A 57671-nucleotide genomic window follows, 5' to 3' on the forward strand; every position below is an offset into this window, starting at 1 on the left:
TCGAATTGTAGGTAGGTATCAATCTGGTGTGATGACTGAGAGGAAAAATAGCCGGGACGTTCAAAAGAATCTTCAAAATATTCTCCTAAGTAATAGTGATAAGAAACGCCACCTGTTCCTGTCCAGTGTTCATTTGTCAGTTGGAGCTTTTGCTCAGCTTTGAATTCATTTAAGATACTTTGATTCTCAAATGGAAAAACAAAAGCCTGTAACGCTCCTTGGGTCTGTGTAATATCGATATAGGTAAAATCATCTTTTGAAAATGAAGTCTCATAAATGCTGGCGCCAAAAGTAGTATTGGAATAAAGATTATCGCCAAACCAATGCTGATATTTAATGCTTGCTGCCACATTTTGCCAATCATTTGCAGTTGTTACAGGACGTTCTTCCAGGTTCTCAGAATTATTAGTCGAAAAAGACCGATAAAGCCGATTGGACTGCTGTCGTGTATCGTCGCCCCCCAGGTAGCCACTAATGATAAACTGGTTGCCATTTTGTGTTTCGAAATACGTTTTGGCGTGCAAATCAAAAAATGAAGCATCAGCCTTCTGTGGAGTTACCAAACGGGATTCAAAATCAATTAGATCGTTATCTAATACGGCTCTGTTTCGATCAATATTGAGTCCCCATTCCACGAGATCAGTATTGTTGAACCAGTCAATGGTGTTCATATATGATGTGCGGCCTGAAATGAGCCAGCTGCTTTTACCTTCTTGGATGGGCCCTTCAAGTGAAATACGAGCTGATGTATTACTGAGACCTGCTGATCCTGAGAGTCGATCCAGTGACCCCGTTTTGGTCAGTAGCGAGAGTGTGCCGCCGGGTGGAGCCTGAAATTGGGCGGGTGCTATGTCGTAGAAAAAACCACTGCGTTTCAAAATATCGGCATTAAAACTGTCAACCAGTCCAAAAAGATGGCTCTGATTATAAATAGTGATGTCATCAATTAATACCTGGAAGCCATCGGTGGTACTGCCGCGAATATGTAAGCCATCACTTAAAGCCGGTGCCAACGATACAGAGGGGAGATTTTGCAGGGCTCGAAGGGCATTGGTTTCTCCCATCGGGCTAAAGGCTCCCATATTTACAAGACCTGTAATCTCACGACCGATATCATTATAAGAATTAGTACCTGTGATAATGAGTTCATTTCCATCAATGCGTGTGGGTTGAAGACGAAACGTGAGTTCACTGATCGCATTTTTTTCGGACAAGTTTAAATGGATGGTTTTAGAACTGTATCCCACATAAGAACCGGTAATGTCAATAGCCCGCTGATTAAATGTTCGGTTGAATGAAAAGGCACCGCTCTCATTAGCACTTGTTCCTTTTGTGGTACCTTGTTGTTGCCAGCGGATGGTCGCAAAAGGGAGACGTTCGCCGGTTTGGGCATCCACAACCTGTCCGCGTATGGTAATATCCCGGTTTTTGGGACGGTCTGTTTTGTTTTGATAAATGATTGCCTGCTTACGGGTACTATCAATATCAAGGGACAGTTGATGTGGGGCCAGCGCCCTGCGAAACTCTGAAAACAGATTTTCTTCTGAGGCCTTAAAGCTCAATTTAATATTAGAGAGCAGGGCATCCCGGTAGAGAAACCCAAATGCTGTTTGTTGTTCTATACTGTTGATGACTTGAAGTACGGGTTCATTATTATATTGATATTGAGCCTGTACGTGTTGATTAAATACAACAATTAATAAGCCCGAAATAACGAAACTCTTGAACAAAAACTTGTAATTGGTCATGCGTTAATTTTCTTCAAAAGTGTAGCTTTGCTCTCCGGTTTTTGAGAATTCTCCATTTAGCACAAGTTCAAGATCCTGTAAAGCCATTTCAAGATCTTCCAGTTGCAGTTGGCCGGAAATTGAGTCTTCTGCAATTGTTTTTGGTAACGTGATCGTAATGTTAAACTGCTGCTCAATTTCCGCAATAATATCCTTTAACGGTATATTTTCGAATATAAGTTCCCCGTCAAGCCAATCGAAATATTCTTTTGGATTTACGTCTTGTTTAATCATTACTTGTTGGGGGCTGCTGATAGAAGCAGATTGTCCCGGTGAAAGCTGAACGGGATTTTGTGCTTCAGCAGGGATCACTTCTATTGATCCTTCATCCAAATAAACCCGCATTTGCCGCCCCCATGAACTTACTGAAAAACGGGTGCCTAAAACCGTAACTTTTCCCAATGTTGTTGTGACTTGAAAGGTACGGCCCGGATCAGAGGTCACATCAAAAATAGCCTCACCCTTAAGCCGATACTGCTGTGATTTTGCGGATTTTGCAACCTCAAGCAACGTAGTGTGCGGACGTAAGGTAACAGAACTTCCATCACTAAGTGTTACTGTTTTTATAGATGATTGTGACTCGGCAATTATGTGCGGTTGTTTGAGGTAATTTAGGTAAACGAAACTGAATATTGCCCCAATAATGAGTAGAGCCGCTGCGGCCCATCGAATGGATGGGGCAGTTAAAATAGATGTAACCTTTGCTTTTTGTTTCTGCAATTTTGTTGCAGCGGCGATGCGATCCCATACCTGCTGTTTATCATCAGGATCAATGGAAATTTCATTTATCTTATGCTTTTTATAAATCAGCAGTTGGTCAATGAGTAAATCATCAATATCTGAGAGCGATTTTTTCTCCAACTGGTGATTGCCAACTTTACGGGCAATTTGCAAGTCAGGATCGTTATGTGGTAGTTGATCAGTCATTAGAACTTAGTTTTAATCCTCCTCACTATTGTCATCATCACTTTCTTGTTCTTCCTGCTCAAACTCAACGGTAATTGCAGTGAAGTCAATATTCGGATTTTCAGTTTCTTCCAAAGCGCTTCCGTCAGCTTCAACAAGCATACCATTTTCCAATGCCTCGGCAACCTGCTGCAACGTTAAATAGTCCCCATCATCCTCAATTATAGTATTTTCGGTCACTGCTACAACTGCATTTTGAGCAAGTGTAAACGTTTGGTTTTCAAGATCTACGGAAGAAACCCATTCTTTAAACTCAATTTCTCCTTCTGAATCATTTTCACCACCATCATCATCTCGTTCAAATTCGATTTCTTCGGCGTAAAATCGGTTGTCATTCATATATCCCTCTCCCTCAGCCCACACAAAAGTGTTGTTATTGATGGCCTGTTGAACTTGTTCTAAAGAAGTATAGTCGTCATAATCAATTTCAGTGTTTTCAGTAAGATAGATATTTCGGCCGTTTAGAAGTGTAATAGAGTCATCACTGAGGTTAATCGATTGAACCCGCCCTTCAAATTCTTCGTCCTGATCTTTAACAGCTCCGTTGTTAAGATTGACTTGAAACCGTTTCAATAAGTTTTTAAATCGGAGCAGTGCCGTGCCGTCCCCACTCATTTCAACAGTGCCGCTTAGGGTTTTGGAAGCAGAGTTCCCGCTCGAACTTTTTTGGATGGTCATTTCCCAGCTTAATGTACCGGTTACTCCTCTGCTAAGATCAATGGGACCATTATTTGGGTTTTCTATTTCAATACTTAAAAAGTTGATTTCCAGTTCATAACTGCGTTCAAAGACCTTATTCTCAACTTGATTGTCAATTTCCATGGTCCCATTACTATTATGAACACCATCAATGGAAAGGACGGGCGTTGCATTAGATACACCATCGATGAGAAAAGTGTCGGTCCGTACAAAAAAGGAATTCTTGCGCGGTGTTAGGATTTCTCCTTCACGATTAGCGTTATAGCTTATGTACTCAATGCGTTCTGCTTCAGTATCGGGAGATTCAATAAATCTGTCATTACTATCTTTTAAAATATAATTAAGCGTATCGATCACAGTTTTGTTAAAAAGAGGACGATCAACTTGCCTGCGGAAGGAGAGCGTATGAATGCCCGTTTCCTGATTGTAGGTATAATTGTAATCTGTTTCGCCACCACGACCACTGCGATCATTCTGGGTAGTAGGGGTACCGGTCTTATTTTGAGAAGTATTGAAGTTAGTACTTGAAAAGTTTGTTAATGCATCGTTTAAGCTCAATAACACGCCGCTGTTGTCACTGGAAAGGGATTCTCCTAAGATTTCACCGGCTGCTTGCAAGTCCTGCTCCGTAATAGTTTCATTACTGGTGCTGTTCACGTCATTAAGTGTACAGCTTGTAGCTGTAACGAGAATGGCCAAAACCGCAATTGAGATTATATTTTTTTGTAAGAGAATCATCATAAAATGATTTATAGAGTTAGGAGTATGTTGGCCTTTCATATATAATACACATCTGATTGGGGGTTACCCCTAATAGTTACGGTAATTTTTAAGATACTTGCGCATATCCTTTAGTGCTAATCCCATATGGTTTTCAATTGTTTTTGGGCTTACTTCTAATGTCTCGGCTGCTTCTTTATAGGTAAAATCTTCAATAAAACAGAGCTGAAATACCATGCCTCGCTTTTCGGGCATCTCTTGAATGGCTTGACCAATTAATTGTTTTAATTCATTGGCCCGTGCAGCATCCTCGGGAGTGTGGGCAGTTTGTTGTTCCGGAACAGCCTCTTCGATATCAAACTTCTTGTTATCACGATGGTGATTAAGCATTCGCGTATAAGCAATTTGAAAAATATATGCCCGCAAGGATTTTTGGGGATCAATCTGTTTACGATGCTCCCAGATATAAATAAATGCTTTTTGGATGAGATCTTTGGCAGCTTGAGGAGCAGTATTTTTGCTTACTAAAAAGCGAAAAAGGGAGTCGTAGTGAAGGTCATAAAAATTTTTGAATGCATTATGATCGCCCGCTTTTATTTGTGAGGCAATTTTATTTTCATCTTCCACTTTGGTAGGAGCAGTGGCTAATGCAAATAGAACAAGTTGTATACTTGCGGGATCAATCATGAGCTAAAAGTTAAAACGAAGTGTTCCTTAAAAAGTACGAACTCTTAAGCTTTCTTTTGGCAAAAAGTTTGTTGTTAATAATAAGATCATAAAAAAGGGCAAACCTGTATAAGGCTTGCCCTTTAGAATTATTAGAGTTGCATCAAGTTAGTCGATTTCATTGACTAATCATCGTCATCATCACTATCGTCATCACTATCGTCATCACTGTCGCCATCGTCATCATCATCGTCTTCATCACCACCATCATCATCATCATCATCTTCTTCTTCTACATCAAATGAGTTTTTAATATTCTCATCTATTTGCTCATAGTTGGCAGGATCTGTGGGATCCAGATCATTGCCTGAGGAATCTTTAAACCATCCGCTTGGATCTATATTAATTGCGATAGAGGGAGAAGAGCTGTCATTAATTTCAAATGGAGGATTGAATTCCAATTCGATTTCAAAATCTTCATCGGAGCGATACATGAAGTCTTCACCATTGTAAACGCCCTTAATTACGATAGAATAGCCATCGTCATCGCCGGATTCATTAATAAAATCCGAATCATTTACATTTGTGTCATCGTCGTGTTCAATTTCCATTTCAAACTCATCATAGACACCGGCCGGTACATTCGCTGTAGAAAGTTCGATTTCACTGCCGTCGAGCGGTAAGTCCACAACAAAATCATTCACCTCAAAATCGAGGGAATCTTCATCCATGGAGCTTTCCAGCTCGAGCTCATCAACCAACAGTTTGATTTTTGTCAGCGAATCTAGTGATTGGGTAGTAGGGGATGATGAGAGTTGCTTTGCAGCAGTAGATGAATTCGTGTTTAGCTTCATTTTTACTGCAACCTGTTTTTCGCCGCCTGAATTGGAGTCAGAAACACTACAGCTTACAGCAAATAATAATGCTGGTATCAAAATAATTAGGGATAACCTGTTAAGTAATTGCATGATAATTCCTCTTTGTGGTTTAGGTGTGTTCAACTTCTGTTGTTTATACACATATCCCAAGGGGGTACCCCTAATCCTTGTTCGAATATATTATTAAAAAAAATTAATGGAACTAATGCCATTATTAATGGTCTGATTTGTAACAAATGTGTAACTCAATGCTCTTCTTAACAAAAGGCATAGTTTACAATAAATATTTGCATAACAACGGCTTCTATGGAGACAAAGAAAGTATTAATTGTTGAGGATGAGATGATTATCGCCATGTTGATTGAACGAATGGTTACCAATATGGGGCATCAGGTTATTGACAAAGTATCAACTGGGGAAGATGCTATAAATAAAGCATTAGAACATAGCCCCGATCTTATTTTAATGGATATTCGTCTGAAAGGAGAAATTGATGGTATTGAGGCAATGACCAGAATTCAAGAAAAAACGTCCATTCCAGTTATTTACATTTCCGGGAATTCAGACTTGGCACATCAACAGAAAATGAATAATACTAATTATATCGATTTTCTTTCCAAGCCTATCACTCAATCTGCGTTAAGTAAATCCTTTAGTGTAGCATCTTGAGGAGAATAGGGATATCGCTGTATGGTTGAATCCAGCGATGATAACCCCGTTGACTGTTCAGATTGATATCTTATTTACGAGGTTAAATGCCTTTTGAGGCCCGCATTACCCGCGGGCTTTTTGTGTTTGAGGCATTGAATTAGTGCAAAATTCACTTGTAATTTTGACTTAACATTTACAAGTTCATAGCCGTTTAAATCAGATCTAAATAACGCTCTCAAATTACAGTTATGCCGGAGATTAAACTCCCAGAAGTGGAATTAAATATCTATACTCCCAAAAATCCTGTCGAGGTTCCCATTGTCGAAAACAGGATTTGCACCAAAGAAAGCAGTCCCAATTTTGTACGTCATGTAACTTTTGATATTTCAGGAACCGACTTGGAAGGACACGTTCGCGTGGGACAATCTATCGGCATTTTACCGCCCGGAAAAAATGAAAAAGGACGCGATTATAAATTGCGCCTATATTCGGTTGCTTCGCCCACAAAAGGGGAAGATGGTAAATCTCACCTTATTTCGACTACTGTTAAGCGAACGATTGAAGAGTTTGACAATAATGAGCTGTATTTGGGAGTATGTTCCAATTACCTGGCAGATTTGCAACCCGGAGACAAGGTTAAAATGACTGGTCCCAGCGGGCGCCGTTTTTTGCTTCCCCAAAATGCAACTGATTTTAATTACGTCTTTTTTGCTACGGGCACCGGTATTGCGCCCTATCGGGGCATGATTAAAGAACTGCTTGATAATGGTTTTGAAAATGAAATCGTACTTATATTTGGCTGTGCGTATCGTACAGATTTGCTTTATTCGGACTATTTTGAGCCTTTGGATGAAGAGCACGACAATTTTCATTATCTGCCACATATTTCCCGGGAAGATCGTCGCCCCGACGGCACCAAAAAATATGTACAAACCTGTTTGTGGGATGAGGCTGAGCTACTCGATCCCCTTATGGAACAGGAGAATACGCTGATGTATATTTGCGGCCTCAAAGGCATGGAAAGTGGTATTTATCGTGCATTAGCTAAAAAAGGGTTTTCCCAGTACCTCGATGTTCGTGAGCCGGCATCCGGTAAAACACCTGAAGAGTGGGATGAAAGAGATCTTAAAAGATACGTTAAGCCCTCTGCTCGAACATTTGTGGAAGTCTATTAAGTGATACAAAGCTTGAAATCTATCTTTGCAGGTTTTTATTACCTTGGTTCTTATACCTAATTCGTAATATTCGTCACACCTCCTGAAACGATATACTTCATCACATCAGAAGAATTGAATTCAATGGGTGTGACGTTCTGAGTGGGAACCAAGAATAAGTTGCCCGAAAAGTTGTAGGAGTGGGGACAGTAGACGGCAACCATATCGTCGATGCCAAGTTGTGTGAGATCTTTTTGGGTAACAAAACCAATTCGTTTTGCCTCCATGCCACCCAAATCAATAAGAACCGGTTTGTTGAATCGTTTTTTGTCACCCACAAATGCTTCGGTTAACTCCTTTAGGGAAGAATAAATAATTTTGATGAAAGGCACCTTTTTTAAGAACCGTTCGAAGTAGGTCACAATAGGACGAGTAATAGCTCGCGAAAAAATGTAACCGATAGCAGAAATCCCAAAGAAAACGGTGATGATACCCAGTCCGGGAACATCAATGTTGAGCCATTCAAAAAGCAGGTCATTGAAAAAATTATTTGACCACCTGATGGCCGAATAAATAACATATATGGTAGCTCCGATGGGAAATACGAGTAATAATCCACGCAAAAAGTTATTAATAATGGGACGCATAGCGGCAAATATTTTGTTGATTGGGATGATGCACGAACATAATCTATAATCGCAAATAGTGGTGTGCAAAAGAACTCTTATTTCAACCGTATTTAAGATGAGTTCAACACTAATTTTTGCTATTTTCAACGGTCTGAATAATCTGAAATTAAGATAAACAAAACTGATGTCCCACAAGAGTTCTGCACAAATACGCCAGGAATTCCTGGATTTTTTTAAGGAAAAAAATCATTTGATTGTATCCAGTGCACCGGTTGTGCCCCAGAATGATCCCACTTTGCTGTTTACAAATGCCGGGATGAATCAGTTTAAACCGATCTTTCTCGACGAGCAGTCCGGGTACGAAAAAGATGGAGAAACCTGGCAGCGAGCCGTTGATAGTCAGCGTTGTATTCGTGTAAGCGGAAAGCATAATGACCTTGAAGAAGTAGGTCATGATACCTATCACCATACGCTTTTTGAAATGCTCGGCAACTGGTCGTTCGGCGACTATTTTAAGCGTGAAGCTATCCGCTGGGCGTGGGAATTGCTTGTGGAGGAATGGGGGCTTGAACCTGATCGTTTGTATGCTACCGTTTTTGAAGGCGATGAAGATGATGGACTCCCGGTTGACCAAGAGTCAATTGAGCTTTGGAAAGAAGAAACCTCTATCAAACCCGATCACATTCTGAAATTCGATAAAAAGGACAATTTCTGGGAGATGGGTGAAACCGGTCCTTGTGGCCCATGCTCTGAAGTCCATGTGGATATTCGCCCTGATGAGGAGCGCAAAGAATTAGACGGGGCCGACCTCGTGAATATGGATGATCCGCGGGTGATGGAGATTTGGAATCTCGTATTTATTCAGTTTAATCGTCAGCCCGACGGCTCGCTCGAAAAGCTTCCGGCTCAGCACGTGGATACGGGTATGGGCTTTGAACGTATTTGTGCAGTGCTTCAGGATAAAAAATCGAACTACGATACCGACCTTTTTGCACCGCTGCTTAATAAAATCGGTGAGCTTGCTGATGTTACCTATGGCGATGACGATGAGATCGATATTGCCATGCGCGTTATCGCGGACCACATTCGTGCGGTAAGCTTTTCTATTGCTGACGGAGCATCACCTGGCAATGACGGCCGTGGTTATGTCATTAGGCGAATCCTCCGGCGGGCCATTCGGTACGGATGGGACAAGCTGGAACTAAAAAAGCCGTTTTTCTACAAACTGGTACCCACGCTGGCCGAACAGTTTAAGGATGTATTTCCCATACTTATTAACCAGCAGGATTATGTGCAGAATGTAATCCAGTCTGAGGAAAAAAGTTTTTTGAATACGCTGGGACAAGGTATCGAATTGTTTAATGAGATGGCTGAGGGGAAAGATAAAATATCCGGAGAAGATGCTTTTAAACTGCATGACACGTACGGATTTCCAATTGATTTGACACAGCTGATGGCCCGCGAACGGGATTTGGATGTTGATGTTGAAGGGTTTAACAAGCGCATGAAAGAGCAGAAAGAGCGCGCTCGTGCTGCCGGTAAGTTTAACGTAGATCAGTCATCCCAAAAAGAATGGATCACCGTTACTGACACCGAGGATTTTGAATTTGTAGGTTACGATTCTCTATCTACTTGGAGCACTATCAAAGCGATGCGCAAAGGTGGTGACCAAAATGCTCTTATTTTGAAAAAAACGCCCTTTTATGCAGAAAGTGGTGGTCAGGTGGCCGATACCGGAATCATCAGCAATGGTGATGAACATTTACGTGTGTTGGATGTTCAACAATCCCCGGACGGCTATATTCATATCGTTGATAAATTGCCCGAAGACCCCGAGGGGGAATGGGAGGCTATGGTAAATGGCGACCGACGCAAAGAAATCAGAAAACACCACTCAGCTACACACTTAGTGCACGCTGCACTGAAACAGGTGCTGGGCGATCATATAGCACAAAAAGGATCGTTGGTTGATGAAGAACACCTGCGATTTGACTTCTCGCATTATGATCAGATTACAAATAATGAGTTGAACCAGATTGAGGGAATCGTCAACGATCGCATCCAGCAAAACATCCCCAAACAGGAAGAGCGTAATATACCAATTGAAGAAGCCAAGAAACGCGGAGCTACGATGTTGTTCGGTGAAAAATATGGTGATAAAGTCCGCGTAATTTCTTTCGATCCGGAGTATTCTATGGAACTTTGCGGCGGTACCCATGTAGGGGCTACCGGCGAAATTGGCTACTTCCGTTTTACAGGTGAATCTTCAGCTGCGGCCGGAATACGGCGTATTGAAGCGAAGGTGGGTAAAAGCGCGGATGAGTATTTACGCCAGGAAAATGAATTGGTGCAGCAAATCCGTTCAGAGATTGGTCAGAGCCAAGACTTGGTTCGTGATATTCATCAGCTTATCGAAGAACGAAAAGAGCTTGAGAAAGAAGTTGAAGAACTGCGCAAGCAGCAAAGTGCATCTAAGCTGGATGGACTGATCCGGGATGCGCAGGAGCTGAAAAGCGGTATCAAGTTAGTGTCGGGTGAAATACCTCATGCTGATATGGATTTGTTGAAGCAGCTGGGTTATGAGTCGCTTGACAAACAAAAAGAGGGAACGGTTACGGTGCTCGGTGCCAAAGATTCTGAAGAAGAGAAAGTATATGTGATGGCGGCCGTAACTGAGGATCTCATTAATGAAAAGGAGTTAAAGGCCGGTGCTTTGGTTGGCGAACTTGGCCAGATGCTCGGGGGCGGAGGCGGAGGCCAGCCGAACCTGGCTACAGCGGGCGGACGAAAGCCGGAAAAGCTCAAAGAATTATTTGATCAGCTTCCATCAATTATAAGTAAACATTTAGATTAACGGATTACCTGTAATCTTCCATAATTTTAGGTATATTTTCAGACCCTGATTTGAGTTAAATTTTCAATTGAAACGTTGTAACAGCTAACCTGCTGTTAAAGTTATTATGGCTAAAAAAGAAAAAAACGCAGAAGAAGTTTCGTTTACCCCAAAAGGAACCGGTATCCGTACCAACGGAGAGATTGTTCGAAGTACGGAATTGCCCGATCCTACAGAGAAGAAACATACTGATCTCGACTTATCTGATGATGATGTTGTAGATATGTTTGAGCAGATGTATTTGCAGCGCCGGTTTGAAGAGCGCGCAATGCAGATGTATCAAAAAGGGAAGTTTGGTGGATTCCTGCACCTATACATGGGACAGGAGGCTATTTCTACCGGAACGACGTATGCCCTGAATGATGACGATGATATCATTACAGCTTATCGCGACCACGGCTGGGGTTTGGTTCGGGGAGTTTCTCCCAAGGAAGGAATGGCTGAGCTCTATGGTAAGGTGACGGGCTGCTCTAAAGGCAAGGGTGGATCGATGCACTTTGCTAACGTTGATGAACATTTCTGGGGGGGATACGGAATTGTAGGCGGACATATTCCCCTTGGCGGTGGAATTGCCTTTGCCAATAAATACAAGCAAAACGGACGTATTACTGCTTGTTTCTTAGGCGATGGAGCTGTGCCGCAGGGCGCATTGCACGAAACGTTGAATATGAGCCAGAATTGGGGATTGCCTTGTATTTATGCCGTAGAAAATAACGGTTATGCAATGGGAACAGCCGTGCACCGACACTCAGTTGGTGAGATTGTGGATCGTGCCGACGGTTATGATATGAAGAAAATGGTAATTAACGGCATGGATGTGTTTACGGTGTATGAAAAGATGAAAGAAATTGCTGAGGACGTCCGTGAGAATTCAGAGCCTTGGTTTGTTGAGATTCGTACCTATAGGTATCGCGGACACTCCATGTCAGATCCTATGAAGTATCGAACCAAGGAAGAGCTCGAGGAATATGAAAAGCTTGATCCGGTGGCACGTATTAAAAACTACTTGTTGGATGAAGATATCATTGATGAAGACAAGGTGGATGAAATTAAAGAAGGTGTAGAGGAAACGGTGATGGAAGCGATTGATTTTGCTGAGGAAAGTGATTTCCCCGAAAAAGAAGCGCTTTACGATCACATGTTTGCCGAAGATGACTATCCTTTCCATACGTAAGGTATAGAACAGATTAACTGTTAATTGACAATTTTTGAAATAAGTACATAGAAATGGCTGAGTTACAATTCAGAGAAGCAATCCGGGCAGCAATTGATGAAGAGATGTCCCAGGATGAAAATATTTTTGTAATGGGCGAAGAAGTCGCCGAATATGATGGAGCCTATAAGGTAACTGAAGGTCTGCTGGATAAATACGGATCTAAGCGAATGATCGATACTCCAATTTCGGAGCTAGGTTTTGCCGGCATAGGAGTGGGAGCGGCCATGAACGGCCTTCGTCCCATAGTCGAATTTATGACCTTTAACTTTGCTGTGCTTGCTGCAGATCAGATTATTAATCACGCTTCCAAAGCGCGATATATGACCGGCGGGCAAGTTGAGATACCGATTGTATTTCGCGGACCCAACGCCTCCGCGGGTCAATTGAGTGCAACGCACTCGGTTTCGTATGATTCCATGTATGCACACTTTCCGGGACTTAAAGTAATCTATACCTCAGAACCGGCCGACGCCAAAGGTTTGTTAAAGTCAGCGATCAGAGATGATAACCCGGTTTTATTTATGGAATCGGAGCAGATGTATGGCTTGAAAGGCGAAGTGCCCGAAGAGGATGATTTTACAATCCCAATCGGAAAGGCCAAGGTGAAACGCGAAGGAAGTGATGTAACGGTGGTTGCACACGGAAAAATGTATCATGTTGCAACCCAGGCGGCCGAAAAAATGGCTAAAAAAGATGTGGATGTAGAAATTGTTGATCCCCGTACGGTTAAACCGTTGGACATGGAAACGATCGTAAAATCGATCCGAAAAACCAACCGATGTGTGATTGTTGATGAGGCTCATCCGTTTGGCGGGTTGGCGGCCGAAGTGGGATATTTGATTCAGCGAGAGGCTTTTGATTATCTGGATGCGCCAGTACAGCGTGTTACGCTGCCGGATACGAACGCACCCTTTGCGAAGAATCTGTTTGACGAGTGGTTGCCGAGTCCGGATCAGGTAATTGATGCAATTAACACCGTTACGTATCGTAAATAATTACCATATGTCATTCTGAACTTATTATAGGATGACAGTGACTTTCGAATTTGTTTTGTTGAATAAAATTACAACCAGTTAACGATTTAAATCTAACTACTATGGCAGTTAAGGTTGAAATGCCCAAGCTAAGCGATACGATGGAAGAAGGCGTTATCGCTGCATGGAATGTTGAAGAAGGAGATACAGTAGAATCCGGCGATGTTATTGCCGAGGTGGAAACCGATAAGGCAACGATGGAGGTCGAGGTTTTTGATGCCGGGACCATTCTTAAAATTCTTGTTGATGAAGGGGATGCCGTTCCACTCGGTGGATTAATTGCCGTTATTGGTGAAGAAGGCGAAGATATTAGTGATATTTTGCAAGAAGCTGAATCTGGTAGCGGTTCCGAGGAATCTTCAGATCAAGAAAAGGAAGAAGCTGACAAAAAGAGTGATGAAGAGGAGGAAAGCTTTGATCCTGTATTCGGTGATCTCGATAAGAAGGGAAATGGTCAGCCGGATGACGGACGAATAAAAGCTTCTCCGCTGGCTCGCAAGATGGCTGAGGAACAAGGTATTAAACTTGCCAATGTAGAGGGTAGTGGTCCGCATGGAAGAATTATTAAACGAGATATCGAAAGTTACGAACCTACCAAAGCTCCTGCTGCAGCACCTGCAGCTACGGTATCGCGTGAGGACAAAGAGCACCGTGTATCACAGATGCGTAAGACCATTGCCCGCCGACTGTCCGAAAGCAAGTTCAGCAGTCCGCATTATTATGAGACCATTGATATTGACATGAGTGCGGTTTGGGATGCTCGAAAGCAACTCAACGAAATTAGTGATACTAAAATCAGCTTTAATGATATTGTAGTGAAGGCGGTTGCAACAGCACTGCGTCAGCATCCCGATATCAATAGTTCGTGGCAGGGAGACAAAATTATAGAGCATGGCAATGTAAATGTTGCCGTGGCGGTGGGTATTGACGAGGGACTTGTAACCCCGGTCATTGAAAATACCGACCAGAAAGGGTTACAGCAGATAGCTGCCGAAAGTAAGGCACTTATTGAGAAAGCACAGAATCGTGATCTGCAGCCCGAAGAGATGGAAGGTAGCACCTTTACCGTCAGTAACCTAGGCATGTTCGGAATTGAAGAGTTTACGGCAATCATCAATCCACCTAATGCTTGCATACTTGCTGTGGGAGCTATTCGCGAAGAACCTGTCGTCGAAGATGGGGGAGTGGTTCCCGGCAAGCGAATGAAAGTCACCCTGTCCAGTGATCACCGTATTGTGGATGGTGTATCAGCAGCTAAATTCTTAAATACGCTGAAGCGTATGCTCGAAAATCCTTTGGGTATGGTTCTATAAGAATCTGTAGCTGATAACAAATTAGGTTCAAGTCCTGAATCGAAAGGTTCAGGGCTTTTTTTATTTGCTCTTAATTTTTTACTCAAACATTCCGCAATTACGTTCATTATAGTCAGAAATTGAAAGTGATGCCCGTCTACTTTTAATTGATATCTTGCCGCTTATAAGCCCTCATTTCTCTTGGGATTATTTTTCTCCAAATATGGGTTTATATCTAAAATTCTAATCTTTGTAAAACAGGCTCCATATCCTCCTATGGATGCATTAGTATATTAAGAAGCTCTAATTAATATTAGAAATTTTTAATATTAATAAATTCTAATATATTGAGGATAGAGAGAAAATGCGTAGAGGCGATTATGATTAAACAAATACTTATATCAACAGTTCTAATCATCGGGTTACAAGTCAGTTCTACAGTTGCGCAACAGTCAGCACAGGCGTCGATGAAGGTAAGTGTTGAAGTTGTAGAGGGAGCCAGTATTGCGATGAGCCAGCCGGACAAGGTTAATTTATCTGAAAACGGCAATTCTATTCTTGGAGCGATGCGATTGCAGGGTAGTGATAATACCTTGATAAATGTATCCAATGAGCTTCAACTCTTTAATTCGAATGGCAATCAAATAAATATTAATATTACAGCAATTAATGATATTGAGCCTAATAATGCTGATAACATTCGCTTCGAGGGATTAAAGTCCCAAAATAGTCCTGAGAGAGGTTCTTACAGCGGGGAGCTGAAAACAACTGTAGAATATCTATAGTCTCTATTATAGAAGAAGCATAAAAGGGCCGATTGGTACAATTTCCTTCTCTTCTGACCTTCTATTTTTCAACCAGTATGGTAATCGGATGCTCTATTTCAGGAATATCCGCAAGCTTTTGTTGCAATGCTTTGGTCCGCGTCCATGAAGTAAGTCCTTCAATAAGAATGGTTCCATCAGAAGATATTTTAACCTCAGCTCCTGATACAGGATCAATCAGGGGTTTTAGTTCTCCTTCATTAAGTTCATTCTCCGGATCCGCTATTCGAATTTGGAAACTGAACGTCATAGCCCGTTCTTCTTTCTTACCAAGAAATAGTGAGTAGTTTTGGATCTTTTCTAAAGAGGCATCCTTGTACGAAGGGTTAGTTTGTATGGTAGAAAGTTGGGCTTCCACCTCTGCCTTGGAATAATATCGCTGATCTACATAAACCAAATACTTGTTGTTACCTTTATCGAAGCCAACAGCAGTTTGAATTCCCAAATCTTTTTGGGACTGTTCAGCAAAACGGTTGGCAGTTTTTTCTGTTGAGAATGCTCCCAGCTTAATAAAGTCGGATTGGGGATCGTCAGGTTGAATATCCTGGCTATCAAGAACAACGAGTGCAGCTCTCTCAAAAGCATTGCCGTGATAGGATAATATGTTTTTGAGAGCTTGCTTGCGATTAGGCATGGGGAAACTACGAATCGCGTACAGGTTAGTGTTTGTATTTAGGACAACACTAAAAGATCCGTTCAGTCTGCTTGCCGCTTGCATGGCAACTTCTTTAGCTTTGGATAAGGTCTCGAAACTGGCAATCTGGATCTTATAATACAGTTGCTGATCAGAGATATAGGTAGTATCATCTGTTGCTTTTGGAGATGTAGTATCAGCTGTAATGGGGGCTGTTGACTTTGGTGACAGGGTAAAATTTAATCCTTCTACGAAATCACCCTCGGCCAGGGCCTCAACTTCAACCTGCATGGTATCGGGGTCCGAATTGACATCAAGAAATTCGAGCTGTTTGTCATCTATGTACAAATTATAGTCACCGGGTGGAATCTCATAGGCATAAAATGTGCCGTCGCTAAAAGTGCGCATTTCTTTTGTATACGTGGTATCCTCTTTAGAATCCAGATAAACGCGTAGGCCGGACTGGGGGTTTTCATTCCCTTTGTTCATGTTAACGACTTTGCCCGATATCACGCCGGAAGTATAGAACGGAATATCAATCGGTTTATACTGGTTCGGATCTGTTACGATAGAGAACTGCTCTAATTTTGGGACCAGCAAAGGGTTTTTTATGGCTGATTGATTGATCTCCATATTAATTCTGTGGTAGGACTGAAGCTGGCTGAAACGAAGGATACCCTCTGATGACGTAGACATCACGCCCGCTCGTCCTATTCGAACGGCTTCTTCATTTATGACGTCATCGCCTTCGTCATAATTCCCTGAGTTGTTTGCATCTACATAAAGGCGAACGGATGTTGCGGAACGTCCTACCTGCTGCCTGTTCGAAAAGGTTAGATCGTTATTGTAATCATCATATCCGATTGAGCCTCTTATATTCTGTGAGAAGGTATATTGGTTTCGTATGTTCCTGGCATTTGTAGTACTACGAAATGCATTGAAATCGATGGTCAGACCAACGTTAAGGAAATTTAGATCATTTAAAAAATTTCTGGAGTAGGAAGCCTGAATTCTGCCGTGTTCAAATATGCTTTTGGAGGCTTGTATTTCGGCTTCTCTGAACGCTCCAATACCGGGGCTATAATCGATACTACCGCTGATGAAGGTATTTTGAAGATAACGCGGTATGTTGGGTGTTCGGGAAATAAGATAGGTAGCGGATGCGCTTAGGTCAGAGCTGTTGCTTGGATTAAAGGAAAAATCACCAAACTGACGATCTCTATAGCTGAACCTCAGATTCAGACGATTGATCCGAGAGTTCAAGTCAATGGAATAGCTCATATTATCCTGTGGTGAATTCTGAGCGTAATTTCCCTGAAATCGAAAATTTAACGGTACCTCTCCTATGGATATAGGGAAAAATGCATTGGCCGAAAATTCCTGCTCGTTACCAACGGGATTATAAATCCGATTGTCGGTATAATTGGTATAGTTTACACCCCAGCTGGCAGAGGAGGGATAAATAACATTCCCGGATATTCGATAAAATGCATTGGGAGCGATATCGAGATTCACTAGGTAATCGTCGAATATCCTCGCAGAAGTAGAACTGAAGAATACGGGGGATTCCTTGGAATATTCATTAAAGTATTCTACCCCAACTTGTTGGGTCAGCCAGTTGGAAATTCCGTACGCAATATCGCCCTGGGTCATATAACTTTCTGTGGTAGTCCCAAAAAAGGCATTATCCAGTTGACCGGCATTAAAATGATAGCTGACTTCACCTTCAGGCAGAAAGCTAAATGGGATCTGTATTCGTTCCTCTCGTTCTCGGATGCGACCGTCAGGACCATAGATGCGCAACTTCAACCGGGAAGTTCCATAGGTAAGGGGCACTAAAAAACGATATTGTTCATCTTCGGTTATTCTGGTGAAATCATAGAGTGCATTGTTGTAGTAAAGCTCAACTTCTGAGCCAATGGGAGCGGTACCCTCCACCTCATACGAATCATACATGTAGCGGGGCTCAACGGGTTCGTTTGTTAATCGAATGCCTGTAAAATTTCGGCTGATTAAACCATCCGAGCGTGTTTGCCCGGCATAGATTTGGCTTAGATAATCGTTATTCCGCATGACGTATCGCCACCGAAGATTGTTGGTGGTAAAGTTAGATGAACCTCCAGAATAGCTGCCAAATGCAGAACCCTCGAGATCACCGCCGGCTACTTCCGCTCCAAGATCAAAATTATAGGTATAGGAGTTCTGGGTTTCGTTTATATTAGACGTGAGTGAATAATCGAAAAAGCCGCCACCGAAGAGGGTTCGATCTCGTTCAAAAACAAGGGGATGATAATTTTGTCCAATACTGGCTTTTTCTTGACGTTCTCTGCGCCGTTGCCGTTCGTACTCTTCGACGATGGGCAAGGTGTTTGGAGTTTCGAGCTGTAACAGGAGATTATTCAGGTCAACAGTAAAATTGAGATCAAACACTTCTGACAGCACATCGAGGCTTACGTAGAAATCGAGCTCTTTGACCAGCATTTGGGAGGCATCATACCGGAAGGTTCCTTTATTTTCCAGCGTTACTTCGTAGTTGCCAAAGTCAAAGCGAAAATTGTTATCGGGATCAAGATAAAAACCTTCGATGGTTAAGCTCCCGTTATCTACCTGATGAGAGATTTTGAGACTGTTAAATATTTCTGAAACCGGCAGATAATAGGTACCATCTTCATAATAGGCGGTTATTACCCTTTCAAAAAAATTACGGTACGTAAAGGAAAGAAATATCTCTTGTTGATTCGACTGTTGCTGCTCCCCCCGTTGCGCTTGAAAAGCGGGTGCCGGTGCAGCCCTGTTCAAATTATCAATGGAAAGGGCAGGCGTACTTAAAGTGAATAGAAGAAGAAATAAAATTAAAAAACGTCCTTCTTTACTCACTTTTTGGTGAAGCTTATGGATTGGGATACCGGTTCCATTTGAACGATATTTTCCGAAGGAACGTCGGGGCGCTGTGTTTCAAATGTAATTTCAGCTGTATATTCTCCATTTTCCAACTCATCCTGGGCTACCTCAAATACTTGTCGGTAGTTAAAATAGATAGAAGTGGAGGTACGTTTTTCAACCACGGTATTACCGTTACTGTCGGAAATGGTCAAAATGATAGACCCGAGAAAAGGAGAGTTGCCCGATCTGCTGACATCGGCAATAAACTCGAAATGACCTTCCGAATTGTGCTGGGTAAATTCCCGGATATTTATTCCGGTGTTGGTATTCCCGTGTTTATAGAATAGGGTCGTAACCTGCTCAAACTTATAGGTGATTTGGGCTGTGATACCATCGTCGGTTTCTTCCCCAACCGCAGGATTTTGAGCACTTGAGGTTGTTTTAATGCGCGTCCAATAGGTGCCATCCGAAAAGTCTTTAGGTCGTACGGTCATCCGAACGGTTTGGCGCTGACCGGGTTGCAGCACAAAATTTTGTGGAAAGCCCTTGACTAAATTACTGATACCATATTGATCGGCCCTGCTGCTGTCGTCGTAAACCATCTCAACGTTTCCCTCCTTATTGGTAGTAGGATAACCGAAGGGAAATTCAATTGAGACCTCTTGAGCCTGATCAGATCCGTTTAGCACCAAGAAACTCCCAAAGCGTTCTTGCTGGTCGATAAAAACCATCGTAGGAGCGATGGTTATTTGCGCTTTGACGCCTGTAAGAAGCACCCCAAAAAGAAGCAGAAATATAAAGGACAGTTTTTTCATCTCGGGTAGACTGGTTTTGATTACCGGTTGGGGGAACCTAAGAAATTTGCACAAAAAAGCATAGGGAACTGCTGTTGGAACTGTTCTGGTCTGTCTATAAATAAAAAAGCCAAGACGGACTAGGTCTTGGCTTTTTGAATATTATACTGACCCCTTAGTTATAAGAAGCTGTCAGGACAATGGTACCTTCATAAGTTCCCGCTTCTTGGTTCGCAGCAGGATTTACTTCGCCACCGATATATACGGAAACATTACCATCAGAAGAAACATTACTATCCCAAAGATCAATGTCAGCATTTCCACTTGGGTCAAATACATTATAGTTAGTTCCATCATCGCTCCAAGCTGCATCAGTACTACCAAAATTAATTGGCATGGTAGTAGAACTACTATTATTCACAAGATTATTTGGAAGTGAAAAACTCAATGAAACTGATTCGTTTCCTTGAACTGTAAATATACCTGCGTTGGCAGCATCATATGATACAGGGGTAGCACTACCTGAAGGCACAGTGCCAAAGTCTAAATTTTGAGTACCAGTTAGAGTAACAGACGATTGTATTGTAGCAGAAGCTGTAATGTTATCGCTTTCTGTTTGCTGTGCATTAGCAACTGTTGTTAATCCTGCCGTGATTAGCAGTGCGAGAGTAAGTTGGAGTAATCGTTTCATGGTGTTAAGCCGTTTTTTTATTGTTTGTAGATAAATTGAATTTCTTTTTTTGCTTCACTTCCAAGATAAAAATGATCTCTTGGGTCTCCTAGTTAGAGCCTTTTAATTAAAGGATTCTAAACTTTTCTAAATTTTTATGAGTGTGTTTCATACTAGATAGCTTGCAACACTAAATATCCTAAAAGGCGTTTCGATATGGCAGAAGATTAATAAATTGTAATGGTCTATTGGTAGACGACGTTCAAAACCAATGTGCCCGAGTAGGAGCCGGGAGTGATATCGCCGACGTTAATATTACCAAAGATATACACGTAGCCCGTTTCCCAGACCTGGTCGTTATTTTCTCCGCTGAGGGTTATTTGTAATTCATTATTGGCAAACGGTAAATAATCTTGATAATTGGTTGCTTCGGGGGCATAAGCCGCATCTAACGTGAGGGGGATGGTATTTGTAGTATCTTGGCCGCCAGACGGTGTTAAGCGGTCGGGTTTTTGTAAGGTCAGTATTGCGCTTTGTGCTGCAAGAGCCCTGATTTTAAAAACGCCCATTTGCGGGTTGCCCAATCCAATTTGATGGGTCCCGCTGTTGGTGACCACTGTGCCAAAATTCAAATCCTGTAGCACTTCAACGCTTAACTCAGTCTGTACATCCAAGTTAAAATTAACAGTCTGTGCAGTAGTACAGTTATTCCAGCTGACAATCCCCAAAAGCAGTAAGAAAAATAAAGCTGAAATAGATTTCTCAATTTGCATAACTGACATTCAGGTTAATTGTCCCGGTATATGTACCTGCTCTATCATTTCCAACATTAATATTACCATATAAGTAAATATAAGATAGCACGGTATTATTGTTGTTGGTGTCGTCGCAATTATTATTTGGATTATTTCTTTTGTCATTACAGGCCCAAGGCGGTGGACCAGAGGTGTTTTGATCATCATATGCCGGATATACAGCGTTATGACTATCTGGGAAATCCACGGCCTGAGTTTTGTCATTATCTCCCGTGTTGGCATACGAAGCCCCTAGAGTAAAGGGTAGCGAATTGTTGGCATCCAGCTGAAGAGAAGGCGGTGGTGATAGTGTTACCTCTAAATCTCTATTGCGAGCAGATTCAATGCGGATCACCTCCGTGCCGGGGTCCATGAGGTTTACAGATACCTGCCCTTGATTTTGAAGGAGCGTACCAAAATCGAGAATGCCATCGGATAGTACCGTAACCGTTATGCCCGGGGGGGCTTCCACGTTCAATGCGAGCATTTGCGCATGGGTGGCTCCAAAGGGGAGGAGTAGAAACGCCAATGAAAGTAAAATTTTCCTCATGATTATTCTAAGCGTTCATTAAATGTATTCAACCTCAATGGTGAAGTCGCCGTTGTAATTTCCCGGCTTGGCATTTTCGACGTTTATCTGTCCGCCGATCCAGAAAAAATACTCTCCATTACTGTTGAGGGTCAGATCGCGATTGTCGGTTTGCAGTATTTCAGCCGAACTCTGATCGTCTTCATCATTGCCTGCAATTTCATAAGTAAAAGTAAGGGTGCCGTTGCCACTGGCGTGTCTTAACGTACGTTCGCGTACAAAGCTAACCCGAATTTGAGAATCGGCGTTACCCAGGGCAATCATTTTACCCGTGTTGGTATCCGTAAGCGGATTGATGGAAATACGTTGCTGGCTGGGCTGTACAGGGCTAAAATCCATATCTCGTACCGTTACCATTTCTATGGATTCGACTACTTGCGCAGAAGCACTGATGCTAATTCTGCTGGACGCTCCGTCCTGATCTTGTGCTGTTGCATTGAGAGTAGTAAAACCTATTACTGCTAATATAAGCAGTAGCGCTGTAATAGTTCTTTTCATCAAAATTCTAAGTTGGGTAATTGCCGTTGGTTCGCACTATGTCAACGAAATTTGCTATCAAATGTTGGCCAAAACTTAACTGTCTTTTGTAGTTAGCTTAAAATAAAAAATGCAGAGGAAAGGTTCCCTCTGCATTAGTAAATCTTAAGGTAGATAAGCGAATCTTAAGCCACTTTTAGTGGAAGGTATTTAGTTATAGATGCTGACAGGTTTGTATGTTTTATCCAGTGCATTTCGTGCAGCTAAATCAGCATATTGATGCATTCTGCAATCGTACTGGATGCCAAAATTACCATTTATACTGAGATCAACATTTTTACTGCTGCTGGTAGTACCAACCATTACAGAGCCGTTAAGATTAGCAGTACCATTTCCAAGTACAACATCTTCGTCTTCGAAAACAATTAAGCCGTTGAATTCAAAATTCCCGTTAATTCGACCGCCATCCCTAATTACAAGAATGCCGTATCCGGTAACATTTCCGTTTAATTTTGTTTGATCATCAATAACAAATACCCCGGGACTAGCCGGTCCCGAGCGATTTATCTCAGTTTTGTCGGTTACTTTGGTCCCTCTGTTAATAAGTCGAGCGACCGTTTCTTGGTAATCAGTATAGTCTAAATCACTGTCAACTTCGATAGCCGGCGAACCCGAAATTCCTTTTTTGTTGCCACCGCCTCCTTTACCTTTTCCTTTACCACCACCTTTTCCGGTTTCATCTTCAATTTGATCTTTTTGGTCATCCCGGATGACTTCAACCCCTGGTTTATCCGGGCAACCGCTTACTGCCGAAGCATTACCGCTAATTGAGAAGGAACCTCCCATTTTGCTGACCGTAAAATTATCAGTGATAAGCGAAAGGGCACTTTCAAAAGCGGGAACCACGCCTACATTATCCTGGATGAGATGACTGGCTATGATCGTGTGATTTTCAGGTGCTCCCGCTATTTTGCCCGTCGAGGTAATGCGAAGAGTGTCGGAAATTTCTTGAACTGAGTATTCTACTGATCCGTAGTCAAATTGCTTGCTTGTTTTTCCTGCCCATGTGCCATTTTTATCATACTTGGTTATGGCAAACTGCACACCGGTATGAGCAAGGTTTTGCACAGTAGCCCTGTTGGCAGCTTTTACAGAAAGTTTAGTCATACCTTTTTTCTGATTAGACATGCCCATAAAAGTATACCCGAGGGCAACGATTAATCCTGCGATGATAATGAGCATTGCTCGACCCATAATGTCATAATTTTCTTAAAGTTTTTTTTATCTCTCGTGATGTATTTTTGATCTGCCTCACTGACGTGCAGAAACAATAATTTATAGTATCGGGTGCTAACAAGCTAAAAATAGGAGTAAAAGTTATTATTCATACATACTTATTGGAGTGTAAAGAGTGGTGTTTAGAGCTTTATTTACCGCTGCATCTGCATATTTTTCCTGAGCTTGGCAGTCATAATTTGCTATCATTTCCCCATTGCCCGTTATATCTAGGTTTTGTCCATAATCCGACATCGCCATAATAGATCCATTAATCGTTGCATTACCTGCAGCTCTAAATTCTGTTTCATTCTCAAAAATAACCAAACCATTAAATTCAAATTGACCAGCCAATGTAGCATCGGCGTCTATTTCTAACTGTGCATTATTTCGTACAATCAGTATTCCATACCCATTGGTCTGCCCGGATATAGTTATTTTGTTGTCAATGGTATAAATGCCGGGATTGTCACTGGTGCTATTATCAAAATCACTTTGATGATTAATGGATGAAGCAAGGGGAACCAGCCGGTCTATTAAATTCCGTAAATAGTCATGTTCAATTTCTGAACTTTGTGCAACATCTGGATTTCCTTCTATTCTACTATCACCATTGTGATCGTCAACTTGATTGGGATCATGAACTGTCAAGCCCGGTTTGTCTTCACAAGTTCCACTCGCATCATTCCCGCTGTAGTGGGATTTTGGATTAGAATTGGAAAATGAAACGCTACCACTTACACTACTTAAGGCACCTTGAAATTTAGGTACAACTTGCTGGTTCTTACTTATATCATAGGTAGCAACAATAGTGTGGTCATTGCTTGCTCCGGCCAGGTTTGCAGTAGAGGTTATTTCTAAAATTTCATTTGTGACATCATGATTGATTGAAACCTCAACGGTTCCCTTCTCAAGATTAAATTCCCCCCCACTCCAGCTATTGTCTTCATCAAATTCTTTCAGGGCAAATTGGATGCCGGTATGCGACAGATTCTGTGCCAATGCCTTGTTGGCCTTACTCACAGATTGACTTGTTAACGCCTGCCGCTGGTTGGACATCCCCATAAAGGTGTAGCCAAGGGCTACCAACATTCCTGTAACGATAATTAACATTGCTCTTCCCATAATAGTACCTCTAAAATCTTAGATTTAACGGAGTAAATTGTTTTTGCCAAGTTACTTCAATGTATTCTGGATTAGATGAACCCAAACCGCCGACCTTCTCTTTGCTTTGTAAAGTATATGAGATATCAATAAATCTTATTTTATCCCGTTCGGCTTGAGCTCCTCCTAATAATGTCGAAATCAAGCTGGGTGAAATTGGATTTTTGTTATTGTCAAAATATTCAATCTGAAAATCGGATACATTTTTAAACGTTGTTTCCGTGCCTCCAACATCACGCGTCAACGTATTATCGCTGCTGTTGTACTCCCAAATTACGGTTTCTTCGGAGCCATTATTGTCAATATCTCCCTCAAATTGGATTTTGCCTTCTTGAGCATCTTTGATAGGAGAGGAGATAGCACCCATTTCTTTGTATCCCATATTGGGTATATCCTTTCCGAGAATCTCATTAATGGTATTAGATCTTGTTTCAGTAATCTGACGCATAGTAAGCTGTGTGGAGCTTTGTGAGAGATTCATATTCATCGTCAGAATACTTAGCAGTAAAATTCCTGCTATAATAAAGCTGGTGGTCAATCCTAAATTCATAGAGCTTATTTATTCGGTTTTATAATATCTGCGTAAATACGGAACACGAATTTCAATATTATCACCGTTGTTATCCGTTAGATAATCACTGGTCACGGTTACAACCATCTTTTTAAATTCGGTATAAGGTGTTCCCGTATGTCCGTTGGACATATCGAAGCCGGAAGATGGACTTACGTATAAAACCTGAATACTTACATCAAACGCTCCGTCTCCAGACCCTTTTTGCCAATCGACAGTCTCGTTCAATCCATGGAAGTCGTCAAAGTCATTGAAATCTGTAGCATTGGCTTGGCCACAGGCACTGAATCCGTCAGGAACCGTACTGGGCGGCCCACTGGTTGAATTGGCATCAAAAGGCAAGGCACGTGCCTCGTCTATGTACGTTTGGGCAATGGCAATGGCCTTCTTTTCCGCAGAACTCTCTATTTCTTTCTGGCTGTTCATAAAGATCATCCTGTTGGATGTCAGCAAAATTAAGGAAAACAGTACCATCGCCGCCATTGTTTGTATTACTTCACTGTATCCTACCATCGCTTTACGTCTTTAAAGTTATGTTCCCTCTAATAAGAGTCTGTAAATGTTTTGTACCCTTGTTACTTATTTCACGACCAATATTAAAATAAATGCAATTGAGGCCTAATTAAATTTCATTAACCAATATTGTATTTATTTAAACTTACGGGTATAGGTAATAGTTATAATCAAGAGAAAGGGTCTATGGGGGTTGTTACAGATTAATAGTATTTGTTCACAGATGCTTTTAATGTGGTATTTTGAGATTTTCGATATTTCGAGCATGAAAAATCACATTAAAGCCTCTATATTGAATTCTTTTTGGCACTGTAACATTATAATTGACTAATATTCTTTAATCACAGATATCATCCATTCATGAAAGGAATTATTTTAGCGGGGGGGACGGGATCGAGGCTTTTTCCATTGACAAAAGTGACTAATAAGCACTTGTTGCCGGTGGGTGATAAGCCGATGATTTATTATCCCATACAGAAATTAACCGAGGCTGGTATTGAGGAAATATTGATTGTTACCGGTACCGAACACATGGGAGATGTGGTAAACCTGCTGGGTTCCGGTAAGGACTTTGGCTGCCGGTTTACCTATAAAGTACAGGATGAGGCCGGTGGAATTGCCCAGGCACTGGGACTTGCTGAAAACTTTGTGGGCGATGATTCCATGACTGTGATTCTGGGAGATAACATTTTTGAGACCTCCCTGCAGAAAGCTATAAACTCTTATCCCGGAGAGGGAGCACAAATTTTGCTTAAAGAAGTGGATGATCCTGAACGATTTGGTGTTGCCGAGGTAGAAGGTGATAAAATTGTTGGAATCGAAGAAAAACCGGATCAGCCGAAAAGTGACTTGGCAGTGACCGGTGTGTATATGTATGATGCCCGGGTGTTCGAATTTATTCGCGACCTGGAGCCGTCCGATCGTGGAGAGCTGGAGATTACAGATGTCAATAATCATTACATCAAGGAAAAGGCTATGCGGTTTTCTGTGATGGAAGGGTGGTGGACCGACGCGGGAACTCCGTCATCTTATAAGCGTGCGAATAAACTGGTTGATTCTGAATAATGACGAAAGCAATACTTCTTGGGGCGTCGGGACAATTAGGCAAAGAGTGGCAACGCGGCATTAACCGATACTACTCGGATGAGATTGAGTTGTTTTGTTACACCTCAAGCGATCTGGATATCACTCATTATCAAGAGGTGTCTGACGAGTTTCGCGAGCAAAAACCGGATGTGGTGATCAACTGTGCTGCTTATACGGATGTAGATGGGGCAGAAGATCACAAAAAATTGGCCCGCAAGGTTAATATGGAGGCGCCTTTGTACCTGGCAGAACTAAGCCAGCAGCTGGAATTTAAGCTTATTCACTATTCGACTGATTATGTCTTTCCCGGGACAAAACTTAATAAGAGGGAATTTCCGGAGGGCTATTCGGAAGATTATCCCGCTGATCCCGTGAACTGGTACGGCAAAACCAAGTGGGAGGGGGAGGAGGCTATCCGACAGACCGCCGAAAATCATTTGATTATGCGCGTGTCATGGCTATGCGGCCAGTTTGGTTCTAATTTCATAAAAACTATGATTAAACTGGGACAGGAGCGCGACGAGCTTCAGGTGGTTGATGATCAGTGGGGAAGTCCTACCTTTGCCGAAAACGTTGTTGACAATGGCCTTAATTTTCTTCGGAAGGATATCATTGGCACGTATCATATTACATCCAAAGGATTGATTAGTTGGTATGATTTAGCCAAGGCTATTTTTGAGATAAAGGATATGAATGTTTCATTGGAGGCTGTTGACTCAGATGCTTTTTCTACCAAGGCGAAACGTCCGTATTTTTCGAAGCTGAGTACCCAAAAGATTGAAGGCCTGGATGGAAGTAAAATTATTGAATGGAAAAAAGGACTAAAGGATTTGTTGGATCATCTGCAGTAAAATTCTATCCCCAAATCATTATATTAGTTTTCAAATTTTAATAGCTACACTGAATATAAATGGAGATTGTAGAGACAAATATTCCGGATGTACTATTGCTGAAGCCGGAGATATACAGGGATGAACGAGGTTTTTTTCTGGAAACCTATCGGGAGGAGCATCTCAAGGAGAAAAATATAGATGTCCATTTTGTGCAGGATAATCTCTCCAAATCCCAAAAAAATACCGTGCGTGGCTTGCACTATCAGATCGAACGACAACAGGATAAGCTGTTGATGGTTATGCAGGGAGCTATCCTGGATGTTGCGGTGGATTTGCGTGAAGGTTCTCCTACATTTGGAGATCATGTAGCAATGGAACTCTCATCCGAAAATAAACATCAGATGTTTATTCCCAAGGGATTTGCTCATGGGTTCTCAGTTCTTTCAGATGATGCATTAGTATATTATAAATGCAGTGACTATTACCATCCGGAGGGGGAACGGGGATTGTTGTGGGATGATCCTGCTCTCGACATTGATTGGAAAGTTGCTGACCCCATTATCTCTGAGAAGGACCAGCACCAACCACGGCTTCAGGAAATTAAAGGTGAAGACCTGTTCTGAATTTTTGGCTCAGCATAATTATAGGTGTGAAGATCACCAATCATTATGCTCTTACCATAAAATGAGTCTATCCTGCAGCACTATCGTTCTATTTGTTTTGATAATCATTTACGACTCGATTGCGGGTTGCGACCGGTTCGGGCACTGCGTTTGCTAATACTAAATGAGCTATTCTGTAGTAATTCACTATAACCACCTTCATTAGAGTCAGGATCAAAATGGACATTAAAGTGGAGCTTACTACCGGTCATTGTCACCGTAAGTGTCCCATTACCGGGCATATTATCACCGTCTGATAAAGCACTAAGCTTGTAGGTCCACTGGTGAACATTATCTCTCGGAGCAACTTCGGTTACCGGTGATTCCTGCCAACCGCCTTCCTGGGCTAAATGATTTTCCTGGCCTGGATTTTCTGGTGAACAATTCTCATTTCCACCCGTAGTTCGTGCCCATACTCCAGGTCCACATGGGTCATCACCGCTACTTTGGAATTTGGCTGATGAAAAGTTTTCTCCTGTATTTTCAAGGCTCAAACTATAGGAAGCTGCTTCTAAAGCATCCATCAAACCATCGGCGTCAGAATCCGGATCTCCCATTTCTAATTCAACATTTAGCCCGGCAGCATCTCCGAGTCCATCTCCATCCAGATCATCGCCATTGTTCATTGATTTTTTCAATGTTATGTCTCCATACCTGGCCCTGCCGGGTCGTTTCCTTTTTGTTATAGTGAGCGACGCAGTTTCCATAAATTCTGGAAAACCATTCTGTTCAGTACTAGGCATAAGATTGGTAGGATCATCTGCCGCAATTCCATGAATTTTTGGCGGTATAGCTGTATTTACGGAAGTAGAATCAAAGTCATTCTCACCTGTTTCATTACGAACTGCATTGGTCTTGTTCGATCGGGATGAATTATGATTCTGGGCTCCAACTATTGAACTATCAGCATCAATGTCCGTATCGCTACTCTGATCATTGATGCCCTGTGACCGGTTCAATCGGCTGGCGTTATGACTGGTCGCCATGGCCGTCTCATCATTATTCATATCTCCATTCTGGCTACTTCTCATGGCTTTTTGAGAATCAGTGGACATCTTCATTGTTGCCACTTCCATACAATACGAACTTGGTTGCATGTTATATCTTTGTGAGGGGGGCGGATCAGTATTGTTATCACCATCTCCGTTTCCACCGGCATCAGCCAGTTCATAAATAGGACTGTTTGCACCTGCAGTACTGAAATCATCCTCACTGCTATCGTTAGCTTCAGTTCTTGCAAGCGCGTTTTCTCCACCGACAGCATCACCCTCGTAAATGGGAGAATGTCCATTTTCAAGAGCCAGACCTAAGGCTTTTTTTCCTTTAGCTGACATACCACCAACCTTTACAATTATTCCGGTAGGATTTGCAAGCCGAGCCATCCTGCTTGCCTCCCGTATAATTTCTTCGTTGCCTTCCCGATCATCTTCCGTTCTGGATTTGTTGGAACGGCTTGAGTTATAGTCTTGGGCCGGAGCAATCTTTTCTCCGGGATGTGGGCAGGGGGTACCGTCGTCACAGTCACCGCCGCCATCTGCTGCCCGAGTAGATGGCCTATTGGATCTGCTAGAATTATAATCCTGAGCCATTTCAGTTCCATCATCGATACCGTCGCCATCCGAATCCGCATCATTGGAAGTCGTTTCTCCAGGTTTTACACACCTACTGTCATCGCTATCGTCACAATCGCCTGCTTCTGAACCATCCGGTGCCGCACGGCTTGCAATATCTCTATGGATCACCCCTTCCTTATGTACCTGTCTAGATTTACCGAATTTAATTTTAATACCCACTGAAGTAAAGAAGTTTGTCTGTGGGGGAGCAGCGCTTCGCTGGATTTCCGGGGCATTATCAAATTGGAAAAACATCTCTTGGGGATTGTCCATCTTCCGTATTTTGCTGAGGTCTTTCTGGGCATAGGTGAATTCATTCTTAGTCAGGCGATGCTGAATGCCGGTTGTCACATTGATGGCAAAGCGGTCATTTCCGCCGGGACTAAACTGTATCTGAAACTCGGGACGAAGAGCCGCCGACCACTTGCTATAGCTATCTCCCGGATTAAAACCGGAAAGCTGCAACTGACTATCCCCGGAGCTGCCGGCCGGATCATTAAAATTGACAGATGATTCAGGTGGTGAATTATAGGTGAGAGCAAGGTCAAGGCTGCTGCGAAAGGTTACCGGTAAGCGGCCGTCTCTGCCAAACTCAAATCGTGGGCCTATTCCGATATAGAAGGAGGTCCACTTTTCTCCATTTCTGGCAATGGAGGTAAAGTCTTCAAATCCTGCAGTATACTGGTCTGGATTAAAGGAAGAATCGTAGGACATAAAACCTGCATTCAACCCTGCCCCCAGTTTACCTGGCATATAATTGAATCCAATCTCAGGCTGAATGGCAGAGTTGACACTGGGATTTCCAATGAGTCCATTGCCCAGGTTTAGATCCATTGAAAACGGATAGTAGGCAGGACTTTGCTGAGCAGTACTCTGATAGGGAGCAAATACCATCAGAAGCAGGAATGTTAAAATGAAAGTGAAGGTGAATAAAAACTTGTTGGCAAACCATATCTTAGCCTTACGGAAAGCGTTGGTTGTAGTCGTCTGCATAATAATAGTATTAGGTTAAGCGGATCCCGATATTCCGATTTGAAATAATAAATATTCCTAAGTAAGGCTATCTGCAACAAAAATACAACTTTAGTGGAATACGACCTATGTTATGGATCCTTCATGGGAAAATGTTTGTAAAAAAGAGGCTTAAATTGTATTTCACAGGACAAGATTAAAACAACGAAGAGTTTAAATTATAACTAAAGGTTCTAATGAGAATATTAGTCACAGGCGGGGCGGGATTCATCCCGTGAAATGATTGCAGGGGATATATGAGTACGTTTTACTATGTATATGTTTTGAAAAGTCAGAAAGACGGTAATTGGTATACCGGGTATACCGAAGATCTGCAATCACGATTTGAGCGACATCAGGCTGGAAAGGTACAATCAACCAAGCATCGAAGGCCATTAAAACTTATCTATTTTGAAGGCTGCAGGAATCAGGATGATGCTATAAGACGTGAAAAATATCTGAAAACCCACTATGGAAAGATGTTTGTAAAGAAGCGGCTCAAATCGTATTTCACAGGACGAGATTAAAACAACGAAGAGTTTAAATTATAACTAAAGGTTCTAATGAGAATATTAGTCACAGGCGGGGCGGGATTCATCGGATCTAATTTGCTACTATATTTGCACGAAAAGTATCCAAATTATGAGTTGCTTAATATTGATAAACTTGGCTATGCGTCAGATCTATCCTATTTAACTGGGATTAAAAATTCTAACCGTTATACTTTTAAAAAGCTGGATATTGTAGACCGTGATGCTGTGCGGGATATTATTCGAAGTTACAAGCCCGAAGGCGTGTTTCACCTTGCTGCAGAATCTCATGTAGACAACTCTATCAAGGGACCCGAGCCGTTTATTCAGTCAAATGTGGTGGGGACGTTTAATCTTATTGAGGAGTGCCGACAGTTTTGGAAAGAAGAGGAGGGGCGTTGGCAAAATAACCGATTTTTACACGTTTCTACTGATGAAGTTTACGGAGAGCTCGGAGAACAGGGCGCTTTTTCAGAAGATTCACCATATGCCCCCAATTCACCGTATTCGGCATCAAAGGCGGGTAGCGATTTCATTATCCGATCCTACTTTCATACCTACGGGATGAATGTGGTTACCACCAATTGCTCTAATAATTTTGGCCCGCATCAGCACGATGAAAAACTAATTCCCACGGTTATTCGTACGGCCCTGAACCACAATGATATTCCTGTTTATGGAAAAGGAGAAAATGTGCGAGATTGGCTTTTTGTCCGGGAACATTGCCGTGCCTTGGACCTGGTTTTTAATGAAGGAAGATCGGGAGAGACCTATATTATTGGCGGCAATAATGAATGGAAGAATATTGACCTGGTTAAGAAAATCTGCAATATCTTAAATGAGGAGGTCGGTGATGCACCGAGCTCGGATTTCAAAGATCTTATTACGTTTGTGAAAGATCGTCCCGGGCATGACTTTCGTTATGCTATAGACGCTTCTAAAATTAAAGAAGAGCTGGGATGGGACAGCAAGGAGTCTTTTGAGCAGCGTTTGCGAGAGACGATAAGATGGTATATACAACGATATAGGGAGTAGGTCCTCGCTGGCGGTTTCTTGGTGTTCGCTTTCATGTCAATATTTAATCGTAAAAAAAGTTGAAGGTTATTTATAAGCCATTTATATTTAAGATAAAATTGTCTTAAAACTTAAAATGAAATGATCTTCTCCAAATCATGTGTTTACGGCCTTCGGGCAATGATCTATCTTGCATCGATATCAAGAGAAGGTTATGTGTCAATTAAAGCATTAAGTGAAAAGCTGGATATCTCGTTTCATTTTTTGACAAAGATTTTGCAGGAATTGACGGCCGCCGAACTTATGGAGTCGATGAAGGGACCAAAGGGTGGAGTAAGACTGTCAAAATCTGGTGAGGAAATTATGCTAAAAGAAGTTGTTGAGGCCATAGACGGACCGGCTATTTTTACCGAGTGTGTGTTGGGATTACCTGGATGTGGAAGTGAGAAACCTTGCCCGATGCATGATGTATGGGAGGGCACGCGAGAAGAAATTAATGATGTATTTACTTCCACCAGTTTGCAGGATATGTCGAAGGAAGGAAAAGCAAAGGATTTGAGGATTACCCCTGATGGGAAATTTATTTGGAGCTGATCACTATGTATTGCATAAACGCAAGTCGGAGTGCTGAATCTTTTGCAGTGATGCAAAAAGATAGCATCAAGAACTCATATATGAGTTATTTGCGATGTTAGAAAATGCCTCCAGATTGATTAAATGGAAGAAACTAAGAAAAGCATAGTAAAGCGCAATTTGGTACAATAGTTGCTTAATTTATAATAAAAGACAAAATACTCTTAAAACTATAAAATGATGAATAGTCAGATATCAAAACTTACTGGATTGATAGTATTAACGGCTGCTCTGCTTATGGGATGTGGTCAAAGCTCAAATGAAGAAAAAAGTGACGCCAGTTCACAGGAAGAAAAGCAGGAGCTTACGGAATTTGAAATGACGCACGGCATCGGTCCGGTGAAAGAAGAAATTACTATCGATGAAATCGATCCCGAACTGGCCAAAGAAGGCATGCGCGTTTTTGATATGAAGTGCGGTGCTTGTCACAAGTTGGATAAGCGCTATGTAGGGCCTCCGTTGGGAGGAATTATGAATGCGCGTAGTCCTACCTATGTAATGAATATGATTTTAAATCCGGATGAAATGTTAAAGAAACATCCTGTTGCAAAGTCATTAGTCACGGAATATCCGACGAGGATGACGAATCAGCAATTAACAAGAGAAAAGGCAAGAGCCGTTGTAGAATATTTGGCACAAGAATCACAATAAATAACCTCAAATACATAACAATCAAAGGCATAATACTATGAATACACTGTTAAAAAAATCTTTGCTATGGTCGCTTGCCGCAATCATAGCTATGGGATTTATTTCTATGGGATGTAGCTCGAACGGGGAGTTTGGTTCCTCTTCTGATGCTGCTGAAAAGGTTTATGTAGCACCTGGAGAGCATGACGAATTTTACGGCTTCTTTTCCGGTGGATACAATGGTCAGCTTGGCGTTTACGGACTGCCATCTGGTCGACATATCTTTACCATTCCGGTCTTTTCACAGGCTGCAGTAAATGGGTATGGATATTCTGAAGAAACAAAAGCCATGCTGCAAACGACCGACGGATTTGTACCGTGGGGCGATGCACACCACCCGGAACTTTCTCAAACAGATGGAGAGACGGATGGCCGCTGGGTATTTATCAATGAGAATAATACTCCGCGTATTGCTCGTATAGGTCTGGATGAGTTTAAGACCCAAGAGATTATTGAGATTCCTAATTCTGCCGGTAACCACGCTTCTTCGTTTGTAACACCAAATACGGAGTATGTATCTGCCGCTACACGGTTCAGTATACCTATGAACGAGGATGATCTGCAGAACATGGATGTGAGTATTGACAGCTATAAAGAGAACTTTAAAGGAACCATCTCTTTTATCAAGGTGTCTGACGAAGGAAAGATGAATATCGATTTCCAAATTATGATGCCGGGCTTCAACTATGATCTTTCCCATGCAGGAAAAGGTCCGTCTGACGGTTGGTCGTTCTTTACTTCTTACAACAGTGAAGAAGCGAATACGATGTTGGAAATCAATGCTTCAAGGAATGACAAGGACTATATAGCAGCTATCAACTGGAAGAAGGCCGCTGAATATGCCAAGGAAGGCAAGGGCAAAATGATTCCCGGCAAGCACTATCGCAACTACATCGATCATGAAGAAGGCGGTGTTGCCAAAAGTGAAGTGATTGAAGAAGTGCGGGTACTTGATCCGCGTAAGCTGGAAGGTATTGTATATTTCTTGCCTACGCCCAAATCGCCACACGGTGTTGATGTTGATCCTACGGGACAATATATAGCGGCCGGTGGTAAGCTATCAACGGTGATTCCGGTACATTCATTTGACAAAATGATGACTGCTATCGAGAATGAAGACTTCGAAGGCGAAGAGCAGGGGATCCCGGTATTAAATTACGATTCCATTCTGCACGGTGAGGTTGAGAACCCAGGCTTGGGACCCCTTCACACGGAGTTTGATGGCAAAGGATATGCGTATACAACGGCCTTTATCTCATCAGAAATTGTTAAGTGGGATATCGAAAAAACAGAAGTTGTTGACCGTATCGATGTATACTACTCTCCCGGTCACTTGATGATTCCCGGCGGTGACAGTCGGAATCCCGATGGTAAATATTTAGTGGCATTGAATAAGATTACCAAGGATCGCTACCTGCCAACAGGACCAGAAATGTTCCACTCGGCACAGCTGATTGATATTTCCGGTGATAAGATGCAGTTGTTGCTCGACTTCCCAACCGAAGGTGAGCCGCACTACGCCCAGGGTATTACAGCTGACAAGGTGAAGAAGCGTCAGAAACGATTCTACGAAATCGATGAGAATAATCACCCCCGTGCAGCTAAAAGTGAGAAAGAAACGCGCGTAGAGCGTAACGGCAACGAAGTGCATGTGTATATGACGACCATCCGAAGCCACTTTGCACCGGATAACATTGAAGGTATTAAAGTGGGCGACGAAGTGTACTTCCACGTTACGAACCTTGAGCAGGACTGGGATGTACCGCACGGTTTCGCGATGAAAGGGGCCAATAATGCCGAGCTGCTTATTATGCCGGGCGAAACGTTGACATTGAAATGGCAGCCTAAAAAAGTAGGCGTGTTCCCATTCTATTGCACCGATTTCTGTTCAGCTCTGCACCAGGAGATGCAGGGTTATGTACGGGTATCTCCAGAAAATTCAGATACACCGATCTCTTATAGCACAGGTCAGTAAATGACCTCAATCCTTGAGGTAGGGAGGGTGAAGCCTCCCTGCTTCTTATTACAACAAAACAACGTTTTAATTTAGGTTACTAATATTATGGATACGCGAGAAAGGGTTCTTATGGCGATTGCCGCACTGTTGTTGATTGGAGTTTACTTTACACCGATTTGGAGCATCAGTATGGAAGCTCCGCAGTATCCCGAAGGTATTGGCATGAATATTAGTGTGGATAATATCGAGGGCAAACAGAAAAACGACCTGCAAAATATTAACGGATTGAATCACTATATCGGGATGAAAGAAATTAATCCCAATTCAATACCAGAGCTAAAAATTATGCCGTATATATTCGGTTTTCTGATTATCAGTGGACTGGTAATTGCGGGAGTAGGTAATCATAAATGGATTTTATTTTGGCTAGGCTTGTTTGTGCTGTTCGCTATTGCAGGGCTGGTGGACTTTTATATCTGGGGATATGACTACGGCCACAACTTGGACCCCAATGCTCCGATTAAAGTTCCGGGTATGACGTATCAGCCGCCCCTGCTAGGAAGTAAACAGTTGCTAAATATCAATGCCACCTCATTGCCGCACATTGGATTTTATATTTCCCTGTTGTCAATGAGTATTGCAGGTACGCTATGGTGGAAAGGCAAAAAGGATTGATAAAAAAGAGGTCGAAAATGATGTACTTAACTAAAGTAGTAAAAGTTATTGTTGTTATAGGATTGTTATTATCGGCAACGGCTTGTAGTCAGGAGCCGGCTGAGATTCATTACGGTAGTGATGAGTGTGCTCATTGTAAGATGATGATCACCGACAATCAGTTTGCTTCACAGATTGTTACTGATAAAGGAAAAGCCTACAAATTTGACGCTATAGAGTGTATGGCTGTTTATCATCGGATGAATGAAGATGAACTGGAGGGAGCAATGCTGTATGTAAGTAACTATGATAAGCCCGGCAATTGGATGAATGCCAAAGAAGCACAGTTTGTAAAGAGTGAAGTGGTTAACAGTCCCATGGGGGAATCGCTGTTGGCTTTTCCATCTAAGCAAGAAGCAGAAGAGCACGTAAGTGAACGCCCGGGCAAATTGTTGAAATGGGCAGAGGTATCCCAAACAGAAATGTAGCAGTATGGCTGCATGTTGGGTTTGAAAATTTCGAATAAAAGGATAAAGGATTGAGGCTATGAGATCATGTAAATTAATAACGGCATTATTGGCTGGACTGATGCTATTGCTTTTGGCTCATCAAGCTGCTGCAACGCAGGTTACCGTGTCTAAAGACGGTGACATTACATCTGTACAGGCGGGTATTGATACTGCTCAGCCGGGTGACACGGTGTTGGTTAAAGAAGGGCGCTATATTGAGTACGATATCCGCGTAAATAAAAGGATTACTCTACTGGGTGAAGATAACGCCATCATCGACGGTGATGAACAGGGCTTTGTAGTAGTCGTGGAGGCGGACAGCGCGGTCATAAAAGATATTGAGGTGCATAACAGCAAGGCCGGATTTATGGATGATTATGCCGGCATTGTGGTTGAAGGGGCGCATCATATTCGCATCGAAAATGTAAAGTTGGTGAATAACTTTTTTGGGATCTACCTTGCGAAGTCGGAAGGTTCCATTGTAAAAGGGAATCACATTACAGCCTCACGTCAGCGCGAAACAAACTCTGGAAATGGTATTCACCTCTGGTATACAAAAGATGTAGAAGTCACGAATAATTATGTGAGTGGTCACCGTGATGGACTTTATTTCGAGTTTGTGGAGGGGGCCTTTATAGCCGGAAATGAAAGCGAGAATAATATCCGTTACGGCATCCACTTTATGTATTCGGATAATTGCCGTTACGAGCGCAATACCTTTCGCGATAATGGTGGTGGGGTTGCCGTGATGTACACGTCGAATGTAGAAATTGTGAATAATCATTTTGCTGATAACTGGGGCTCCTCGGCCTACGGGATGCTGTTGAAAGAAATCAACAGAAGTACCGTAATTGGAAATACGTTTGCAGATAATTCTGTTGGACTTTATATGGAGGCATCCAGCCGAAACCAAATTGAAGGCAATCAATTTAATCAAAATGGCTGGGCGGTAAAATTGATGGCGAATTCAACCGACAATACATTTCGTGAAAATAATTTTGTAGCCAACTCTTTTGAAGTATCCACAAACAGCAAAATGAACTACAGTAATAATTTTGATGAAAATTACTGGAGTCAATATGAGGGTTATGATCTGGATCGCGACGGAGTAGGGGATGTACCGCATCGTCCGGTGCGCCTGTTTTCGATTTTGGTCGAAAAACAACCGCAGGCGCTGCTGCTTCTCCGAAGTCTGCTTATCGATATACTGGATGCCGCCGAAAAATTTATGCCGGCACTCACGCCAGAGACGCTTATTGATTCTAAACCGCAAATGGAACCTGTGCTATGATTTCTATACAAAAACTACGAAAAGATTTTGGTGCCCGTACGGTTTTAAACGAGCTGGATTTAAAGATTCCGGCCGGACAGGCTACCGGCATCGTTGGTCCGAATGGATCGGGAAAAACAACAACGATTAAAGCATTACTGGGACTTGTAAAACCTACGTCCGGAGATATTACAGTTGATGGAAAATCCATTGAAGGGCAGTGGGAGTATCGCAATAAAATCGGCTATATGCCGCAGGTTGCGCGATACCCCGAAAACATGACGATCGGAGAACTCTTCCAGTTTATTAAAAATATGCGGGACAGCGATACAGACCGTGACAAAGAGCTGCTCGAATATTTTGAGCTGGATAATGAAATTGACAAGCGAATGCGAGCACTTTCCGGCGGCATGCGTCAAAAAGTAGGCGCAATTTTGGCCATGATGTTTGATCCGGAGATTTTGATTTTTGATGAGCCTACGGCCGGCCTGGATCCCAAGTCAAGCGTACAGTTTAAGAAGCTGGTACACGAGGAGAAGGAAAAGGGCAAAACGGTGTTGCTTACCTCACATATTATGAGTGAGATTGAAGAACTGACCGATCATCTGATCTTTATGGTAGAAGGAAATATTCGATATGACGGCCCGATGCGCGAGCTCATGGAACGGCAACAAGAACAGCGGCTTGAAGGCGCCGTAGCAAAAATGATGGAGGAAACAGCAGCATGAAAGCACTAACAATTTTAAAATATCAGTGGAAAGATCTGCTTCGCGGTAAATGGATTGTCGGGTACGGTTTAATCTACCTGCTAATTGCAGATGCCATGATTCGATTCGGCAATGCCGGCCCCAAGGCAATGCTCAGCATCTCGAATATTATGCTACTGTTGATTCCCCTTGTCGGGATGATTTACGGCGCGCTGTACCTGTATCAGTCGCGTGAATTTACCGAATTGCTGCTGGCTCAGCCGATCGACCGGCCATCCCTGTTTTGGGGATTATTTGGTGGATTAGCAGCTCCGCTTGCCATTGCTTTTGCGTTGGGAACGGTTATTCCAATGATTTATACCGGCATGATCGTTACTGCCAGCACGCAATCCATCTTGTTAATACTGCTGCTTGGCATAGCATTAACCCTGCTGTTTACCGGGCTCGGATTCTGGTTTGGGCTGAAGTTTTTTGAGGATCGGGTAAAGGGACTCGGTTTCGCATTGGTAAGCTGGCTCTTTTTGGCGGTGCTCTACGATGGACTGGTATTGCTCGCAGTCTTTGCTTTTGGGGATTACCCCATTGAGAAGCCAATGCTGGCTCTTGCGCTGGCAAACCCCATCGATCTGGCCCGAATCACCGTACTCCTTGAATTTGATATTTCGGCCCTGATGGGATATACCGGGGCGGTATTCAATCGGTTTTTTGGCAGTATGATGGGGATAAGCGTAGCGTTGAGTTGCCTAATGCTCTGGTTGGGCATTCCGCTGTGGAGAAGCCAGCGACAGTTCGAAAAGAAAGATTTTTAGGATTAGCCGCAGATTATCACAGATATAATACAGCTGTGCAGAAATTGTGTTTTGAAATAAAAAGGCAGCATTATGGATAAAGAAAATGGTTCGGACGTCCCCCTTCAAAGGGGGAATAAGGGGGATGACAAAAATGTTATTTCAAATATAAGCCTCGATTTAATCAAGAAATACAATGTTCAGGGTCCGCGCTATACCTCCTATCCCACGGCCGTGCAGTTCCAGGAGGCCGATGAAGATGATATAGCTTCTTTACATCAATATTTGGTTGAGCGCAATGCAGAGCCGCATCCCGTATCCCTTTATTTCCATATTCCATTTTGTTTCTCGCTTTGCTGGTACTGTGGCTGTACCAAGGTAATCACCAAAGACCAGGATCGCGGCGACCTCTATCTTGATTACCTGGAGAAAGAGATGGATCAGCTGGCTGAACTACTGCATTCCGACTCAGAAGTTGTGCAAATCCATTTTGGCGGAGGTACCCCCACATTCTTGAAGCCCGATCAGCTACAGCGACTGGGAAAAGCCATTCATAACCGATTTAACGTAACCAACGAAACTGAGTTTGGGGTAGAAATAGATCCCCGGAAATGTACCAAAGAGCATATTCAAACGCTGGCTGATATTGGTTGCAATCGAGCATCGCTGGGCGTGCAGGATACCAATGAGGACGTCCAGAAAGCGATCCATCGTATCCAGCCGTTTAAGCAAACCCGGCAGGTTACGGAGTGGCTTCACAAATCCGGAATTAATTCCATTAACTTTGATCTCATTTATGGATTGCCACTGCAATCACTTGAAACGTTCCGCCAAACGATGGATGACGTGCTAAGCCTACAGCCCGATCGCCTGGCGGTGTACAGCTATGCGCATATTCCCAGCATGATGCCGGCTCAGAAATTACTCAACGAGGAAGATATGCCATCGACCGATCAAAAATTGGCCATGCTGCAGCTAAGCATTTCTTACCTGACCGATAACGGCTATCGCTTTATCGGGATGGATCACTTTTCGCGCGAAGATGAAGAACTTTCTCAAGCTATGGATAACGGTACTTTGCAACGCAACTTTCAGGGATACAGTACATTGGCCGGTGCAGACCTGTATGCTTTTGGCATGTCAGGAATTTCAAATGTGGGCAACTATTATTGGCAGAATACCAAGGAACTAGGTGAATATTATAAGATGTTAGATAAAAGTGAGGTTCCGGTGGCCAAAGTATTGCAACTTTGCAAAGATGATAGGCTGCGACATCATGTAATAATGCAAATTATGTGTAAGATGGGGCTCTCATTTGATGAGATTGAGGATAAATGGGGCATAGTTTTTGAGGACTATTTTAGTGGCAGTCTTGAACGTTTGTCCGAGTTACAGGCTGATGGATTTGTTGAAGTATCAAACAATAAAATTACAATAACCGAGCGCGGTCGACTTTTTCTACGTAATGTAGCAATGTGTTTTGATAGATATTTGAATAGAAAAAAATCTGCCAGCTCGTTCTCTAAAACAGTGTAGGTGATTTTTATGGATGCTCAGAACCAAGTGTTTACGTTTGGCGGTGGTACAGCAGAAGGCGACAAATCAATGAAAGGTTTGCTTGGTGGAAAGGGGGCAAATCTTGCTGAAATGAGCAGTATCGGCATGCCTATCCCACCGGGTTTTACGATCTCTACCAAAGTCTGTAAATATTATAATGAGCATAACGGGCAATGGCCTGATGGACTGGCAGTAGAAATAAAAGAGAGTGTTTATCATTTAGAAGAGTTAATGAATCTGAAATTTGGTGATCCCAAAGATCCGTTATTGGTTTCGGTTCGCTCCGGAGCGGCTATTTCGATGCCGGGGATGATGGATACGGTCCTGAATTTGGGGTTAACGGATCAGTCCGTACAGGGGTTGGCTGAGAAAACCGGCAACGAACGCTTTGCTTATGATTGCTACCGCCGATTTATTGATATGTTCGGTGATGTTGTGATGGGTGTATCCCATGAGAAATTTGAGTATGCTCTGCAGAAATTAAAGGATGAGAAAAATGTAGAGCTTGATACACAATTGGAGGTAAATGATCTGAAAGAACTGGTTGATCGGTATAAAAAAGTATACAAAGAAAATACGGGTGAAGATTTTCCTCAAGATCCTGATGACCAATTGAAATTGTCGATCAACGGCGTATTTGGATCCTGGAATGCTAATCGTGCCATCAAGTACCGCAAAATAAATAAGATTACCGGTCTACTTGGTACAGCTGTTAACGTACAGGCCATGGTGTATGGCAATATGGGGGATGACAGTGCTACGGGTGTTTGTTTTACGCGCAATCCCTCTGACGGAAAGGATGAACTCTATGGGGAGTTTTTGATCAATGCCCAGGGTGAAGATGTAGTGGCCGGTATCCGAACGCCTCGCGATATCAACGAGCTTAAAGATGTGATGCCTGACTCGTATGATGAACTGCTCGAGCTGACCAATCAGCTTGAGGTGCATTACCAGGATATGCAGGATATTGAATTTACCGTGCAGCAGGGCAAGCTGTTTATTCTGCAAACGCGCAACGGCAAGCGAACTGGAGCAGCTGCGGTTAAAATTGCCATCGATATGGTAAATGAAGGTATTCTGGAGAAAGATAGTGCCGTTGCCAATTTGGTAGAACCCGGCCATTTGGATCAGCTGCTGCACCCGCAGCTAAAAGAAGACGAAATTGATGAAAATGACATCCTTGGAACAGGACTCCCGGCATCGCCCGGAGCGGCTGTGGGCAAGGTTGTCTTTGATTCTGACAAAGCCGAGGAAGAGCACGGCAAAGGAAATCCGGTAATTTTGGTCCGTATAGAAACAAGTCCCGAAGATGTGGGCGGTATGTCGGCAGCTGAAGGTATTCTTACGTCTCGTGGTGGAATGACCAGTCACGCTGCTGTGGTAGCCCGCGGATGGGGTAAACCCTGTGTGGCCGGTTGCGACAGTATCGACATTGATTACGATCACCAACAATTTATCGCCGGTGACGTGACTGTTAAAGCGGGCGACTGGATTTCGATTGACGGTGCGCGCGGAACGGTAATCAACGGTAAAAAGGATGTGGAAGCGCCACAGTTTGGTGATAACTTCCACACTTTTATGAGCTGGGTGGATGAGTACCGCGATATGAAAGTGCGCACCAATGCCGATACTCCGGAAGATGCTTTGCGAGCTCGAGAATACGGGGCGCAGGGCATTGGGCTTGCTCGTACCGAGCACATGTTTTTCGGGGATGAACGCATCCGTGAAATGCGTCGCATGATTATCTCGGAAAGTGAAGAAGAGCGACGCAGTGCCTTAGAAAACCTGCTTCCGTACCAGCGGGAGGATTTTATAGAGATTTTTGAGGCGATGGATGGTCTGCCAGTTACGGTTCGACTGTTAGATCCGCCCCTACACGAATTTCTGCCGGATGAGGAAGAAGAGGTTGAAGCACTTGCCAAAGAACTCGGAATTAAAACAATTGAGCTCAAGCGCAAAATTCGATTACTTAGTGAGTTTAATCCTATGCTGGGTCACCGTGGATGTCGACTCGGAATAACCTATCCCGAAATTACTGAAATGCAGGCGCGGGCTATCTTGGAAGCGGCTGTTGAGGTGCAAAGTCGCGGTAAAGAAGTGTATCCCGAGATTATGATTCCGTTGGTGGGAACGGCCGAGGAATTTATCCATGAACAGCATGTGGTGGATGAAATTGCCGAGAAAGTATTTGCTGAAAAGGGCATTGAGGTCGATTACAAAGTAGGTACGATGATTGAAATTCCCCGCGCGGCGCTGACTGCTGATAAAATTGCTGAAGAGGCCGATTTTTTCTCATTCGGTACCAACGATCTTACACAGATGACATTTGGCTATAGTCGTGACGATGCCGGTAAATTTCTTGAGTACTATCTTAATGAAGGTATCCTCAAAAATGATCCCTTCCAAGTGCTCGATGAAGAAGGCGTTGGTCAGCTTGTGCAAATGGGCGTTGAAAAAGGACGAGGAGCAAAATCAGATCTCAAAGTTGGTATTTGCGGTGAGCATGGCGGTGATCCAAGCAGTGTGGCATTCTGCTACAATCTTGGATTGAATTACGTATCCTGTTCACCGTACCGTGTTCCCATTGCACGACTTGCCGCGGCACAGGCCTTTTTACGATCAGGAAAAGAAGTCGTTTCATCATAACTTCATGATCAACTGATATCATCCGCTCTTCTCTCATATAATTGGGGGGAACAGCTTTCTAATTCGTAAGGTTTTGTGACTTTTATTTGAGAGGATTGAAGCCATTAAATAACTTCCAATACAATTAAAATCATTAACAGACGGCAATACATTTTTTGTGAATTCATTTGAAAGAAAGGCTGTAAGATTTTGGTTCTGGTCTGGTGCGGTACTCATTTTTCTAATGGTTGTTGTAGGCGGTATTACCCGACTTACCGATTCCGGGCTTTCAATGTCTGACTGGAGCTTGATTATGGGTGCTATTCCACCAATGAATGAAGCCGATTGGTTGGCTGCTTTTGAACGTTATAAAGAGTTTCCACAGTACCAGCAGTTGAATGCGGGAATGTCACTGGCGGAATTTAAAACCATTTTCTTTTGGGAATATCTCCATCGGCTGTTGGGCCGATTAATTGGACTCGTTTTTCTGATCCCTTTTGCCTTTTTCTGGATACGTGGGTATTTCAACGCCAAAACCTTGCGTCGAGCATGGATCTTGTTTGGCCTGGGAGCCTTACAAGGAGCCATGGGGTGGATTATGGTAAAAAGCGGTCTTGTTGATGTACCGTATGTAAGTCATTATCGATTAGCTGCCCACCTTATATTAGCGATGTTGTTATTCAGTTTCTGCATTTGGTATGCTCTAGATCTTTATAAGAATAAATCGACGAAGCAGAGCACAGATGTGGTATCATTGCGACGATGGTCAATTGGATTGCTCGTCCTTTTTATTATTCAGGTTATCTGGGGCGCCTTTACGGCCGGACTTGATGCCGGATATATGTACAATTCCTTTCCAATGATGAATGAACACTGGATTCCTGCAAGTGCATGGACACTGCAGCCGGTGATTGTCAACCTCGTAGAAAATCCCGGAACAGTACAGTGGATGCACCGCATCCTGGGTACGTTGCTCAGTATAGCTACAATCGGTTTTTGGTGGCAAAACCATCAGGCCGAAATCCCACATTTACTCAAGCAGAAAGCACGCATTCTATTGGGAATAATGCTTACACAATATGTTCTGGGCATTTTAACAATACTTACACATGTTCAGCTATTGATAGGTGTTGTACATCAGGCCGGAGCTCTGGCAGTACTGTTCTTTTGGATTTGGTACCACCACGAATTAAAAACGAATTGGTTGGGATAAGATTTTTGCTTAATTTAAGATAAAATAGTCTTTTATTTTTAATTACTAAAATGACGGTTAGGATCATGGAATCAGTACAGGAACGAACGGTCGGACAAATTGTGAAAGATGACTACAGGACGGCTCAGGTATTTCAAAAATATAAGCTGGATTTTTGCTGCGGTGGAGGTCGTACGATAGAAGAAGCTTGTAGAAAAAAAGGGGTGGATTTCAAGCAGGTAATCAGAGAATTGGAAGCCATTGGTCAAAATGGAACCAAGGACAATAATTACGATCAGTGGTCGCTGGACTTTCTGGTAGATTATATTGTCAACAATCACCATGAATTTACACGCAATAAGCTGCCTGAAATTGGCAAGTATGCCAAAAAAGTAGCAAAGGTTCACGGCGAGCGTCACGAGGAGCTGAATAAAATTTATTATGAGTTCACTATGCTCCACACCGAAATTTTTAATCACCTCGACAAAGAGGAGCGTATTTTATTTCCCTACATCAAAAAATTAGTAGAGGCTGATAAAAATGGGACGAAGCCGGAGAAGCCCAAATTTGAAGAGGCAGCTAATCCCATTGCGATGATGGAAGAAGAGCATGACGAAGCGGGAACTTCTATGGCAAAGATTCGTAGGCTAAGCAATGATTTTACTCCTCCTGCCGATGCCTGCACTACTTACCGGCTGTTGTATCAAAACCTGGAAGGTTTCGAAAAAGATCTGCATAAACACGTGCACTTGGAGAACAATATCCTGTTTCCCAAAGCGATTGAACTCGAAAAGAAATTGTACTAAAAAGTACAACCCACACGCATTACGCATCACTCGTTACTTATGCGTGATTTGTGATGCGTCATTAATAAATAGTTTTATAGTAACCTAAGAAATAAAATTCATGTCCCACTCCCACCACAATTTTTCTATTCCCGTAATGGGAACCGGCCATTCGATAGATTCCCCCATTCGCGTCGGCCCCTACGGCATCGACTCGGTGATTTCTATTGTGGATGACCTGCTCGTAGAAAAAATCCGCAAGTACTATAGCCAAAAGTACGATTTTGAATACAATAACATCGGTCGTACTGCCGAAGATGGCCGCGCTCGACGTATTACTGCTTATTTGGATACGGTGAAAGAAATCGTAGAAAAGAAGTTTTCAGCTATCAAAAACCAGCCGTTCTTCGAGAAGAATGATAAAGCCAAATACTTCGAGATGTTTCCCGATGGTAGTGTCATCAGGGACAAATATAATCAGTTGATGAGCACCAAGGAGGGCAGTCTTCGGGATCGCCTGTCTTGTGAGCTTTCCCGGATGATGAAGCCCGGTTCCATCGATGTAAATATTATGGCCAAGGTGGATAAGCTGAATTATGATCAGGACGATATGCCGATGAGCAAGGAATTTAGTGATGCCAGTGCCGCCCTCCGCGGATATGCAAAAAGCGAGGTATCATCCAGCCTTATTTTGTCGGCCGGATTTAACCCTCGTCTCTATAATTACATTACGGAGTTCAAAGATTTTTACCGGGATACGAAAGGAGAGATTAAGAAGAAGATTATCCTGAAAGTAAGTGATTTTCGCTCGGCCTTAATTCAGGGTAAGTATCTGGCCAAAAAGGGCTTGGAGGTGTTTGAATACCGTATTGAGTCGGGATTGAACTGCGGTGGACATGCGTTTCCTTCCGACGGACACTTGATGCCGAGTCTGCTTCGAGAATTTCGAGAAAAACGAGATCAGTTAACCAAAGCAGTACAGCCACTCATTGAAAAATATTATGAAGAAAATGCGGGTGGCTTTTCAGATGACTGGGAAATTACCGAACCGCGCCTTACCGTTCAGGGTGGAATTGGGGTGAGCGGTGAGGCCGATCGCCTGTTAAACGATTTTGACATGGATGCCACCGGATGGGGCAGTCCGTTTCTATTGGTGCCTGAAGCAACAACCGTGGACAAACCTACTCGTCAGTTGCTGGAGAATGCCGGTGAAAAAGAGCTATATCTGAGCGGTGTATCGCCGCTGGGTGTGCCCTTTAACAACGTTAGAAATACGGGATCAGAGCAGTGGCATCAAGAACGTATCGAAAAGGATAAGCCGGGTTCACCCTGTCCGAAAGGCTTTCTAAAATCCAACACCGAATTTACCGAGCAGCCTATATGTACGGCATCCACGCAGTATCAACTGCTCAAGCTTGATGAGATTGCGCAAAGTGAGATGTCCGAAGATGAAAAAGAGGAACAGCGCGAGAAAGTGCTTGGCAAAGCATGTCTGTGTGATCACTTGGGTAATGGGGCTCTAATTAACCTTGGAATTCTGGCGGAGCATCGTGCCCCACAGGCCATTTGTCCGGGACCGAATATTGCCTATTATGACGGAGAATATTCACTTCGGGAGATGGTTAATCATATCTACGGACGAAGCAAATCATTGGCGGATGAAGAGCGTCCCCACATGTTTGCCAAGGAGATTACTTTGTATGTAGATTACGTGGAAGAGTTGGCCGAGCAGTTGGATGGCGAATCCGGATTGAAGAAACTTCAGAAGTTTCAAAAGAATCTGGAGGAGGGCATGGACTACTGCCTGGAAATTGCCGACTCTGAGCCTTATCACGATGAAAATCTGTCGTCAATTTCCTTTACTGTATCCAAGCAGAAAGAGCGACTGCAGTCCATATTGGACAGCTATGAAGAACGTATTTCTGTTGGAGCGTAACTGGAATTAAATTGTTTTTTGTAAAACTACGTGACATAAGAAGCTTCGATCAATCCTCCTGTCCTCTTTCTCCGAGGAGGAACTCTTCTAAGTTTATTCAGGAGACGGAAAATTTCAAAAGTCCCTCTTGGAAAAGACTGATTTAGGGAGATTGAATAAAACGAATTTTTTGTAAAAACACTGATAGTGAGATAGAGTAATATTTCGAATTAAAAATAATGTAAAGGAGTTTTTATGGCAGATAAAAGAGAACGATCGTGGGCTGAACCGTATAAAATTAAAATGGTTGAACCGGTCCGGATGATTAGCCGTGAGGAACGGGAAAAAGCCATTAAAGAAGCCGGTTACAATACGTTTCTGTTACGTTCGCGTGATGTGTATATCGATCTTTTGACCGACAGCGGTACCTCGGCCATGAGCGATCGGCAGTGGGCGGGCATGATGATGGGCGATGAAGCCTATGCCGGGAGTGAGAACTTTTATCATTTAAAAGAAGCGATCCAAAAGTATTATGGGTACGAGCATGTGGTTCCAACGCATCAGGGACGCGGAGCCGAGCACATGATTTCTCAGCTCATGATCAGCGAGGGCGATTTTGTACCCGGCAACATGTATTTCACCACAACCAAGCTGCACCAGGAGCTGGCCGGCGGTACTTTTGTGGATGTGATTATTGACGAGGCACACGATCCCGAAAATGAGCATCCCTTCAAGGCCAATGTAGATCTCAACAAGCTTGAGGATCTCATCAAAGAAAAAGGAGCCGACAAGATTCCGTATGTATCTATTGCTACTTCGGTGAATATGGCCGGCGGGCAACCTATTTCGATGGCTAACTTGAAAGAAGTACGAGAGCTCACTAATAAGTACGATATTCCGATTATCCACGATATGACGCGAGTGGCCGAGAATGCGTATTTCATCAAGCAGCGGGAGGAAGGCTATGAGGATACTCCCATCAGGGATATTGTGCATGAAATTTGCTCCCTTACCGATGGGGCTACGATGAGTGCCAAGAAGGATGCGCTGGTGAATATTGGTGGATTTTTAGCACTTAATGACGAAGAGCTTTTCCGAAAGGCACAGAATATGGTGGTGGTTTATGAAGGATTGCATACCTACGGCGGCATGGCTGGACGTGACATGGAGGCGTTGGCGATTGGTATTACAGAATCAGTTGATGAAGATCACATTCGTGCCCGTGTGGGACAGGTACAATACCTGGGCGAAAAGCTAATCGATATGGGTGTGCCTGTGGTGCGACCGATTGGAAGTCATGGCGTGTTTCTAAATGCCAAGAAAATTCTTCCGCATTTGAGTCAGGATGAGCTTCCTGCTCAAACACTGGCTGCTGAACTGTATCTCGATGCCGGAATTCGAAGTATGGAGCGCGGAGTAGTTTCGGCGGGACGTAATCCTGAGACAGGTGAACATAACTATCCCGAACTCGAGCTGGTACGGCTTACGATTCCGCGGCGCGTTTATACTCAGGCTCATATGGATGTGGTGGCCGAGTCGGTCGAAGCGGTGTATCAACAGCGTGAAGATATCACCGGTCTTGCATTCGACTACGAGCCGGAGTACCTGAGATTTTTCCAATCGCGTTTTAAGAAGCGATAAGTCTTTGTTTTCTATCTTTTAAACCCTCAGGATTTCAGATTCCTGAGGGTTTTTTATTTTCGATACAATAGCTAATCTCGGTCCGTACCTCTGGTGCGGACCGGTCAATTGGTTATAAACTCTTGACTTTTCCCAACCACCCCAGACGGTGCTTGGAATCGTTTATTTTAATCCTATCTGATTTATAGAAATCAAAGTATAGAGCTGCTTTTTATCTTTGAACCACTACCGCAAGCACAAAAAAGCAAAATCGAAGTTATATTTCGATATTTTTCTAGCTGCTAAAACTAATGATAAAAGACTGATACTTATATGTTATATAATATTAGTTACAGATTAGTTATATATTAGGTCCCAAATAGCAGAAATACTTGTTCCATATGGGGCAATCATCGTATATTGTAAACAGTTGATCAAAAAAGAGCTCTGCAAACGCAGGGCTTTTTCTATTTTGCTCCTTTCTTGAGTCAATGTTTTCTCCCTTTCTTGTTAATCAAGAAACGATATATAATTATTTTTTGATTGGTTCCAGTCGGGCCGAGAAATGTCGTAGCACATCAGGACTTTCAACAATTTTGTAGCCACCTAACTTTTTTCGCTGTTCATAAGCCGAAATTATTACTTCAGCCAGGTAGTCCACATGACTTTGGGTGTACATGCGTCGTGGAAAGGCCAAACGTACCAGTTCCATGGCCGCTGGTTTTTCGGATCCATCTGGCTGTTTGCCGAACATCACCGTACCGATTTCTACACCTCGAATTCCACCCAGCAGGTAAAGGGCATTATTAAATGACCACGCGGGGTATTTTGTCGGTGGGATATGGGGCAGCATTTGCTTGGCATCCAGATATACCGCATGTCCACCAGTAGGTTGAACAATAGGAATACCGGCATCCGTCAGTTTATCCCCAAGATAGCTTATAGACCGGATTCGGTAACGGAGATAATCGGGATCGAGGGCTTCATAAAGTCCACGGGCAACTGCCTCCATATCGTAACCCGCCATACCGCCATAGGTTGGAAATCCTTCAGTTAGAATTTCCAGATTTCGACATTCCGATGCCAGTTTATCACTATTAAGAGCCAGAAATCCGCCAATATTGGCCATTCCGTCTTTTTTGGCGCTCATGGTGCAGCCATCGGCATAGCTGAACATCTCTTGGGCAATTTCTTTAGGCTCTTTATCCGAAAAACCATCTTCGCGGGTTTTGATAAACCACGCATTTTCGGCAAACCGACAGGCATCAATAAAGAAGGGAATGTCATGTTTTTTAGCGATCTCAGAAACACCTTTAATGTTGGCCATACTCACCGGCTGTCCGCCACCGGAATTATTCGTAACGGTAATCATGATGACGGGAATATTTTCGGGACCGACCTCCCGGATGGTTTCTTCCAGTTTTTCCAGATCCATATTTCCTTTAAACGGATGGTTGCTTTGGGGTTGTTTCCCTTCTTCGATAACGAGATCACGCGCTTCGGCTCCAGCATGCTCAACATGGGCGCGGGTAGTATCGAAATGAGTATTACTGGGGATGACATCGCCTTCTTTTGCAATAGTAGTAAAGAAAATATTTTCGGCCGCATGTCCCTGGTGAGTGGGAATCAAATGTTTGAATCCGGTAATATCCTGCACGGCTGATTCCAGCTTATAGAATGACGAAGATCCAGCATACGACTCATCACTTTCAATCATCCCAGCCCACTGCTTGGATGACATCGCACCCGTGCCGCTGTCGGTAAGCAAATCAATAAGTACGTCTTTCGCTTTCAGTAAAAATGGATTATATCCCGCCTCTTTAAGCAGTCGCTCGCGTTCTTCCATCGTGGTAAAATGAATGGGCTCTACCGAGCGGATACGAAAGGGTTCGATTATGGTATCGGTTTGAAACGGGGAAAGGGATGAGGTATCCATAGCGTTATGCAGATTCTTCGGTTAATATTTTTGAATAAAAAGTCGGTTTATCTTTGACAAAGTATAATATTAACGGTAAAATAAGACAAATAACTCTTAAATTAGAATTCCATTTAAAATGCTCAATCCATTCTTCAGGCCACAGGGTGTTGCGGTTATCGGCGCTTCGCGAAATCCCCATAAACTGGGATACGGTGTGGTTCGAAATCTCAAAGAGTATCGGTATCAAGGCGGGATTTATCCGGTAAATAGATCGGCGACTGAAATATTGGATCTGCCGTGTTTTGAGTCGGTGGCAGAAGTGCCCGATCCCGTGGATTTAGCCATTATCATTGTACCTGCAGCGGTGGTCCCAAAAATTATTAAGCAGTGTGGAAAGCGAGGAATCAGACACGCAATTGTAATTAGTGGTGGATTTAGTGAGACCGGAGAAGAAGGACAGAAGCTGGAGGAGGAGCTGGCACGTGTGGCAAAGGAATGGGATATCAATTTTATTGGTCCCAACTGTATTGGCACTATTGATACGCACACTCCCGTGAACACGACCTTTGTGACGGGCATGCCTGAATCCGGTGAAATTGGTTTTTGCTCGCAGTCGGGGGCCATGGTAGCGTCGGTGATCGACTGGGCACGCGGGGCAGGCGTTGGTTTTTCGAGAATAGTCAGCTTGGGTAACCAGGTGGATGTGAATGAAACACAGATGATTAAGGCACTGCATGAGGATAACCAAACGCGGGTGATTACGGCTTATATCGAGGGAGTATCAAATGGGGAGGATTTTATGAGGGTGGCTCAAAAGGCTGCCAGGGATAAGCCAGTAGTAGCGTTAAAAGGAGGTCGAGGTGAAAGTGGGGCACGTGCCGTAGCATCCCATACCGGAGCGCTGGCAGGAAGTGCCGAAGCGTATGGCGCAGCGTTTGAACGCAGTGGCGTTTTGCAAGCGGAAACTATGGAAGAGATGTTCGACTGGGCACGGGCGCTGGCATGGCAGCCGCTCCCCGAAGGAAAAAAGGTAGCAGTGTTGACGAATGCGGGTGGACCGGCGATTCTGGCTGTTGATGCCCTGGAAAAAGCGGGGTTGGAACTGGCAGATTTAACTGCAGAGACCAAAAATTATTTAGAATCGCGTTTGCCAAAAGCAGCCAGCGTGAGCAATCCCGTAGATGTGTTGGCGGGTTCGGGTCCGGGTACTTACGCGGTGGCGCTGGATGCCCTGCTTACTGATGAAACGGTAGATTCGGTTGTCGTTATTCAGGCTCCCCAGGACTGGTTTTTACCGGCCAGCTTGGCAGAGGTGGTGGGCGAAGTGGCCGGAACGCATCAAAAACCCGTAATTGCATCCATCATGGGAAAAGCTTCTGTGGATGAAGCGCTAAAAATTTTGCACAAGCGAAAAATACCCAATGTAGCTTTTCCGGAGCGTGTGGCATCGGTGCTGGCGGCCATGGTTAAGCGCAAAGAGTGGCTTGATACTCCTCAGCAAACGCCTGAGCGATTTACGGATTTTGATGAGCAGAAAGCTTGGGAACGTGTTGCCGAAAAAGATTGGAAACCACTGCTTCAGGAATATGGCATTAACTTTCCACCGGAGCAGATTGCCGGGACAGCGGAGGAAGCAATTCAGGCTGCTGAATCCATCGGTTATCCGGTTGTGATAAAGTTGGTTTCTGAATCCATTTCGCATAAAACGGAAGTGGATGGAGTGAAGCTGGATATTAGAAATGACGAAGATGTGGTGCGTGCATGGAATGAGATCAAAGAGTCAGCCGATGAAGCAGGTGCTGATATGGAAGGAGCGCAGGTGCAGAAAATGCTGACCGGCGGACAGGAAGTGATCATGGGACTTCGTCGCGATCCCCAGTTTGGTCCTATGGTATTGTTTGGCACAGGAGGTACAGAGGTGGAACTACTGCGAGATGTTAACACGGCTATCGCTCCTTTGAATCGAACCCAAGCCGAAGAATTAGTTGCGGCAACACGAGCCGGACAAAAGATGAAAGGGTGGCGAAATCAGCCTGCCGGAGATCGTGAAACCGTTATTCGTTATTTAATGCGTTTATCACAGCTGGCCGATGATATCCCGGAAATAGCAGAGCTCGAAATTAATCCCTTAATAGTGTTAGCTGAAGACGAAGGGGCCTATGCCGTGGACGTACGAGGAACAGTTTCTGAGGATAAAAAAGTGACTGTATAGTTCTGGATTACGGTGAAGTAAAACCGAGATTTTAGAAAGGATTGAGAATTGGTGATAACGAAAAATAATTATTCAAATAACAATTTATGGCGTAATCAATGGCTGTGGCATATATCCATAGCCAGTTTTGTGTTGGCCGGGCTAACGGGTTTTCTGTATCGGTTGGGGATGATGGGATGGGTGCCCGGAGAATTGTCTCTGGGTAATATTCGTCATGCTCATTCGCACCTGATGTTCTTTGGATGGGCGGTGCCCCTTCCGCTCTTTATTATCATGCAGAAATTTCTTGGGAAGGATGGGATAGCAAAAGGTGTCAACTGGATGAAATATTCTATTGCCTGGATCTTGTTTTTTGGATTAATGGCCTACCCATTTTTTCTTTTCTATGGATATCGTCCGGTAGCTATTGGCTCCGCTTCGTTACCGCTTTCAGTTATATTTTCCGGCTTTGTAATGATCGGCTGGTATGGATTTATGGTCGGTTATTGGAAGCACCGAGACATATTAAAAGATGATGAAAGTCTGCCATGGTTTGATGGTGCGCTTATTCTATTGGCAGTTTGTTCTATCGGTGCCTGGGGTGTGGCAGTCATTCAGGAGCTGGCCCCGCAATCACATTTGCTGATGAAAAGCATGACGCACTTTTTCCTTGCAGCCTTTACTGAAGGATGGGTAGTATTGATACTTTGCGCCATCTTAATTAGTGAGCTTGAAGTTGAGGAACGACATTGGTGGGTCTCCCCGCAGTTTGCATTGGGAGCCATTGCCATTGGAGCACCACTGACATTTCCCTATGGGATTTCTGAGTCACTGCTTACACCCATGCTGTTGGGAACGGCGCGCTTTGGCGGCGGACTGGCGGCCGCTGGATTATTATTAGTTATAACTGCTATTTTTAGATCAGGAACTTGGAAACATCCGATATGGAGTTGGCCGGTAGCACTGTTGACGCTAAAAGGTAGCATGCAACTCGGAGCTTCCGTGGTGCCCAGTTCATTTTGGCTGTCTGATCCCGGCTTGCGCGTGCTCTATCTGCATATTCTTTTGTTAGGCGGATTAACTTTACTGGCTTTTTCTTGGTTTAATACCAAGACCTCAGTATCAAAAAGCTATTTTTATCTGCTGGCAGGTTCTATAATAGTTACTCTTATTACGTTGTTGATGTTTACCAGCATCTGGCCTGAAGCATTTTCCGGCGCATGGATTGTCGATGCTTTGGCGTTGGGAGCGATCCTTCCCATCTTGGCAGTAATCATATATTGGATGATGTTGATGCAATCCCAAAAGAAAAAGTATTATTGATTAATGCACGATATAAGAAACGAGGAAGATATTACAACCTTGGTCCATGCTTTTTATGCAAAAGTAGAGGAAGATGAACGACTGGGTCATATCTTTAATGACGTTGCCGATGTAGATTGGGATGAGCATCTGCCCAAGATGGTGGATTTCTGGTCGAAGATGTTATTTCGGACGGAGCGATACAAAGGACGCCCGTTTCGAGAGCACCTGCCGCTGCCGATCGAACGTGACGATTTTGGCCGATGGGTAAGCCTGTTTATTGAAACAGTAGATGAGCAATTTGAAGGCAATCGGGCTGACTATGCAAAAGAGTTAGCTGTAAATATTGCCAATTCATTCAGCACGCGAATGGCGATGGATGGTAAGTTTGATCAAAAGAGTGAGGATTAATTATGGGAGATGATAAAACAAAACGAACGGAGATAGAATTAGCGAAGTCAGTTCGTAAAGCCTGCATCAAGGCGGCGCGCGAGGGATTTAAAGATGCTTCGATGAGTGGCTTGTGCACCGAAGGAGCCATGGAATCGGCCATTAACTCCATTCAAAAACTCGATTTGGAAAGACTAATTCAAAAAAGGTAGTAAGAGGATGAAGCGATCTATATTGATTTTTGTAGTCTTTATAGGATTTTCGATAAGTATCATGGGATGGAGTTGGTATCCGCAGGATAAAGCGGTTCAGCCTGAAACCATGCCACTGGTACCGATGATGCAGCAATTACTGGAGGATATTCAGCAGGTTGATCGTGGCATTTATACCGAAGATTTTGCAATGATTGAAGAAGGGGCGGCTAATATCTCCGATCACCCAACGATGACGGCCGAGGATAAAAAACTGGTGAAGAAAACGCTGGGTGAAAAGATGCAGCAGTTTGTGGAGTTTGATATGATCGTACATCATCATGCCGATTCAATGCGGATGGCGGCCGTAGAGGAAAACATGCAGAAGGTGCTTAAGTATTACCGAATAACCCAGCAGGGCTGTGTGGATTGTCATTCGAATTATCGGGAGCCTATATCCACGGCCCGTTTAGAAAGGGATTAGTGTTCATGAAGCAACCGATTGTTGGTTTTCACAAAGATGAAGAAGACGATTGGGTGGCCGAACTGGCGTGCGGACACAATCAGCACGTACGGCATAATCCTCCGTGGATGTTGCGTCCCTGGGTGACTGCTGAAGAAAGTCGGGAAAGTCGGCTCGGAAAAGAATTGAATTGTAAGAAATGTGATCGCAATGAACCTCAAGACTTTGATCCGTCATGCCAAGAATAGCACGCGTATTTATAAAAACGGGACTCATTTACTTTTTGGCTTCATTATTACTGGGGCTGGCGGCCGAGTTTAAATGGCTGCAGTTTGCCGGTATAACACCGCTCTTTTGGCATCTGCTGATGGTCGGCTGGATCACGCAGATTATCTTTGGCGTATCCATGTGGATGTTTCCCGGCCGAACCCGTGAAGAAGGATTTAAAGCGCAACTCTGGGGCTGGCTGACGTATATTTTTCTGAATGTCGGATTATTGCTGCGCGTAATTGCCGAACCTGCTACGTATGTGGCTGCAGGGGCTGCGTGGAATGTATTGATCGTGGTGTCGGCGGTGAGTCAGGTAGCGGCAGCCGTGACGTACATTATTGAGCTCTGGCCGCGTATTCAATCCAAAGAGCAGCGCCGCCGGCAGCGTAAGAAGAAGCGAAAGCGACAGAAAGCCAATAATAAATAGAGCTTCATGTCATCCTGAACTCGTTTCAGGATCTGCAGTATATATCAATGTAATAGCTACAGATACTAATGAACATGACACATTAGTTGAAAAAATTACAAATAACTAACTACGAACCAACAACCAAACTATGCCAACTCCCAGTCGCTGGATGATCAAAGCTTCGATGATATATATGTTGACAGGTTTTACTATTGGTGCGCTTATCTTGATTAGCAAAGTCTATCCCGAATATTCGTCGGTATGGAGCCTGCTATCGGTTCATATTGAAGTCGGTATTTTCGGCTGGATTATCCAGCTGACCATGGGTACCGCCTACTGGATTTTGCCCCGCTATTTAAAAACAAAATCACGAGGCAATCCCAAGCTGGCTATGGTGATGGTGGCGATGCTAAATACAGGAATCCTGATCAATGTGGCTTCGTATTTAGATGTACTCGGGAGTGCAGCAACCATAGTAGGACGCCTGCTGGAAGTGGGTGCTGTGACATTGTTCATTACCCTCCACTGGAACCGGGCGGTGAGTTATAACACGTGATGCCTAGGGCGTGTTGCGTACCGATCAGTAAATGAATTCAGTTTTTTGATGTAATCAATACGCACTATGCAATACGGATCCAGCAATCATCCTCTAACCAATCGTATGGCATAGTAAAGGATAATCAATCCTAACAATAAATTAAGTCGCCCCAGCCAGCTCGAAATGTTGCGCATCCGTTTGGTTTGGGGATGATTGGGCTGTTCGTCCATAAGTTTGGCCGCTTTGGGACCGGCATAGAAATCGTGTATCCCGCTAACGATCAGTACTAATCCAAAGACAAGTAATTTTGTAAATAGATGACCGCCGAAGGCATTTATCCAAAAAGAGCCACTTAATAGTTGTTCTGGAGAATAGCCACTGGTGAGCAGGTTGGTGAGGCCTGTGATGATAAGTACGATAAACAGTATCCATGAAATACGGCTGAATTTTTTTCCAACCAGCGTAAAGAATTCGCCCTTTTTGTTTTGTAATAACTCATGACGTGTTGCCGGCACTAAAACACCGGCTGTAAACAGCATGCCGCCAATCCAGAAAATTGCTGATGTTATATGGAT

General features: G+C 43.3%; 53 protein-coding genes (2 of these 53 only partly in view). 34 read left to right on the forward strand and 19 right to left on the reverse strand.

Going from position 1 to position 57671, the window contains the following annotated elements; all coding sequences use genetic code 11:
- The 5 genes from ACT3IB_RS11575 to ACT3IB_RS11595 form a co-directional block, all read right to left on the reverse strand.
- Window positions 1-1748, reverse strand: partial view of a TonB-dependent receptor gene (locus ACT3IB_RS11575; RefSeq protein WP_491539177.1) — the 5' portion only. The gene continues 898 nt to the left of window position 1, outside the view; the window shows 1748 of its 2646 coding nt (coding positions 1-1748); its start codon is at window positions 1746-1748; its stop codon lies beyond the left edge, outside the window.
- A 3-nt stretch (window positions 1749-1751) separates the two neighbouring features.
- Window positions 1752-2714 carry a FecR family protein gene (locus tag ACT3IB_RS11580; protein ID WP_491539178.1) on the reverse strand — a complete coding sequence of 321 codons (963 nt, stop codon included), beginning with the start codon at window positions 2712-2714 and terminating at the stop codon, window positions 1752-1754.
- Between the two features lie 12 nt (window positions 2715-2726).
- Window positions 2727-4193 (reverse strand): DUF5666 domain-containing protein, encoded by a 1467-nt coding sequence (locus ACT3IB_RS11585; protein WP_491539179.1) that lies wholly within the window; start codon window positions 4191-4193, stop codon window positions 2727-2729.
- A 69-nt stretch (window positions 4194-4262) separates the two neighbouring features.
- On the reverse strand, window positions 4263-4859 hold the full coding sequence (locus tag ACT3IB_RS11590; RefSeq protein WP_491539180.1) for an RNA polymerase sigma factor: 597 nt from the start codon (window positions 4857-4859) through the stop codon (window positions 4263-4265).
- Between the two features lie 164 nt (window positions 4860-5023).
- Window positions 5024-5806: a hypothetical protein gene (locus ACT3IB_RS11595; protein WP_491539181.1), complete on the reverse strand. Its 783-nt coding sequence runs from the start codon at window positions 5804-5806 to the stop codon at window positions 5024-5026.
- A 216-nt stretch (window positions 5807-6022) separates the two neighbouring features.
- Between ACT3IB_RS11595 and ACT3IB_RS11600 the strand changes: the two genes are divergently transcribed.
- A complete protein-coding gene (locus tag ACT3IB_RS11600; protein ID WP_491539182.1) occupies window positions 6023-6385 on the forward strand; it encodes a response regulator in 363 nt (120 codons plus the stop codon).
- 230 nt (window positions 6386-6615) lie between these two features.
- Window positions 6616-7542, forward strand: a complete 927-nt coding sequence (locus ACT3IB_RS11605; RefSeq protein ID WP_491539183.1) for a ferredoxin reductase domain-containing protein — start codon at window positions 6616-6618, stop codon at window positions 7540-7542.
- A gap of 56 nt (window positions 7543-7598) precedes the next feature.
- Here the strand turns inward: ACT3IB_RS11605 and ACT3IB_RS11610 are convergent, their stop codons facing one another.
- Complete coding sequence (locus ACT3IB_RS11610; RefSeq protein WP_491539184.1) at window positions 7599-8168, reverse strand: DUF502 domain-containing protein; 570 nt, start codon at window positions 8166-8168, stop codon at window positions 7599-7601.
- 166 nt (window positions 8169-8334) lie between these two features.
- Between ACT3IB_RS11610 and alaS the strand changes: the two genes are divergently transcribed.
- From alaS to ACT3IB_RS11635, 5 genes are all read left to right on the forward strand, one after another.
- Window positions 8335-11004, forward strand: coding sequence for an alanine--tRNA ligase (alaS, locus tag ACT3IB_RS11615; RefSeq protein WP_491539185.1), 2670 nt, complete (start codon window positions 8335-8337; stop codon window positions 11002-11004).
- A 106-nt stretch (window positions 11005-11110) separates the two neighbouring features.
- Window positions 11111-12217 carry a pyruvate dehydrogenase (acetyl-transferring) E1 component subunit alpha gene (pdhA, locus tag ACT3IB_RS11620; protein WP_491539186.1) on the forward strand — a complete coding sequence of 369 codons (1107 nt, stop codon included), beginning with the start codon at window positions 11111-11113 and terminating at the stop codon, window positions 12215-12217.
- 53 nt (window positions 12218-12270) lie between these two features.
- Entirely contained in the window at window positions 12271-13254 is a 984-nt protein-coding gene (locus tag ACT3IB_RS11625) for a pyruvate dehydrogenase complex E1 component subunit beta (RefSeq protein WP_491539187.1), read from the forward strand.
- Between the two features lie 101 nt (window positions 13255-13355).
- On the forward strand, window positions 13356-14606 hold the full coding sequence (locus tag ACT3IB_RS11630) for a pyruvate dehydrogenase complex dihydrolipoamide acetyltransferase (protein WP_491539188.1): 1251 nt from the start codon (window positions 13356-13358) through the stop codon (window positions 14604-14606).
- A gap of 359 nt (window positions 14607-14965) precedes the next feature.
- Window positions 14966-15370 carry a hypothetical protein gene (locus ACT3IB_RS11635; RefSeq protein ID WP_491539189.1) on the forward strand — a complete coding sequence of 135 codons (405 nt, stop codon included), beginning with the start codon at window positions 14966-14968 and terminating at the stop codon, window positions 15368-15370.
- Between the two features lie 61 nt (window positions 15371-15431).
- Here ACT3IB_RS11635 and ACT3IB_RS11640 read toward each other — a convergent pair whose 3' ends face one another.
- The 10 genes from ACT3IB_RS11640 to ACT3IB_RS11685 form a co-directional block, all read right to left on the reverse strand.
- On the reverse strand, window positions 15432-18920 hold the full coding sequence (locus ACT3IB_RS11640) for an SPOR domain-containing protein (protein WP_491539190.1): 3489 nt from the start codon (window positions 18918-18920) through the stop codon (window positions 15432-15434).
- Window positions 18917-19741 (reverse strand): fimbrial biogenesis chaperone, encoded by an 825-nt coding sequence (locus tag ACT3IB_RS11645; protein ID WP_491539191.1) that lies wholly within the window; start codon window positions 19739-19741, stop codon window positions 18917-18919. The genes ACT3IB_RS11640 and ACT3IB_RS11645 overlap by 4 nt, the downstream gene beginning before the upstream one ends.
- A 154-nt stretch (window positions 19742-19895) precedes the next feature.
- Window positions 19896-20411 (reverse strand): DUF4402 domain-containing protein, encoded by a 516-nt coding sequence (locus ACT3IB_RS11650; RefSeq protein ID WP_491539192.1) that lies wholly within the window; start codon window positions 20409-20411, stop codon window positions 19896-19898.
- Between the two features lie 224 nt (window positions 20412-20635).
- Window positions 20636-21163: a hypothetical protein gene (locus ACT3IB_RS11655; protein ID WP_491539193.1), complete on the reverse strand. Its 528-nt coding sequence runs from the start codon at window positions 21161-21163 to the stop codon at window positions 20636-20638.
- The gene (locus ACT3IB_RS11660; protein ID WP_491539194.1) at window positions 21153-21734 is read right to left on the reverse strand and encodes a hypothetical protein; all 582 of its coding nucleotides are present in this window, start codon (window positions 21732-21734) and stop codon (window positions 21153-21155) included. The genes ACT3IB_RS11655 and ACT3IB_RS11660 overlap by 11 nt, the downstream gene beginning before the upstream one ends.
- A gap of 18 nt (window positions 21735-21752) precedes the next feature.
- Window positions 21753-22271, reverse strand: a complete 519-nt coding sequence (locus ACT3IB_RS11665; RefSeq protein ID WP_491539195.1) for a DUF4402 domain-containing protein — start codon at window positions 22269-22271, stop codon at window positions 21753-21755.
- A 189-nt stretch (window positions 22272-22460) separates the two neighbouring features.
- On the reverse strand, window positions 22461-23504 hold the full coding sequence (locus ACT3IB_RS11670) for a hypothetical protein (RefSeq protein ID WP_491539196.1): 1044 nt from the start codon (window positions 23502-23504) through the stop codon (window positions 22461-22463).
- Window positions 23505-23630: 126 nt separating this feature from the next.
- Complete coding sequence (locus tag ACT3IB_RS11675; RefSeq protein WP_491539197.1) at window positions 23631-24650, reverse strand: hypothetical protein; 1020 nt, start codon at window positions 24648-24650, stop codon at window positions 23631-23633.
- Window positions 24651-24660: 10 nt separating this feature from the next.
- Window positions 24661-25239, reverse strand: a complete 579-nt coding sequence (locus ACT3IB_RS11680; protein WP_491539198.1) for a hypothetical protein — start codon at window positions 25237-25239, stop codon at window positions 24661-24663.
- A gap of 9 nt (window positions 25240-25248) precedes the next feature.
- Entirely contained in the window at window positions 25249-25686 is a 438-nt protein-coding gene (locus ACT3IB_RS11685) for a hypothetical protein (protein WP_491539199.1), read from the reverse strand.
- A gap of 447 nt (window positions 25687-26133) precedes the next feature.
- On the opposite strand from ACT3IB_RS11685, the gene ACT3IB_RS11690 reads away from it, so the two are divergent.
- The 3 genes from ACT3IB_RS11690 to rfbC are packed head-to-tail and all read left to right on the forward strand — an operon-like array spanning window position 26134 to window position 28315.
- Window positions 26134-26838 (forward strand): sugar phosphate nucleotidyltransferase, encoded by a 705-nt coding sequence (locus ACT3IB_RS11690; protein ID WP_491539200.1) that lies wholly within the window; start codon window positions 26134-26136, stop codon window positions 26836-26838.
- Window positions 26838-27710, forward strand: a complete 873-nt coding sequence (rfbD, locus tag ACT3IB_RS11695) for a dTDP-4-dehydrorhamnose reductase (protein ID WP_491539201.1) — start codon at window positions 26838-26840, stop codon at window positions 27708-27710. Before ACT3IB_RS11690 ends, rfbD begins: the two co-directional genes overlap by 1 nt.
- Before the next feature lie 59 nt (window positions 27711-27769).
- Window positions 27770-28315 carry a dTDP-4-dehydrorhamnose 3,5-epimerase gene (rfbC, locus tag ACT3IB_RS11700; protein WP_491539202.1) on the forward strand — a complete coding sequence of 182 codons (546 nt, stop codon included), beginning with the start codon at window positions 27770-27772 and terminating at the stop codon, window positions 28313-28315.
- 104 nt (window positions 28316-28419) lie between these two features.
- On the opposite strand, the gene ACT3IB_RS11705 is transcribed toward rfbC, so the two are convergent.
- Entirely contained in the window at window positions 28420-30960 is a 2541-nt protein-coding gene (locus ACT3IB_RS11705; protein WP_491539203.1) for a hypothetical protein, read from the reverse strand.
- A gap of 275 nt (window positions 30961-31235) precedes the next feature.
- Between ACT3IB_RS11705 and ACT3IB_RS11710 the strand changes: the two genes are divergently transcribed.
- The 16 genes from ACT3IB_RS11710 (at window position 31236) to ACT3IB_RS11785 (ending at window position 49445) form a co-directional block, all read left to right on the forward strand.
- Complete coding sequence (locus tag ACT3IB_RS11710; RefSeq protein WP_491539204.1) at window positions 31236-31505, forward strand: GIY-YIG nuclease family protein; 270 nt, start codon at window positions 31236-31238, stop codon at window positions 31503-31505.
- 36 nt (window positions 31506-31541) lie between these two features.
- On the forward strand, window positions 31542-32543 hold the full coding sequence (rfbB, locus tag ACT3IB_RS11715) for a dTDP-glucose 4,6-dehydratase (protein WP_491539205.1): 1002 nt from the start codon (window positions 31542-31544) through the stop codon (window positions 32541-32543).
- Window positions 32544-32663: 120 nt separating this feature from the next.
- Window positions 32664-33116, forward strand: a complete 453-nt coding sequence (locus ACT3IB_RS11720; RefSeq protein WP_491539206.1) for an RrF2 family transcriptional regulator — start codon at window positions 32664-32666, stop codon at window positions 33114-33116.
- A 216-nt stretch (window positions 33117-33332) separates the two neighbouring features.
- Window positions 33333-33806: a c-type cytochrome gene (locus ACT3IB_RS11725; protein ID WP_491539207.1), complete on the forward strand. Its 474-nt coding sequence runs from the start codon at window positions 33333-33335 to the stop codon at window positions 33804-33806.
- Window positions 33807-33843: 37 nt separating this feature from the next.
- Complete coding sequence (gene nosZ, locus ACT3IB_RS11730; RefSeq protein ID WP_491539208.1) at window positions 33844-35820, forward strand: Sec-dependent nitrous-oxide reductase; 1977 nt, start codon at window positions 33844-33846, stop codon at window positions 35818-35820.
- Between the two features lie 87 nt (window positions 35821-35907).
- Window positions 35908-36477 carry a hypothetical protein gene (locus ACT3IB_RS11735; RefSeq protein WP_491539209.1) on the forward strand — a complete coding sequence of 190 codons (570 nt, stop codon included), beginning with the start codon at window positions 35908-35910 and terminating at the stop codon, window positions 36475-36477.
- Between the two features lie 17 nt (window positions 36478-36494).
- Window positions 36495-36944 carry a nitrous oxide reductase accessory protein NosL gene (locus ACT3IB_RS11740; RefSeq protein ID WP_491539210.1) on the forward strand — a complete coding sequence of 150 codons (450 nt, stop codon included), beginning with the start codon at window positions 36495-36497 and terminating at the stop codon, window positions 36942-36944.
- A 58-nt stretch (window positions 36945-37002) separates the two neighbouring features.
- Window positions 37003-38256, forward strand: a complete 1254-nt coding sequence (gene nosD / locus ACT3IB_RS11745) for a nitrous oxide reductase family maturation protein NosD (protein ID WP_491539211.1) — start codon at window positions 37003-37005, stop codon at window positions 38254-38256.
- Window positions 38253-38963, forward strand: coding sequence for an ABC transporter ATP-binding protein (locus ACT3IB_RS11750; protein WP_491539212.1), 711 nt, complete (start codon window positions 38253-38255; stop codon window positions 38961-38963). The genes nosD and ACT3IB_RS11750 overlap by 4 nt, the downstream gene beginning before the upstream one ends.
- Window positions 38960-39751, forward strand: coding sequence for an ABC transporter permease subunit (locus ACT3IB_RS11755; RefSeq protein WP_491539213.1), 792 nt, complete (start codon window positions 38960-38962; stop codon window positions 39749-39751). Before ACT3IB_RS11750 ends, ACT3IB_RS11755 begins: the two co-directional genes overlap by 4 nt.
- Before the next feature lie 72 nt (window positions 39752-39823).
- On the forward strand, window positions 39824-41266 hold the full coding sequence (hemN, locus tag ACT3IB_RS11760) for an oxygen-independent coproporphyrinogen III oxidase (protein ID WP_491539214.1): 1443 nt from the start codon (window positions 39824-39826) through the stop codon (window positions 41264-41266).
- 9 nt (window positions 41267-41275) lie between these two features.
- The gene (ppdK, locus tag ACT3IB_RS11765; RefSeq protein ID WP_491539215.1) at window positions 41276-43933 is read left to right on the forward strand and encodes a pyruvate, phosphate dikinase; all 2658 of its coding nucleotides are present in this window, start codon (window positions 41276-41278) and stop codon (window positions 43931-43933) included.
- A 157-nt stretch (window positions 43934-44090) separates the two neighbouring features.
- Complete coding sequence (locus ACT3IB_RS11770) at window positions 44091-45125, forward strand: COX15/CtaA family protein (RefSeq protein ID WP_491539216.1); 1035 nt, start codon at window positions 44091-44093, stop codon at window positions 45123-45125.
- A 65-nt stretch (window positions 45126-45190) separates the two neighbouring features.
- Window positions 45191-45910: an iron-sulfur cluster repair di-iron protein gene (gene ric / locus ACT3IB_RS11775; RefSeq protein ID WP_491539217.1), complete on the forward strand. Its 720-nt coding sequence runs from the start codon at window positions 45191-45193 to the stop codon at window positions 45908-45910.
- A gap of 100 nt (window positions 45911-46010) precedes the next feature.
- Window positions 46011-47825: a hypothetical protein gene (locus ACT3IB_RS11780; RefSeq protein WP_491539218.1), complete on the forward strand. Its 1815-nt coding sequence runs from the start codon at window positions 46011-46013 to the stop codon at window positions 47823-47825.
- A 234-nt stretch (window positions 47826-48059) separates the two neighbouring features.
- A complete protein-coding gene (locus ACT3IB_RS11785; protein ID WP_491539219.1) occupies window positions 48060-49445 on the forward strand; it encodes a tyrosine phenol-lyase in 1386 nt (461 codons plus the stop codon).
- A gap of 511 nt (window positions 49446-49956) precedes the next feature.
- On the opposite strand, the gene ACT3IB_RS11790 is transcribed toward ACT3IB_RS11785, so the two are convergent.
- On the reverse strand, window positions 49957-51360 hold the full coding sequence (locus tag ACT3IB_RS11790) for a tryptophanase (protein ID WP_491539220.1): 1404 nt from the start codon (window positions 51358-51360) through the stop codon (window positions 49957-49959).
- Window positions 51361-51478: 118 nt separating this feature from the next.
- Here ACT3IB_RS11790 and ACT3IB_RS11795 point away from each other — a divergent pair, with 118 nt between their 5' ends.
- The 8 genes from ACT3IB_RS11795 (at window position 51479) to ACT3IB_RS11830 (ending at window position 57114) form a co-directional block, all read left to right on the forward strand.
- Window positions 51479-53554, forward strand: coding sequence for an acetate--CoA ligase family protein (locus ACT3IB_RS11795; protein ID WP_491539221.1), 2076 nt, complete (start codon window positions 51479-51481; stop codon window positions 53552-53554).
- Window positions 53555-53605: 51 nt separating this feature from the next.
- Window positions 53606-54856, forward strand: coding sequence for a hypothetical protein (locus ACT3IB_RS11800; protein ID WP_491539222.1), 1251 nt, complete (start codon window positions 53606-53608; stop codon window positions 54854-54856).
- A gap of 3 nt (window positions 54857-54859) precedes the next feature.
- Complete coding sequence (locus ACT3IB_RS11805; protein WP_491539223.1) at window positions 54860-55246, forward strand: group III truncated hemoglobin; 387 nt, start codon at window positions 54860-54862, stop codon at window positions 55244-55246.
- A 2-nt stretch (window positions 55247-55248) separates the two neighbouring features.
- Window positions 55249-55437 carry an acetyltransferase gene (locus ACT3IB_RS11810; protein WP_491539224.1) on the forward strand — a complete coding sequence of 63 codons (189 nt, stop codon included), beginning with the start codon at window positions 55249-55251 and terminating at the stop codon, window positions 55435-55437.
- Between the two features lie 7 nt (window positions 55438-55444).
- Window positions 55445-55900, forward strand: coding sequence for a hypothetical protein (locus ACT3IB_RS11815; protein WP_491539225.1), 456 nt, complete (start codon window positions 55445-55447; stop codon window positions 55898-55900).
- 5 nt (window positions 55901-55905) lie between these two features.
- Window positions 55906-56127: a DUF3565 domain-containing protein gene (locus ACT3IB_RS11820; RefSeq protein WP_491539226.1), complete on the forward strand. Its 222-nt coding sequence runs from the start codon at window positions 55906-55908 to the stop codon at window positions 56125-56127.
- Window positions 56115-56576, forward strand: coding sequence for a hypothetical protein (locus ACT3IB_RS11825; RefSeq protein WP_491539227.1), 462 nt, complete (start codon window positions 56115-56117; stop codon window positions 56574-56576). Before ACT3IB_RS11820 ends, ACT3IB_RS11825 begins: the two co-directional genes overlap by 13 nt.
- A 130-nt stretch (window positions 56577-56706) precedes the next feature.
- Entirely contained in the window at window positions 56707-57114 is a 408-nt protein-coding gene (locus ACT3IB_RS11830) for a cbb3-type cytochrome c oxidase subunit I (protein WP_491539228.1), read from the forward strand.
- 86 nt (window positions 57115-57200) lie between these two features.
- Here ACT3IB_RS11830 and ACT3IB_RS11835 read toward each other — a convergent pair whose 3' ends face one another.
- Window positions 57201-57671, reverse strand: partial view of a DUF4149 domain-containing protein gene (locus ACT3IB_RS11835; protein ID WP_491539229.1) — the 3' portion only. The gene runs 21 nt beyond the window's last position; only the last 471 of its 492 coding nucleotides appear in the window; its start codon lies off the right edge, out of view; the stop codon is at window positions 57201-57203.

The sequence above is a fragment of the Fodinibius sp. GM21 genome (assembly GCF_058386955.1).

Coding starts and splice junctions, on each gene's coding strand:
- ACT3IB_RS11580 (WP_491539178.1), bottom strand. CDS start 2,714: ATGACTGATCAACTACCACATAACGATCCTGACTTGCAAATTGCCCGT.
- ACT3IB_RS11585 (WP_491539179.1), bottom strand. CDS start 4,193: ATGATGATTCTCTTACAAAAAAATATAATCTCAATTGCGGTTTTGGCC.
- ACT3IB_RS11590 (WP_491539180.1), bottom strand. CDS start 4,859: ATGATTGATCCCGCAAGTATACAACTTGTTCTATTTGCATTAGCCACT.
- ACT3IB_RS11595 (WP_491539181.1), bottom strand. CDS start 5,806: ATGCAATTACTTAACAGGTTATCCCTAATTATTTTGATACCAGCATTA.
- ACT3IB_RS11600 (WP_491539182.1), top strand. CDS start 6,023: ATGGAGACAAAGAAAGTATTAATTGTTGAGGATGAGATGATTATCGCC.
- ACT3IB_RS11605 (WP_491539183.1), top strand. CDS start 6,616: ATGCCGGAGATTAAACTCCCAGAAGTGGAATTAAATATCTATACTCCC.
- ACT3IB_RS11610 (WP_491539184.1), bottom strand. CDS start 8,168: ATGCGTCCCATTATTAATAACTTTTTGCGTGGATTATTACTCGTATTT.
- alaS (WP_491539185.1), top strand. CDS start 8,335: ATGTCCCACAAGAGTTCTGCACAAATACGCCAGGAATTCCTGGATTTT.
- pdhA (WP_491539186.1), top strand. CDS start 11,111: ATGGCTAAAAAAGAAAAAAACGCAGAAGAAGTTTCGTTTACCCCAAAA.
- ACT3IB_RS11625 (WP_491539187.1), top strand. CDS start 12,271: ATGGCTGAGTTACAATTCAGAGAAGCAATCCGGGCAGCAATTGATGAA.
- ACT3IB_RS11630 (WP_491539188.1), top strand. CDS start 13,356: ATGGCAGTTAAGGTTGAAATGCCCAAGCTAAGCGATACGATGGAAGAA.
- ACT3IB_RS11635 (WP_491539189.1), top strand. CDS start 14,966: ATGATTAAACAAATACTTATATCAACAGTTCTAATCATCGGGTTACAA.
- ACT3IB_RS11645 (WP_491539191.1), bottom strand. CDS start 19,741: ATGAAAAAACTGTCCTTTATATTTCTGCTTCTTTTTGGGGTGCTTCTT.
- ACT3IB_RS11650 (WP_491539192.1), bottom strand. CDS start 20,411: ATGAAACGATTACTCCAACTTACTCTCGCACTGCTAATCACGGCAGGA.
- ACT3IB_RS11655 (WP_491539193.1), bottom strand. CDS start 21,163: ATGCAAATTGAGAAATCTATTTCAGCTTTATTTTTCTTACTGCTTTTG.
- ACT3IB_RS11660 (WP_491539194.1), bottom strand. CDS start 21,734: ATGAGGAAAATTTTACTTTCATTGGCGTTTCTACTCCTCCCCTTTGGA.
- ACT3IB_RS11665 (WP_491539195.1), bottom strand. CDS start 22,271: ATGAAAAGAACTATTACAGCGCTACTGCTTATATTAGCAGTAATAGGT.
- ACT3IB_RS11670 (WP_491539196.1), bottom strand. CDS start 23,504: ATGGGTCGAGCAATGCTCATTATCATCGCAGGATTAATCGTTGCCCTC.
- ACT3IB_RS11675 (WP_491539197.1), bottom strand. CDS start 24,650: ATGGGAAGAGCAATGTTAATTATCGTTACAGGAATGTTGGTAGCCCTT.
- ACT3IB_RS11680 (WP_491539198.1), bottom strand. CDS start 25,239: ATGAATTTAGGATTGACCACCAGCTTTATTATAGCAGGAATTTTACTG.
- ACT3IB_RS11685 (WP_491539199.1), bottom strand. CDS start 25,686: ATGAACAGCCAGAAAGAAATAGAGAGTTCTGCGGAAAAGAAGGCCATT.
- ACT3IB_RS11690 (WP_491539200.1), top strand. CDS start 26,134: ATGAAAGGAATTATTTTAGCGGGGGGGACGGGATCGAGGCTTTTTCCA.
- rfbD (WP_491539201.1), top strand. CDS start 26,838: ATGACGAAAGCAATACTTCTTGGGGCGTCGGGACAATTAGGCAAAGAG.
- rfbC (WP_491539202.1), top strand. CDS start 27,770: ATGGAGATTGTAGAGACAAATATTCCGGATGTACTATTGCTGAAGCCG.
- ACT3IB_RS11705 (WP_491539203.1), bottom strand. CDS start 30,960: ATGCAGACGACTACAACCAACGCTTTCCGTAAGGCTAAGATATGGTTT.
- ACT3IB_RS11710 (WP_491539204.1), top strand. CDS start 31,236: ATGAGTACGTTTTACTATGTATATGTTTTGAAAAGTCAGAAAGACGGT.
- rfbB (WP_491539205.1), top strand. CDS start 31,542: ATGAGAATATTAGTCACAGGCGGGGCGGGATTCATCGGATCTAATTTG.
- ACT3IB_RS11720 (WP_491539206.1), top strand. CDS start 32,664: ATGATCTTCTCCAAATCATGTGTTTACGGCCTTCGGGCAATGATCTAT.
- ACT3IB_RS11725 (WP_491539207.1), top strand. CDS start 33,333: ATGATGAATAGTCAGATATCAAAACTTACTGGATTGATAGTATTAACG.
- nosZ (WP_491539208.1), top strand. CDS start 33,844: ATGAATACACTGTTAAAAAAATCTTTGCTATGGTCGCTTGCCGCAATC.
- ACT3IB_RS11735 (WP_491539209.1), top strand. CDS start 35,908: ATGGATACGCGAGAAAGGGTTCTTATGGCGATTGCCGCACTGTTGTTG.
- ACT3IB_RS11740 (WP_491539210.1), top strand. CDS start 36,495: ATGATGTACTTAACTAAAGTAGTAAAAGTTATTGTTGTTATAGGATTG.
- nosD (WP_491539211.1), top strand. CDS start 37,003: ATGAGATCATGTAAATTAATAACGGCATTATTGGCTGGACTGATGCTA.
- ACT3IB_RS11750 (WP_491539212.1), top strand. CDS start 38,253: ATGATTTCTATACAAAAACTACGAAAAGATTTTGGTGCCCGTACGGTT.
- ACT3IB_RS11755 (WP_491539213.1), top strand. CDS start 38,960: ATGAAAGCACTAACAATTTTAAAATATCAGTGGAAAGATCTGCTTCGC.
- hemN (WP_491539214.1), top strand. CDS start 39,824: ATGGATAAAGAAAATGGTTCGGACGTCCCCCTTCAAAGGGGGAATAAG.
- ppdK (WP_491539215.1), top strand. CDS start 41,276: ATGGATGCTCAGAACCAAGTGTTTACGTTTGGCGGTGGTACAGCAGAA.
- ric (WP_491539217.1), top strand. CDS start 45,191: ATGGAATCAGTACAGGAACGAACGGTCGGACAAATTGTGAAAGATGAC.
- ACT3IB_RS11780 (WP_491539218.1), top strand. CDS start 46,011: ATGTCCCACTCCCACCACAATTTTTCTATTCCCGTAATGGGAACCGGC.
- ACT3IB_RS11785 (WP_491539219.1), top strand. CDS start 48,060: ATGGCAGATAAAAGAGAACGATCGTGGGCTGAACCGTATAAAATTAAA.
- ACT3IB_RS11790 (WP_491539220.1), bottom strand. CDS start 51,360: ATGGATACCTCATCCCTTTCCCCGTTTCAAACCGATACCATAATCGAA.
- ACT3IB_RS11795 (WP_491539221.1), top strand. CDS start 51,479: ATGCTCAATCCATTCTTCAGGCCACAGGGTGTTGCGGTTATCGGCGCT.
- ACT3IB_RS11805 (WP_491539223.1), top strand. CDS start 54,860: ATGCACGATATAAGAAACGAGGAAGATATTACAACCTTGGTCCATGCT.
- ACT3IB_RS11810 (WP_491539224.1), top strand. CDS start 55,249: ATGGGAGATGATAAAACAAAACGAACGGAGATAGAATTAGCGAAGTCA.
- ACT3IB_RS11815 (WP_491539225.1), top strand. CDS start 55,445: ATGAAGCGATCTATATTGATTTTTGTAGTCTTTATAGGATTTTCGATA.
- ACT3IB_RS11820 (WP_491539226.1), top strand. CDS start 55,906: ATGAAGCAACCGATTGTTGGTTTTCACAAAGATGAAGAAGACGATTGG.
- ACT3IB_RS11825 (WP_491539227.1), top strand. CDS start 56,115: ATGCCAAGAATAGCACGCGTATTTATAAAAACGGGACTCATTTACTTT.
- ACT3IB_RS11830 (WP_491539228.1), top strand. CDS start 56,707: ATGCCAACTCCCAGTCGCTGGATGATCAAAGCTTCGATGATATATATG.